The 49,286-nt window shown below is 66.6% G+C and carries 19 protein-coding genes; 14 read left to right on the top strand and 5 right to left on the bottom strand.

From position 1 onward, the window contains the following. From ACP7BV_RS23800 to ACP7BV_RS23735, 14 genes are all read left to right on the top strand, one after another. Positions 1–1,920, top strand: a 1,920-nt coding sequence (locus ACP7BV_RS23800) for a phosphopantetheine-binding protein (protein WP_426107312.1), incomplete at its 5' end; no start/stop codon positions are given. Between the two features lie 41 nt (positions 1,921–1,961). Then, a complete protein-coding gene (locus ACP7BV_RS23795) occupies positions 1,962–13,013 on the top strand; it encodes an amino acid adenylation domain-containing protein (protein WP_426107311.1) in 11,052 nt (3,683 codons plus the stop codon). Positions 13,014–13,074: 61 nt separating this feature from the next. Next, positions 13,075–21,885 (top strand): amino acid adenylation domain-containing protein, encoded by an 8,811-nt coding sequence (locus ACP7BV_RS23790; protein WP_426107310.1) that lies wholly within the window; start codon positions 13,075–13,077, stop codon positions 21,883–21,885. 153 nt (positions 21,886–22,038) lie between these two features. Beyond that, positions 22,039–23,274, top strand: a complete 1,236-nt coding sequence (locus ACP7BV_RS23785) for a hypothetical protein (RefSeq protein WP_426107309.1) — start codon at positions 22,039–22,041, stop codon at positions 23,272–23,274. 56 nt (positions 23,275–23,330) lie between these two features. Then, positions 23,331–23,918, top strand: a complete 588-nt coding sequence (locus ACP7BV_RS23780) for an ATP-binding cassette domain-containing protein (protein WP_426107308.1) — start codon at positions 23,331–23,333, stop codon at positions 23,916–23,918. Beyond that, positions 23,915–24,823 (top strand): glycosyltransferase, encoded by a 909-nt coding sequence (locus tag ACP7BV_RS23775; protein WP_426107307.1) that lies wholly within the window; start codon positions 23,915–23,917, stop codon positions 24,821–24,823. The genes ACP7BV_RS23780 and ACP7BV_RS23775 overlap by 4 nt, the downstream gene beginning before the upstream one ends. Further along, the gene (locus tag ACP7BV_RS23770; protein ID WP_426107305.1) at positions 24,820–26,142 is read left to right on the top strand and encodes a glycosyltransferase; all 1,323 of its coding nucleotides are present in this window, start codon (positions 24,820–24,822) and stop codon (positions 26,140–26,142) included. The genes ACP7BV_RS23775 and ACP7BV_RS23770 overlap by 4 nt, the downstream gene beginning before the upstream one ends. After that, positions 26,139–27,821: an ATP-binding cassette domain-containing protein gene (locus tag ACP7BV_RS23765; RefSeq protein WP_426107303.1), complete on the top strand. Its 1,683-nt coding sequence runs from the start codon at positions 26,139–26,141 to the stop codon at positions 27,819–27,821. The genes ACP7BV_RS23770 and ACP7BV_RS23765 overlap by 4 nt, the downstream gene beginning before the upstream one ends. A 231-nt stretch (positions 27,822–28,052) precedes the next feature. Further along, positions 28,053–28,907, top strand: a complete 855-nt coding sequence (locus ACP7BV_RS23760) for a 3-hydroxyacyl-CoA dehydrogenase family protein (RefSeq protein WP_426107302.1) — start codon at positions 28,053–28,055, stop codon at positions 28,905–28,907. A gap of 7 nt (positions 28,908–28,914) precedes the next feature. After that, the gene (locus ACP7BV_RS23755; protein ID WP_426107301.1) at positions 28,915–29,214 is read left to right on the top strand and encodes a hypothetical protein; all 300 of its coding nucleotides are present in this window, start codon (positions 28,915–28,917) and stop codon (positions 29,212–29,214) included. A gap of 10 nt (positions 29,215–29,224) precedes the next feature. Beyond that, entirely contained in the window at positions 29,225–30,343 is a 1,119-nt protein-coding gene (locus tag ACP7BV_RS23750; protein ID WP_426107300.1) for an acyl-CoA dehydrogenase family protein, read from the top strand. A 33-nt stretch (positions 30,344–30,376) separates the two neighbouring features. After that, the gene (locus tag ACP7BV_RS23745) at positions 30,377–31,423 is read left to right on the top strand and encodes an HAD-IIIC family phosphatase (protein WP_426107299.1); all 1,047 of its coding nucleotides are present in this window, start codon (positions 30,377–30,379) and stop codon (positions 31,421–31,423) included. A 63-nt stretch (positions 31,424–31,486) separates the two neighbouring features. Next, positions 31,487–36,973, top strand: a complete 5,487-nt coding sequence (locus ACP7BV_RS23740) for an FkbM family methyltransferase (protein ID WP_426107297.1) — start codon at positions 31,487–31,489, stop codon at positions 36,971–36,973. A gap of 132 nt (positions 36,974–37,105) precedes the next feature. Then, the gene (locus ACP7BV_RS23735) at positions 37,106–37,699 is read left to right on the top strand and encodes a hypothetical protein (RefSeq protein ID WP_426107296.1); all 594 of its coding nucleotides are present in this window, start codon (positions 37,106–37,108) and stop codon (positions 37,697–37,699) included. Positions 37,700–37,877: 178 nt separating this feature from the next. Here ACP7BV_RS23735 and ACP7BV_RS23730 read toward each other — a convergent pair whose 3' ends face one another. From ACP7BV_RS23730 to ACP7BV_RS23710, 5 genes are all read right to left on the bottom strand, one after another. Then, the gene (locus ACP7BV_RS23730) at positions 37,878–38,762 is read right to left on the bottom strand and encodes an efflux RND transporter periplasmic adaptor subunit (RefSeq protein ID WP_426107294.1); all 885 of its coding nucleotides are present in this window, start codon (positions 38,760–38,762) and stop codon (positions 37,878–37,880) included. Next, complete coding sequence (locus ACP7BV_RS23725; protein ID WP_426107292.1) at positions 38,759–40,714, bottom strand: hypothetical protein; 1,956 nt, start codon at positions 40,712–40,714, stop codon at positions 38,759–38,761. Before ACP7BV_RS23725 ends, ACP7BV_RS23730 begins: the two co-directional genes overlap by 4 nt. Beyond that, positions 40,707–42,917, bottom strand: coding sequence for a hypothetical protein (locus ACP7BV_RS23720; protein ID WP_426107290.1), 2,211 nt, complete (start codon positions 42,915–42,917; stop codon positions 40,707–40,709). The genes ACP7BV_RS23725 and ACP7BV_RS23720 overlap by 8 nt, the downstream gene beginning before the upstream one ends. Then, positions 42,854–44,674 carry an efflux RND transporter periplasmic adaptor subunit gene (locus tag ACP7BV_RS23715; protein ID WP_426107289.1) on the bottom strand — a complete coding sequence of 607 codons (1,821 nt, stop codon included), beginning with the start codon at positions 44,672–44,674 and terminating at the stop codon, positions 42,854–42,856. The genes ACP7BV_RS23720 and ACP7BV_RS23715 overlap by 64 nt, the downstream gene beginning before the upstream one ends. Before the next feature lie 22 nt (positions 44,675–44,696). Further along, positions 44,697–49,286: beta strand repeat-containing protein (locus ACP7BV_RS23710; protein ID WP_426107288.1), on the bottom strand; the 4,590-nt coding region annotated here is incomplete at its 5' end.

The raw sequence follows: 49,286 nt of genomic DNA, 5'->3' as shown, positions 1-49,286 counted from the left end.
CGGCTGGACCAGCAGGTCAAGGTGCGCGGGCACCGGGTGGAGCTGGGCGAAATTGAAAGCGCGCTGCGCGAGCATCCGGCCGTCAAAGATGCGGTGGCGACAGTGCGCGAAGACAGCCCTGGCGAAAAACGCCTGGTGGCGTACGTGGTGCCGCAGCTGGAAAAAGCGCTCCAACAAGTGGAGCAGGGCGAGAATGAACCGGAGCTGGGGAACCGCCAGGTGGCCGAATGGCAGGAACTGTATGAGCAGTCGGTGTACGCGGGCGGCGCGCAGGCGGGTGAAGCGCAGGCGGAAGAATTTGCGCTGAGCGGCTGGAACAGCAGCTACACGGGCGAACCGATCGACGTGTGGCAAATGCGCGAATGGGTGCAGGCGACGGTTGACCGGATCGGCGCATTGGGCGCGCGCAGCGCATGGGAAATTGGCTGCGGCACCGGCTTGCTGCTGCTGCGCCTGGCCGGCGCCACCGAGCACTATCTGGGCACCGATTTCGCACAGGGCGCGCTGGACTATGTGGAACGGCGCGCGGGCGCACTGGGCTTAGGCCAGGTGACGCTGGAACGCAGACTGGCGGACTGCTTCGACGGCATGCCGGCGCGGCGCTTCGACACGGTTGTGCTGAATTCGATTGTGCAGTACTTCCCCGACCGCGCCTATCTAGACCGGGTGCTGGAAGGGGCGCTCGATGCCGTGGCCGATGGCGGCACGGTGTTCATTGGCGACGTGCGCAGCCTGCCGCTGCTCGAGACGTTCCACGCGTCGGTGCAATCGTGGCAGGCCGCAGGCGGCACGCCAGCCGGACAGCTGCGCGAGCGCGTGGCGCGCCAGATGGCGATGGAAAAGGAGCTGGTACTCTCGCCCGCCTATTTCCTGGATCTGGCACAGCGCCTGGGACGCGTGGCGCATGTGGAAGTGCTGCACAAGCACGGCCACGCCAGCAACGAACTGACCGGTTACCGCTACGACGTGGTACTGCACATTGGTCCCAAGCAGGAAGGCGCCGCGCTGGTGCTCGATTGGCTGGACTGGCGCCAGCAGGGACTGGACGAAGCTGGCTTGCGCACGCTGCTGGCGGGCCAGGCGCCGACGGTCGCCCGGCTGGGACTGGCGCGCATTCCGAATGCGCGCACGGTCGCCGACGCGGCGCTGGCGCGCGCATTGCAGGAAGCCGGTTCCGAGCTGCCGCTGGCACGCCTGCAGGAACAGGCGGCAGATGCGGCGCAGGGTGCGTCCCAGCCGCAGGCGCTGGTGGAGCTGGCCCGTGAACTGGGTTGGACGGCGCGGCTGCGCTGGAGTGGCGCGCAGCAGGACGAGACCTGCTTCGACCTGGTGCTGGAGCGCGTCGGAGCGGCGCCCGCATGGATCGCGCCGCAGGCGCTGCCCGCTGCCGGCTGGGTGGCGAGCAACCAGCCACTGGCAGGACAGATGATGGAAGAGCTGCTGCCGGCACTGCGCGCGCACCTGCAAGCACGGTTGCCGGAATACGCGCAGCCGGGCGCGCTGGTGCTGCTCGAGTGGCTGCCCACCACGGCCAATGGCAAGGTGGACTACCGGCGCCTGCCGGCGCCAAAAGGCGCTGGCAGCACCCAGGAACGGGTGGAGCCGCGCAACGCGCTGGAGCAGGAGCTGGCGCAGATCTGGTCGCAGCTGCTCCGGGTGGAACGCATTGGCGTGCACGACAATTTCTTTGAACTGGGCGGCCATTCGCTGCTCGCCATCCAGGGCATTGCCCGCATCCGGGAACGGCTGCAGGTCGATGTGCCGCTCCAGGTTTGCTTTGCCAACCCCACGCTGGAAGGGCTGGCACGGGCGGTGGAGGAAGTCCGGGCCACAGTGGCTGCGGCCCCCGCCGCGCCGCGCATCACGCGCTTGGACCGCAAGGCGACGACACGTCCGGCGCCCGCTGCCCCGAAGCGCTGAACCGCATGCACCACGACACGACATTGACAGGCTCAAAGACTATGATGACATCCACTTCGGCTAGCGCCACGCCACCTGGCGAAGACGATGCGTTCTATGAATTCGAGGCGTCGTTTGCCCAGCAGCGGCTCTGGTTTCTGGATCAGCTCACGCCGGGCTCGCCGTTCTACAACCTGCCGGTGGCGTTGCGCATGCGCGGGGCGCTCGATACCAACTTGCTGCGCGCCTGCCTGGATGCGCTCGTGCAGCGCCATGAGTCGCTGCGCACCACGTTCGCCGAAAGTGAAGGCCAGCTGTTGCAGTTGATACGGCCCGAGGGCCAGGTATGCTGGACCGAGCGCCACCTGGAAGAAGGCGACAGCAGCGCAGGGGCGCAGCGCGCCTTTGAGGAAGCGCTGGCGGAAGGGCAGCGGCCATTCGACCTGCAACGTGGGCCGCTGTTTCGCGCTTGCCTGCTGCACATCGCCGAGCAGGACTGGGTGCTGTGCCTGAGCATGCACCATATTGTTTCCGATGGCTGGTCGCTGGGCGTGCTGGTGCGCGAACTGGGCGCGCTGTATCGGGCCGGGCTGGCCGGGGAGCAGCTGGCATTGCCGGAACTCGAATTCCAATACCCGGACTACAGTCACTGGCAGCGCGAATGGATGAGCGGCGAGGCGCAGGATCGTCAACTCGCGTACTGGCATGCCAAGCTGCAGGATGCGCCTGCGAGAACGGCGCTGCCCACCGATTTTCCGCGCCCGCACAAGCAATCCTATCGCGGCGACCTGCTGCCGGTGGAGATCGACCCGGCGCTGACCGCTGCGCTGCGCGCGCTCGCCACGCGCGCCGGCACCTCCTTGTTCATGGTGGTGCTGGCCGCCTACCAGACGCTGCTCTGGCGGCACGCGGGGCAGACCGACATCAGCGTCGGCGTACCGGTAGCCAACCGGCCAAGAATGGAACTGGAAGGCTTGATCGGATGCCTGATCAACACGCTCGTCATGCGCGCGCAGATTGATCCTGAGGCCTCGTTCCTGGTCTTGCTGGGCCAGGTCAAGCAGGCCGCGCTTGAAGCGTTCGCGCACCAGGACTTGCCGTTCGAAAGGCTGGTCGAGCACCTCAAGCCGGCCCGGGACCTGAGCCATGCGCCGCTGTTTCAAACCATGTTCATGCTGCAGAACATGCCGATGGATGCATTCTCCCTGCCCGGAGTCGACTGTGTTCCACTTGACCTGAATATCGGGACGGCGAAATTTGACCTTACGCTCTCGCTGACCGAACGGGGCGACAGTCTGGTCGGCTATCTTGAATATGCCTGCGACCTGTTTGAGCGCGCCACGGTCGCCCGCATGGCCGGCCATCTGGCCACGCTTTTGCGCTCGCTCGTGCGCACGCCCGAACTGCCGCTGGCGGCTTTGCCCTGGATGCCGAGCGACGAGCAGGACGTGCTGGCGCGTGCCTGGAGTGTGGGCGCAGCCGGGCCCGAATCGTCAACCCTGCTGCATCGGTTCGACGCACAGTGCGCGGCTCACCCCGACGCGATCGCTCTGGAAGAAGACGCCGGCCGGCGCCGTCTCACCTACGGGGAACTGGACGAGCGCTCGGCAGCCTTTGCGGCGCGCCTGCAGGCAGCCGGCGTCGGCCCCGACACGCGCGTGGCGCTGTGCATGGAGCGCTCCATCGAGCTGGTGGTCGCGTTGATCGGTATCGTGCGCGCCGGCGGCGCCTATGTGCCGCTGGACCCTGCATATCCGGCCGAACGGCTGGCCTACATCCTGCGCGACTGCGCGCCGGTGGCCCTGGTCGCCACCGCGCAGACGCTCGCGAATCTGCCGCCGTCGGCACTGCCGGTGATCGACCCGACGGCGCTTGACGCGGCCGCGCCCATGGCCAACGTCAAGCACGCACTGCACCGGCATAGCCTGGCCTATGTGCTGTACACCTCCGGTTCCACCGGGCGCCCGAAGGGCGTTGCGGTCACCCACGGCGCGCTGGACAACTTTTTGCATGCCATGGGCAGTGAACCCGGCTGCACAGCCGGCGAGGGCGTGCTGGCGCTCACTTCCATCTCCTTCGATATCGCGGGCCTGGAGCTGCTGCTGCCGCTGGTCAGCGGCGCACGGGTCGTCATGGTCTCGCGCGAGGACGCCCGCGATCCGCTGCAGATCGCCGCCCACGTGGCGGCGGGACGGGTGACCTTGATGCAGGCAACGCCGTCGACCTGGCGCATGCTGCTCGACGCCGGCTGGACGGCGCCGCAAGGCATGCGCTGCCTGTGCGGCGGCGAAGCCATGCCGCGCTCGCTCGCCGCGCGCCTGCTCAGTGGCGGCGCGCGCCTGTGGAATGTGTATGGCCCGACCGAGACGACCGTCTGGTCCACCGCGACTGAAATCACGGCCTGCGACGTTGACCCACTGATCGGCCGTCCGCTGCGCAACACGCGCGTGCATGTGCTGGACAAATGGCTGCTGCCGGTGCCTGCCGGAGTGTGGGGTGAGCTCTACATCGCGGGCGAAGGCCTGGCGCGCGGCTATCTGGCGCGTCCCGATCTGACGGCGGAGCGCTTCGTCCCCGAACCGTTCGGCGCGCGCGCCGGAGAGCGGATGTATCACACCGGCGACGTGGTGCGCTGGCGGGCCGACGGGCAGTTGGAGTACCTCGGCCGGGGCGACGGCCAGGTCAAGATCCGCGGTTTTCGCATCGAGCTCGGTGAAATCGAGCACCAGCTGTCACTGCATGCGCAGGTCGCCTCGGCGGTGGTGCTGGCCCGCGCCGATGCGCCGGGCGAACAACGCCTGGTCGCGTATGTCACGCTCGTTGACGCCCGTGATGGCATTGCCGCCACGCTCAAGGCGCATCTGCAGTCGGCGCTGCCGGACTACATGGTGCCATCGCTGTACGTGGTCCTGGACCAGCTGCCATTGACCCCGAACGGCAAGATCGACCGTCAGGCACTGCCTGCGCCGGACGTCACGCTGGCGCCGGATCTGGTCGCGCCGCGCACCGCCAACGAGCTGCTGCTCGCGCAGATCTGGGCGGAGGCCCTGGGACGCGACGCTCACCAGACCATTGGCGTGCATGAGAATTTCTTCGATATCGGCGGGCACTCGCTGCTGGCCACGCACGTGCTGGCCAAGATCCGCGCCGCATTCGACCTGGAGCTGCCGCTGCGCGCGTTGTTCGACGCCGGCACCATCGCCACGCTGGCCGAGCGTATCGCGCAGGCGCGCCAGGAACAGGGCGGTGCGGGCGCCGCGCCGGCCATGCCCGCGATCACGCGCTGCGAGCGCAACGTGCCACTGGCGCTGTCGTTCGCCCAGCAGCGGCTCTGGTTTATCGACCAGCTTGAAGGCAGCACTGCGCTGTACAACATGCCGGCCGCCGTGCGCCTGCGCGGCAGTCTGGACGCCGACGCGCTCAAGCGCAGCCTTGACGAGATCGTGCGGCGCCATGAAGCGCTGCGTACGCGTTTTGTCACGCTGGACGGGCAGCCGCATCAGGTGGTCGATGCGGCGGCAGGCAGTGCGCTCGCATTCACTGACCTCACTAGCCTGGACCGCGCCGAGCGCGAACAGCAAGCCGGCCAGCTGGCGCGCCAGGAAGCGCAGACGCCCTTCAAGCTGGACGGCGGCGCATTGCTGCGCGCCCGCCTGATCCGCCTGCAGGAAGACGAGCACATGGTGCTGCTGACGATGCACCACATTGCGTCGGACGGCTGGTCGATCGGCATCCTGGTGCGCGAAATGGCCGCGCTGTACCTGGCTTATTCGCAGGGACAGCCGTCCCCGCTGCCGGAACTGGCGATCCAGTACGCCGATTTCGCCCACTGGCAGCGCAGCTGGCTGCAGGGCGACGCGCTGGCGCAGCAAATGGGCTACTGGAAGGAGCAACTGAGCGGTGCACTGACGCTGCTGACCTTGCCGACCGACCGGCCGCGTCCCGCGATGCCGAGCTATCGCGGCGCCAGGCTGGCGTTCACCATTGACGCGGCCACCACGGCCGCCCTGCAGGCGCTCAGCCGCCAGGCCGGCGCGACCCTGTTCATGACCTTGACCGCCGCTTTCAACGTGCTGCTGTCGCGCCATGCCGGGCAAAGCGATATCTGCATCGGCACCCCGATCGCCAATCGCCGTCACGCTGAACTTGAGCCGCTGATCGGCTTTTTCGTCAACACCCTCGTGCTGCGCACCCAGGTGGACGGCACGGCATCCTTCAGCGCGCTGCTGCAGCAAGTGCGCGCCACCGCGCTGCAAGCCTATGCGCACCAGGATCTGCCGTTTGAGCAGCTGGTCGAAGCGCTCAATCCCGAACGCCACACCAGCCACGCGCCCGTGTTCCAGGCGATGCTGGCCATGCTCAATGCGCCGATGGACGAGGTGGTGCTGCCGGGCCTGACGATGCAGGCCCTGCCCGCGACGGATACGCCGGCCAAGTTCGACCTGACCTGGCATGTGCAGGAAGAAGGCGGGCAGTTGCTCACCAGTTTTGAGTACAGCACCGACCTGTTTGACGCCCGGACCATGCAGCGCATGGCAGCTCACCTGAGCGCGCTGCTCCAGGCGGCGGTCGCGCAGCCGCAGTGCGCGCTCGACCAACTGGACATGCTTGGGGCAAGCGAACGCGCCCAGCTGCTTTACGGCTGGAACGACACCGCCGCGGAGCGCGGACAGTCGGGGTGCGTGGATCGGTTCACCGTTGACTCGGTCCAGCAACTGTTCGAAGCGCAGGTCCGGCTGACGCCAGACGCTGTCGCGGTGGTGTACGAAGGCGCGCAGCTAAGCTATGCGGAACTGAACGCGCGCGCCAACCAGTTGGCCCACTATCTGCGCCGCGCCGGTGTGGGGCCGGACATGACGGTCGGTCTGTGCGTGGAACGCTCGCTGGACATGGCCATTGGCGTGCTCGGTGCGCTCAAGGCCGGCGCCGCCTATGTGCCGCTCGACCCGGCCTATCCGCCTGAGCGCCTGGCGTACATGCTCGCTGATGCGCGCCCGGCGGTGCTGCTTACCCAGCAGCGCTTCATTGACGGCGGCGAGCTGCAGCCCGGCGGCGACATTGCCGTGTTCTGTCTCGACACCCAGGCGGCGCAACTCGATGCGCTGCCCACGTCTGATCCGCACAACAGCACCGGCCCCGACAACCTGGCTTACGTGATCTACACGTCAGGCTCCACCGGCAAGCCGAAAGGCACCTCGCTGCCGCACCGCGCATTGGCTAATCTGCTGATCTGGAGCGAGCAAGCCTTGCCCAAGCCGCGCCGCGCGCTGCAGTTCGCGTCCGTCAGCTTCGATGTCAGCTTCTGCGAAATGTTCACCAGCTGGCAGTCCGGCGGCACCTTGTTCATCGTGCCGGAAGACGTGCGCGTCGATCCTTATGCGCTGGCCGAGTTCATGACGCGCCACGCGATCGAAACGGCCACGCTGCCGGTGCTGGTCCTGCAGACCATTGCAGCGATCGCGCCGTCGGCACGGGTCGAGCTGTCGCACCTGAAAGAGATCATCGCCACCGGCGAAGCCTTGTCCGTCACCAGCGCCCTGCGCGACTTCCTGCGCCTGGACGGGCGCCGCCTGCACAACCATTACGGGCCGTCCGAAACCCACGTCGTCACAGCCTATACGCTGCCCGCAGATGGAACGTCTGGATCCGGATTGCCGCCCATCGGTCGCCCGATCGACCATACCCAGATCTACCTGCTCGACGCCAACCTCGCGCCGGTCGCCATCGGCGTGACCGGCGACCTGTACATCGCGGGCGAGAACCTGGCGCGCGGGTACCTGAACCGCCCCGACCTGACGGCGGAAAAGTTCATCCCCAATCCGTTTTGCCCCACACCGGGTGCGCGCATGTACCGCTCGGGCGACCTGGCGCGCTATCTGGCCGACGGCAACATCGAATACCTCGGCCGCAAGGACGGGCAAATCAAGCTGCGCGGCTTTCGCATCGAACTGGGCGAAATCGAAACGCGTATCCTGGCCATGGAGGAAGTGCGCGACGCCATTGTGATGCTGCGCGAAGACCAACCCGGCGACAAGGTCCTGGTAGCCTATCTGACGCTGGCGCAGGGCGTGCAAAGCGAACGGGTGAATGACCTTGGCGCTGCGCTCAGGCAGGTGCTGCCCGACTACATGGTGCCGGCGCATTTCGTGGTGCTGGAGAGCTGGCCGTTAACCGTCAACGGCAAGATCAACCGCAAGGCGCTGCCGGCGCCGCAGATGCTGCGCGGCGAGCATGGCTTTTGCGCGCCACGCACGGCGACTGAACAGACGCTGGCGCAGATCTGGGCCGGCTTGCTCAAGCTCGACCAGGTGGGCGTTCACGATAATTTTTTCCATATCGGCGGCCATTCGCTGCTGGCCACGCAAGTGCTGGCCAAGGTGCGCGCCACGTTCGCGCTCGAGCTGCCGCTGCGCGCGCTGTTTGACGCGCCGACGCTCAGCGCGCTGGCCCAGCGCATCGATCAGGCGCGCAAGGAGCAGGGCGCTGCAAACGGGCTGCCGGCATTGCCGGCTATCGCGCGGGCCGACCGCAACGCGCCGCTGGCGCTCTCGTTCGGCCAGCAGCGATTGTGGTTCATCGACCAGCTGGAAGGCAGCACGGCGCTGTATAACGTACCGGCTGCTGTGCGCCTGCGCGGCAGTCTGGACGCCGATGCGCTGGCGCGCAGCCTGAGCGAAATCATGCGCCGCCATGAATCGCTGCGCACCCGTTTTGCCAATGTGGGCGGGGAGCCGCGCCAGCTTGTGATCCCTGCGACTGGCTGTGCGCTCGCGTTCACGGACCTAACCGAGCTAACCGGCCTGGACGGCGCCGGGCGCGAAGCGCAAGCCGCCCAGTTGGCCTGTGAAGAAGCGCAAACCCCGTTCAGGCTGGACGGCGGCGCACTGCTGCGCGCCCGGCTGATTCGCATGGCGCCGGACGAGCACATCGTGCTGCTAACGATGCACCACATCGCCTCGGACGGCTGGTCGATCGGCATCCTGGTGCGCGAACTGGCCGCGCTGTACACGGCCTATGCGCAAGGGCAGGCGTCGCCGCTGCCGGAACCGGCGATCCAGTATGCCGATTTCGCCCAGTGGCAGCGCGCCTGGCTGCAGGGAGACACGCTGGCGCAGCAACTGCTCTACTGGAAGGAGCAATTGAGCGGTGCGCCAACCTTGCTGACCTTGCCGACCGACCGTCCGCGGCCGGCTTCGCCAAGCCATCGCGGCGCCAGTCTCACCTTCGTCATCGGCGCGGCCACCACGGCCGCCTTGCAAACGCTCAGCCGCGACGCTGGCGCCACCTTGTTCATGACCTTGACCGCAGCCTTCAACGTGCTGCTGGCGCGCCATGCCGGGCAGAGCGACATTTGCATCGGCACGCCGATCGCGAATCGCCGCCACGCCGAGCTGGAGCCGCTGATCGGCTTTTTTGTCAATACGCTGGTGCTGCGCACCCAGGTCGATGGCACCACCTCCTTCAGCGAACTGCTGCAGCAGGTGCGCGCCACCGCGCTGGCCGCGTATGCGCACCAGGACCTGCCGTTCGAGCAGCTGATCGAAGCGCTCAATCCCGAGCGCCACACCAGCCACGCACCGGTGTGCCAGGTGATGCTGGCGCTGCAAAATACGCCGGACGACGCGCTGGCGTTGCCAGGCCTGCGCATGGACGTGCTGCCGGCGGCGCAACTGCCGGCCAAGCTCGACCTGACCTGGTATGCGCGCCAAGAGGGCGCTCAGTTGCTCTGCACCTTTGAATACAGCACCGATCTGTTCGACGCGGCGAATATGGCGCGCATGGCGGGGCACCTGACACGCCTGCTCGACGCGGTGGCGGCCGACCCGGCGCATCAAGTGGGCACGCTGCCGATGCTGTCGGCGGGCGAGCGCGAACAGTTGCTGGTCACGTGGAACCAGACCGATGTCGCCTATCCCACCGCGCCATGCATCCACCAATTGTTCGAAGCGCAGGTGGCGCGCACGCCGGACCAGGTGGCGCTTAGCTGCCAAGGTGAACGAATCAGCTTCGCGCAATTAAATGCCCGCGCCAACCGCGCCGCACACAGTCTGCGCGCGCGCGGCATCGAACCGGGGGCGGTGGTCGGGGTCTGCCTGGAGCGCAATGCGGACTTGATCGTCGCGCTGCTGGCGGTGCTCAAAGCCGGCGCCGCCTACCTGCCGCTGGACCCGGCCTATCCGGCCGAGCGCTTGCGCTTCATGCTGGACGACGCCGCCACCACGCTGGTGCTGGCGCATGCCCGCTTTGGCGACCTTGTGGCGGGCTCCAAGGCGCCGGTCCAGGTAATCGACAGCGCCTGGGGCGAGGGCGAAAGCGCCGCCAACCCGGCGCCGCTTGTCTCCCCGCAGGACCTGGCCTACCTGATCTACACCTCCGGCTCGACCGGCAAGCCCAAAGGCGTGGCGATTGAACACCGCGCCACCGTCACGCTGCTGCACTGGGCGCGCGACGCCTTTACGCCGGCACAGCGCGCCGGCATGCTGGCCTCGACCTCGGTGTGCTTTGACCTGTCGGTATTCGAGGTCTTTGTGCCCCTCAGCTGGGGCGGGCGCATCCTGCTGGTGGAAAATGCGCTGCATCTGCCGACCATGCAGGACCAGGGCAGTCTCACCTTCATCAATACCGTCCCTTCGGCGATGACGGAACTGGTGCGCTTGAACCAGGTGCCGGCCGGCGTCAAAGTGGTCGGCCTGGCCGGAGAACCCCTACAAAACGCGCTGGCGCAAAGTCTTTATCAGGCGGGCGTCGAAAGCGTCTATAACCTGTATGGACCGTCGGAAGACACCACCTACTCGACGTTCGACCGGATCGCGCCGGGCAGCCTGGATGCAGTCTCGATCGGGCGCCCGGTCGCCAACACGTGCCTGTACATCCTGGACGCGTTCCTGCAGCCGGTGGCGCTGGGCGTGGCCGGTGAACTGTACATTGGCGGCGCCGGCCTGGCGCGCGGCTATCTGCACCGTCCCGAGTTGACGCAGGCGGCCTTCATTGCCGACCCGTTCAGCACCGCGCCGGGCGCGCGCCTGTACCGGACCGGCGACCTGGCGCGTTACCGCGCCGACGGCCGCGTCGATTACCTCGGGCGCATCGATCACCAGGTCAAGCTGCGCGGCTACCGCATCGAACTGGGCGACATCGAAGCGGCGCTCTTGAACCACGGCGCCGTGCGTGAAGCGGTGCTGCAGGTACGTGAAGACAAGCCTGGTGAGCGGCGTTTGGTCGCCTACCTGGTGGCCGCCGGCGATGCGCCGGATGTGGGCGTGCTGCGCAGCTTCTTGCTGGGCAAGCTGCCGGGCTACATGGTGCCGTCGGCCTTTGTCGTGCTCGCGCAGTTGCCGCTCACGCCCAACGGTAAGGTTGACCGCAAGGCACTGCCGGCACCCGTGCTGCCTGCCACGCTCGCGGCAGCGCCCGAGGTCATGACGGCCACGCAGCAGCAAGTGGCCGCCATCTGGCGCGAGCTGCTGGGCGTGCCGCAGGTGGGACTGCATGACAATTTCTTCGACCTGGGCGGGCATTCGCTGCTGGCGCTGCGGATGGTTGCGGAACTCGAGCAAAAGCTGGCCTGGCGCGGTTCGGTGGCCGCAGTCTTTGAGCATCCGACGCTGGCGCAGCTGGCCGACCGGGTGACCCTCGATGGCGCTGAAGTGCATGAAGCTCGCCTCGAAACAGTGGTAGGCGACAGCAACGACGCGCCACTGTCGTTCGCCCAACAGGGCGTCTGGTTCATGCATCAATTCGATGTGGCCCGCGCCGCCTACCTGATGCCGGCCGCAGTGCGCATTGACGGACCGCTCGACGCCGACTGCCTGCATGCGGCGCTGCGCCAGCTGACGCAGCGCCAGCACAGCCTGCGCACGGGCTTTGTCACGCAAGACGGGGTGGCGCTGCAGCGGGTGTTTGCCGAGGTGGCCATTGACCTGCCGGTGCTTGACATCGGCCCCGGCACCGAGGAAGAACTGGCCGCCCGCACCAGCGCGCAAATCGCCGCGTTCAGGAACCAGGATTTCGATCTGGCCCAGGCGCCGCTGTGGCGCTGCATGCTGCTGCGCGCCACGCCAGAGCGCCACGTGCTGCTGCTCGTGCAGCACCATATTGTCTCGGACGGCTGGTCGGCCCATATCCTCATCAGCGAACTGGTGACGCTGTATCTGGCGCAGCGCGATCAGCGCGCGGCGCAGTTGCCGCCTTTGACGCTCCAGTATGCCGATTTTGCGCGCCGCGAGCGCCGTGAACTCGATGAGGACGCGTTCCGGGAGCCACTCGCCTATTGGCGCACCCAGCTTGCACAACTGCCCCCGCCGTTCGAACTGGCCGGCAGCAAGGCGGCGCCGCTGGAAAGAAGCTACCGCGGCGCGGTGCGCTATTTTGTGGTGCCGGCCGACGTGCGCGGCGCGCTGGCCGCGTATGCGCGCACGCAGCGCGTCTCGGTCTACATGGCCACGCTGACGGCGTTCACGCTGGTGCTCGGCCACTACGGGCGCCAGCGCGACATCGTAATCGGTTCACCCGCAGTGAACCGCCCGCGCGCCGAACTGCAAAATCTGATCGGCTATTTTGTCGATTCGCTGGTGCTGCGCCTGCGCTTTAATGAGCGCATGGCGCTGCCTGAACTGATCGGCGAGAGCCGCAAGGTGGTGCTTGAGGCGCAGCAGCACCGCGCCATCCCGTTCGAGCAACTGGTCGACAAGCTGCGCGTCGAACGGTCGCTTGGCAGCACACCGCTGTTCCAGGTGTGGTTCAACTACCAGAACGATTTGGGCGCCATCGTCGATGCCGACAATCTGCGTCTGACGCCTTTGCCGATCGACGACGACGTGGCCAAGTTCGACCTGTCGCTGACGATCAGTGAAACCGACGATGAGCTGCGCGGCTATCTGACCTATGCGGTCGATCGCATCGATGACGCCCAGGCCAAATGCGTCATCGAGCGCCTGTGCGACCTGCTGCGTCTGATGCCTGCGATGGGGGCGCCTTCGTTGGGCGCGATCGACGAGGCGCTCGACGCCTTGGCGGCGCAGCGCGAGCAGGAGGCGCAGGCCGAGCGCAGCAAGCAGGACGGCGCGTTCCTGCGCTCGCTGCGGGCGCGGCGCACTTCCTTGCCGGCCGGGTAAGCAGGCAACTGCGCGCTTGAACACAACGACAATACAACATTGATGAAGCTAGGAAGTAATAATGACCATGACCATGACCACCGACCGCGCTGAGCCATGCGCCGTGTCCCCGCAGCAGCGCATGATCTGGCGCGAGCTGCGAAAGGGCGCGCCGTGTCGGGCTGTTGCGCTTGGCATGAGCGATGCCGCGCCTGACGACGAGCATCTGGCGGCCGCCGCCCACGCGCTGCTGCGCTCGCACCCTTTGCTGCGTTCGCGCTTTACTGGCACCGATGCCGGCCTGCCTGCCGGCGCCACCGATGGCGCAGACATGTCCGCTTTGCTGTCCCGGCTCGCCTTGCCCGCGGAGATGGAATTGGCATGGGAGGCGCTGCACGGTCTCGACCTTGGCACGGTCGCACAGGCGGTGCTTTACCATGGACACAGCCAACTGCCGGACGGGCGCTGGCTGTGCGCGGTGGCCATGCCCGGTATGCATGCGGATGGCGCAAGCGCGGCTGCGGTGCTGGAAACGCTGTACGCGCGCCCGGTTATCGGAGCCGATGCGATCCCTTATGACGACCTGGCCCTGTGGTGGGATGATCAACTGCTTGACGAAGAGCGCGCCGACGGGCGCCGCCATTGGCGCGCACTGCCGGTGCCAATTGTTCCACCGCTGCCGGCCGAACGCGAGGCGGCAGGGGTCATGGAGAGCGGCACGCGGGTGCGCCGCACCTTGGCAGAACCGGCTTGCCGGCGCCTGCAGGCGCTGTGCCAGGCGCTGCAAATCGATAGTGAAACCTGGCTGCTGGCCGTCTGGGGCGAGCTGTTGCGCCGCGTGGTTGGGGGCGAGGCCGATACGGTGCTGCCGCTGTGGCTGCGTGACGGCGGACGCGACATGCAGGAGCTTGCCGATACGCTCGGCCCGGTCGCCAAGCTGCTGCCGGTGGCGATGCCGGTGTCCACAGATGCGCCGTTTTCGCGCCAGCTGCGCGTCTGGCAGGCGGCGCTGCAGCAGTCGCGGCGCTGGGCCAGCGATTTCGAACCCGCACAGGTAGAGCGTCTGGCCCCAAGCGCGGCAGGTCCCGCGTGCCCGTTGCAGTTTGCCTGCTATCCCCAGCGCCCGGCCGGTCTGGATCTGGCGCGCCATGCCGACGTGCTGGCTGCCCATCGCTTGCGCTTGAGCGCCTGGATTGGCGAGGCCGGCTGGGCCACGGTGGAAATCGACGCCGATGCGTCATTCGGCCACGCGTATGGCGCGCGCTTGCTGGACCAGTTCATGGCGGCCCTGAACGCGACCCTGGACGACCCTGAGGTGGCGGCCAACCGGCTTGCCTTGCTCGATGATGCCGCGCGCGAGGAAGTGCTCACGCGCTTTAACCCTGCGTTCACTGTTCGCCGGGACGACGAAGATGTGGCGCTGCGGTTTGCCGCCCAGGCGCGCAGCGCGCCGCACCGCGTGGCGGTGGAAGACGAGGCGGGCGCCTGGACCTATGCTCAGCTGGACCATGCGGTGGAGGCGCTCGTGCGGCGCATGCGCGAGGCCGGTGTCGGACCTGAGGACCGGGTCTGCATCTGCCTTGAGCGCACCCGCGCCTTGCCGCTGGCCGTGCTGGCCGCGCTGCGCGCCGGTGTCGCCTATGTGCCGCTCGACCCGGCGCTGCCGCCGGCGCGCATGGCGGCGGTGCTGGCCCAGGCCAGGCCTGCGCTGGTGCTGGCCGATGCGCACACGGGCGCGCTGTTGCCGGCGCTCGCCTGCACGGTGCTGATGGTCGATGCCGCCGCGCTGGAGCAAGAGGGCGCCGCAGCCGGCCCCCCCGCTACTTTGCAGGCGCTGGCGCCGCAGCAGGCAGCGTATGTCATGTTCACGTCCGGCTCGACCGGCGCGCCCAAGGGCGTGGTGGTGCCGCGCGCGGCGCTGGCCAATTTTCTGGTGGCCGTCGGGCTAACGCATCGGCTTGGCGAGGACGACGCGGTGCTCGGTCTCACCTCGCTTTCTTTCGATATCGCCGGACTCGAATTGCTGTTGCCGCTGGTCGAGGGCGCTCGCCTGGTGCTCGCTTCGGCCGCCAGCGCGCGCGACCCGGAAGCGATTGCCAGGCTGGTAGAGCGCACTGGCGTGACGCTGATGCAGGCAACGCCCGCCACCTGGCAGCTGCTGTGCGAAAGCACCTGGCCAAAGACCGACAAGCCGCTGCGCGTACTGTGCGGTGGCGAAGCGATGAGCGCGTCGCTGGCCAGGGCACTGCTTGAGCGCGTGAGCGAGGTGTGGAATATGTACGGCCCCACCGAAACCACCATCTGGTCCACTTCGCACCGGCTCACGGCGGCGCTGTCGCAGCCTTTGATCGGGCGCCCGTTGCGCAACACCTTTTGCCATGTGCTCGACGCGTATCTGGAACCGGCGCCGGTGGGCGTGACTGGTGAACTGTATATCGGCGGCGACGGCGTGGCGCGCGGCTACTTCGACCGGCCCGACCTGACGGCTGAGCGCTTCGTGCCGGATTTGTTCGGAACGCCCGGCGCGCGCCTGTATCGCACCGGCGACCTGGCCCGCTACCGTGCCGACGGCACCCTCGAATGCCTGGGTCGCATCGACCAGCAGGTCAAGATCCGCGGCTTCCGGGTCGAGCCGGGGGAAATCGAGGCGGCGCTGGTGCGCGCGCCGGGCGTTGGCCAGGCGCTCGTCATGCTGCGCGAAGACGACCCTGGTGCGCCAAAGCTGGTGGCGTATGTGACGGCGCGCGAGGCCCCCAAAGGGGACCAGGCCGGCGGGCCATCGTTCAGCGTGTACTTCTTTGGCGCGGACGGCTTGAACGCCGAGGAAGGCTACAGCCTGTATTTTTCGGCTGCCGAGTTCGCCGACGAGCATGGTTTTGAAGCGGTTTGGACGCCCGAGCGGCACTTCCACCCGGTTGGCGGCCTGTATCCGAATCCGGCGGTGCTCAACGCCGCGCTGGCCGGGCGCACGCGCCGCGTTCACCTGCGCGCTGGCAGCGTGGTGCTGCCCTTGCACTCGACCTTGCGCGTGGCCGAAGAATGGGCCGTGGTCGATCAGATTTCGGGCGGGCGGGCCGGATTGGCCATTGCGTCCGGCTGGCACCCGCGCGACTTTGTGCTGGCGCCGCAGCGCTATGCCCCGGCCGAACGCATCCCTGCCATGCTGGCCGGGATGCGCGATCTGCGCGCGCTGTGGCGTGGCGAAGCCATCCAGCTGCGCGACGGCGCCGGCAACCTGGTCGACGTGCGCAGCTACCCGAAACCGCGGCAGGCGGACATTCCGCTGTGGATCACCTCGGCAGGCAACGCGCAGACCATTGAAACGGCGGCCGCGCACGGCGCCAACCTGTTGACGCACCTGCTCGGCCAGACCATGGAAACGCTGGCCGACAATGTCAGGCTGTACCGCGATGCGCTGGCGCGCCACGGTTTCGATCCGGCGTCGCGGCGCGTGACGCTGATGGTGCACACGTACCTGGGCGAGACGCGCGAGGAAGCGGTGGAGGCGGCGCGCGAACCCTTCCTTGAATACATGCGTTCGCACATTGGCCTGCTCGAGTCGCTGGTGCGCAGCCTGGGCGTCGAGCATCGGGGACTGGGAGCGCAAGACCTGGAAAACGCCGTTGCCTTCGCCTTTGAACGCTACTCGCGCACCGCCTCGCTGATCGGTTCCCCCGAAGACGCGGTGCACGTGGTGCACCAGTTGCACGCCCTGGGCGTGGACGAAATCGCCTGCCTGATTGACTGGATGCCGGCAGCGCAGGCGCTGGCGGGACTGCAGCGCGTACCGGCGCTGCGTGAGATGGCGGCCACGCGCCCCATGCGGCTCGACGCGGACAGCCTGCGCAGCCATTGCCAACGCGTGCTGCCCGACTACATGACGCCCTCGGCATTTTTGGTGCTGGAGCGCTTTCCGCTCACGGTCAACGGCAAGGTGGACCGGCGCGCATTGCCCGCGCCGCAGTCGGCGGCCGATGCAGCCGATGCAGCCGACGGCGCGCCTTTCGAGGTGCCGCGCGAGGGGGTTGAGCAGATTCTGGCCGAGATCTGGGCGCGCGTATTGCGCCGCCCGCGCGTGGGCCGGCGCGATCATTTTTTCCATCTTGGGGGCGACTCCATCCTGGCGATCCAGGTCATTGCCCGCGCCCGCGAGGCCGGACTGCGCATCACCCCGCGCGAGCTGTTCCTGCATCCCACGCTGGAACGGCTGGCGGCAGTCGCCATGGTTGCCCGTCCCGACACGGCCGAGCAAGGCCTGGTGACCGGAGGCTTGACGCTGATGCCGATCCAGCGCTGGTTTTTTGACCTGGAACTGCCCGCGCCCCATCACTTCAATCAGTCGCTGGTGTTGGCCGCTGACGATGGCATCGATGTCACGCTGTTGGCCGAGGCGATGGACGCGGTGCTGGCCCACCATGACGCGCTGCGCCTTAAGTTTGTACGCACTGACGGCGCCTGGCAGGCGGAACACGCCGCCCCTGTTGGTGACACCGTGGTGCCGGCGCATGATCTCTCGACGCTGGCCGAACCTGCACGCGACGCGCGCTTTGCCGCGCTGGCCGATGCGCTGCAGGCCGACGCGCGCCTGGAAGACGGCAAACTGCTGCGCTGCGCAGCCGTGCGCTGGGATCAGCGCGCATGGCGCTTGCTGCTGGTGGGGCACCACTTGATCGTCGACGGCCTGTCCTGGCGCGTGATCGTCGAAGACTTGTCGAGCGCATATCGCCAGCGGGTGCGCGGGCAAGCCGTGGCCTTGCCGCTCAAGACCGCGTCGTTGCGCGAATGGAGCGAACGCCTCGGCGCGCTGGCGCAAGACCCCGGCGTGCTGGCCGAATTGCCGCACTGGGAAGCTGCCTGCGCGGCGGCCACGCGCGTACCCGCAGCTGCGCTCGATGCCGGCACCGTTCCCGAGCCGATCGTCCATAGCGTGCACCTGGATGTGGGGACCACCGCCGCGCTGGTGCAGCAAGTGCCAGCCCTGTTCCGCACCCGCATCGACGACCTGCTGCTGACCGCTCTGTCGAGCGTACTGGCGGCGTGGACCGGCAGCACCACCGTCGGCTTTGACCTGGAGTCGCACGGGCGCGAGGCGCTGTTCGACGACATCGACGTGTCGCGTACCGTGGGCTGGTTCACGTCGCTATACCCGGTGCGCATCGCGCTCGGTGGCGAGACCGACCCGCTGTGCCTGTTAAAGTCGGTAAAAGAACAGTTGCGCACCATTCCCCGCCACGGCATCGGCTACGGTGTGCTGCGTTACAGCGCCGGCGCGCCTTCGCTGGCGGCTGGGGCCGCCAATGCGGTGTGCTTCAATTATCTGGGCCAGATTGGCGCCGTCTTCGACGAGCAGGCGCTGTTCGCGCCGGCTACGCAGCCGCGCGGCCTGGAGCGCGACGCCGCCAATCGGTCGCCCAATCCGCTTGAAGTAAATGCGGTCATTATCGACGGCGAGCTGCACGTTTCATGGAGCAGCCAGGATAGCGCGCTCGATGCTGCCACGGTGGCGTGGCTGGCCGCGTCGTTCATGGAGCGGTTGCGCGGCCTGGTAGATGCCTGCCTGGCCTCGGCCGGCGGCTACACCCCGTCCGACTTTCCGCTGGCCGCCGTTGGCCAGGACTGGCTCGACGCACTGCACGCACGCGACGATGCGGCCGGCAATGCGGTGGAAGATTTGCTGGCGCTGACACCAATCCAGCAGGGCGTGTTGCTGCACTCGCTGATGCATGCCGGCAGTGGCATGTATGTGCAGCAGATGCGCAGCGAGTACGACGGCTCGCTCGACGTCAAGGTGCTGCAGGGGGCGCTGCAGGCGATGCTCGATCGGCATGCGGTGTTGCGCGGCACTGTTGTATGGGAGGGCGTGCAGACGCCGCTGATGATCGTCTACCGCCACGTGGCCGTGGAACTGGTGGTGCACGACTGGCGCATGCACGACGCGGCAATGGTGGCCATGAAGCGCGCCGATTTCCTGGCCGAGGACCGGGCCCTTGGCTTTAACGAACCGGGCCAGCTGCTGCAGCGCTTTACGCTGCTGCGCCTGTCCGACGCTACATACGAGCTGGTCTGGACTTGCCACTACCTGTTGTTCGACGGCTGGTCATTCGCCGAGCTGCAGCGGCAATTCCTTGCCGATTTTGCGGCTCTGGCCCAGGGGCAGGCGCTGCAGGCGCCGCCGCCGCGCCCGTTCAGCGACTACGTCGCATGGCTGGCGCTCCAGGATCATGGCGAGGCGCAGCGGTTCTGGCGCGAGCAGTTGTCAGACATCGAGCAAGCAACGCCGCTGATGCTGGACCATCGCGGGCAGGAACGCCACGGCCACGGCGTGATCGAACTGGTGATCGAGCCGCCCGAGACGGCGCAACTGGCGGCCTTTGCCACCAGCGGCGGCCTGACCATGAACACGGTGGTGCAGGGCGTGTGGGCGCTGCTGCTCGCGCGCCTGTCGCAAGAGCGCACGGTGGTGTTCGGCTGCACGGTATCGGGCCGGCCGGCGGAACTGCCCGGCGTTGAAACCATGATCGGCATGTTCGTCAACAGCTTGCCGGTGCGGGTCGATATCGACGACGCCTTGCCGCTGCGCGAGTGGCTCTCGGCGCTGCAGCAGCGCCTGGCGGAAATGCGGCGCTTTGAAGCCATGCCGCTGACGCAAATCCAGGCGTGCAGCGGCCTGCCGTCCGGTGCGCCCTTGTTCGAGTCGCTGGTGGTGTTCGAGAATTTCCCGATCGACGACGTCTTGAAGCGGGGTGGACATCGCTTGCCGATCCGCTCGCTGTCGGTCCAGGAGCAAACCAATTACCCGCTCACCCTCACCGTGACCGCGGGTGACAAGCTGGCGCTGGCGTTGAGCTACGACTATGCGCGTTTCGACGAGCAGGCTGGCGAAGCCATCATGGCCATGCTGCGCATCCTGTTAGCTTCGCTGCTGACGGCGGCGCAACTGCCGCAAGGCCGGCTGGGCGACCTGGTGCTGCTGGACCCGGCGCAGGAATCCATGCTGGTGCGCGAGTGGAACCGGACGGGCAGGGTGGACGCAGATGGCCAGACCGTGCATGGCCTGGTGCAGGCGCAGGCCCTGCGCACGCCGCAGGCGGTGGCGCTGCGCTGCGGCGAGCAGACCTGGAGCTACCAGCAGCTCGAACACAGATCGAACCGGCTCGCGCACGAGCTCAGATCGCGCGGTTGCGGCCCCGGCGTGCGGGTTGGCGTGTGCCTGCCGCGTACGCCCGACATGGTGGCGGCGCTGCTGGCGGTGATGAAGAGCGGCGCCGCGTATGTGCCGCTCGATCCGGCCTACCCGGCCGAACGGCTGGCCTTGATGGCCGGGGACGCGCAATTGAAGCTGGTGCTGTGCGACGCGCAGTGGGCGCAATTGGCGCCGCCGGATTGCCTTGAACTGGGCTGCCTGGTGGACGCAACGCTGGCAGCCGAGCGTCCGGCCACGGCGTTGCCTGAGTGCGCACGGCCGTACGACCTGGCCTATGTGATCTACACTTCGGGTTCGACCGGCCGGCCCAAGGGCGTGGCGATTGAACACCGCAGCTCGGTGGCGATGATTCACTGGGTGCGGGAGAGCTTCACGGCGCAGGAGCTGGGCGGCATGTTGGCCAGCACTTCGGTATGCTTCGACCTGTCGGTGTTCGAGCTGTTCGCGCCGCTGTCCATGGGCGGCACGGCGGTACTGGTGGAGAACGCGCTGGAGTTGCCGCAGCTGGCGCAGGCGGTCAGCTTCGTCAATACGGTGCCTTCGGCCATGATCGAACTGCTGCGCCATGGCACGCTGCCCGCGAGCGTCACAGCGGTGGGACTGGCTGGCGAACCGCTGACGGACTCGCTGGTGCAGCGCATTTTTGAGCGCTCGCAAGTGCAGGCAGTGTACAACCTGTACGGGCCTTCCGAGGACACCACCTATTCGACCTGGGATGTGGTGCGCCGGGGCGAGCGGCGCGAGATGACGATTGGCCGGCCTTTGACGGGCACCCAGGCGTACGTGCTGGACTTGTGCGGGCGGCCGCTGCCGGTGGGAGTGGCGGGCGAGCTGTATCTGGGCGGGCAAGGTCTGGCGCGCGGCTACCTGGGTCGGCCGGACCTGACGGCCGAGCGCTTTGTGCCCGATCCGTTCAGCGAACAGGCTGGCGCCAGGTTGTACCGCACGGGCGACCGGGTCAAGTGGCGCGCGGACGGCCGGCTGGCGTTCCTGGGCCGGATCGACCACCAGGTCAAGCTGCGCGGCTACCGGATCGAACTGGGCGAAGTGGAGGCGGCGCTGCGCGTGCAAGAGGGCGTGCAGGAAGCGCTGGCGATGGTGCGCGACGAAGGCGAGGCCGGTCCGCGCTTGCTGGCCTGGGTGGTACCCAAGGCCGGCGCGGTATTGGCGGCGGCGGACTTGAAGGCGCTCTTGCAGCGCAGCTTGCCAGGGTATATGGTGCCGTCTGCGATGGCCGTGCTGGCGGCGTTTCCGCTCACGCCAACGGGCAAGATCAACCGGCGCGCATTGGCCTCGCCGGTGCTGGGCGCAACTGCCCCGGCAGCGCCCGAGTCGATGACCGCCACGCAGCAGCAGATCGCCGCCATCTGGCGCGAACTGCTCGGCGTGCCGCAGGTGGGCCTGCACGACAATTTCTTCGACCTTGGCGGGCATTCGCTGCTGATGCTGCGCACGCTCGGCCAATTGCGCGAGCTGGGCGGCAATGCTGCCGGGCTGGACATCGTCGACCTGTTCACCTACCCGACGGTGGCCGCGCTCGCGCAGCGGCTGGCGGCCGATGAGCAGCAAGCGGCCCACAGCGCGGCCACGGCGGCGTCGCGCATCCAGGACAGCGCCGCGCGGCAGCGGGCGGCGCAGCAACAGCAACGTAACAAGCACCTGAAAAGCAAACATGCCAGCACAACCTAGCACGATGGAACTGACAGACGTCGACCATGCACTTGGCGCCTCCCGGGGCGGCAAACTGCTGCATGCCCCACTGTATAATCCGCCGCTTTGCGCCACTTGCCAGGGAGAAACGTCATTGAAAACGCTGCGCTGCCCACGCTCAAGGAGCGGGCAATGATGCTCCGGATGCTGGGTCTGCGTTTGCTCTGGTACAAGAACGCAACCGCGCAATTGCTGATGCGCCGCTGGCAAACCATTTTGCTGGCCGTGGGAACCATGGCGCCGGTGGGCGGATCCTTGCTCGGCGTGGCGGCCTATCCCGTGCTGGCACTGCTCGCGCCTGAACACGGCGTTGCCTGGCGCGTGGGGGCGATCGGGCTGTGGCAGGGTTGTTGGGCCTTGTGGGCAATGATGCAGCGCGATCAATTGCACGGCGGCGTATTCACTGACTACGCCCGCGCGCTGCCCATTGGGCGCCGCACCAGGCGCGCCGTGGATCTGGTGGTGCTGTTTTTGGCCGACACGCCGCTGCTCATTCCGTTCGTGGCCGCCTTGATCGCCGTCCTCTTCAAGCACGCCATGCCCTGGGAAGTCATCAAGGGTACGATGCTGATCGCTTTCCTGCTGGTCACGCAGCTGTGCGCCCAGATAGCGATCCTGCAGAACCGCCCGCAAGTGGTGCCTAGCTTTTTGGCGATCAATCTGTGGGTTGCCATCGCGCTCGCGCTGCCCCCGCTGTGGGCCGCGCTTGGCGTGACGATTGCCCTGGGTGCCAGCCTGGTGGCCCTGGTGGCGGACGTGCCGGCCATGCCGCGCCGTGCCAACGATGCCTTGCGCGGCCTGTTGCTGCCGCTGGGGCGACGTTTGTCCTGGCTGTTCCAGCAACTGCCGCCGCATGTGCGGCTCTCGCTTGCCATCCTGTATAGACAGCATTATTCGATCATGCTGGGCAAGTTTTTCACTTGCATGCTGGTGCTGTTCACCTGCCTGGGCTTGATGTCGGTGTGGCAGTACGATTACCGCTGCCTGCCCACGGCGGTGATCGCCTCGACGCTGATCGCGCTCGCCTCCAGTGGGCTGTACCGCCCGCTGGAAATGGCCCACGAGGCGGCGCGCTCGCTGAGCGGCGCCTTGCCTTTGCGCGCCCGCTGGTCGGTGGCGCCGGACACGGTGGCGATCCTGAGCTTCGGTCTGCCGTTTGTGCTGGCGCTGGTCTGGACCTTGCACTCGCGTGTGGGCCTGCCGGCCTTGTCCGCCCTGGTGTACGTCGCCAGTTTCATGCTGCTGTCAACCGTGCTGCGCTGGCCGCAGCTGTTCTCGAGCCGGCATGCTGTTGTGTCCAGTTCCCTGCTGGCCGTGCTGTGGACGGTCGGGACGGCTAATATTTTCCCAATTTTAAAGATTTCATGATGCTACGTTTCGATAACGTTTCAAAGTCCTTCAATAAGCGGAAAGTGCTTGACGGCATGAGCCGCAACTTTCCCACGGGACTGTACGCCCTGCACGGCAGCAATGGCATCGGCAAGTCCACGCTGCTGGCCATCCTGGCGGGCATTCTGGCCCCCGATTCAGGCGCCATCGAGATTGACGGCTGCTCCTTGCTCGGTTCACCGGAAGCGGCCAAGGCCAAGCTTTCCTTCGTGCCTGACGATTGTCCGGTCTATCCTTTCATGCGGGGGCGCGAACTGCTGCAGTTCGTCGCGCAGGCAAAGCGGGTAACCGTTACCCAAAAGGTCGAAGACTTGATCGACCAGTTCGGCATGCGCCACTATCTGGACACGCGTTTCGGCCAGATGTCGCTGGGCACGCAAAAGAAAATGATGCTGGCCGCGGCCTGGATCGGCGAGCCGTCCGTGCTGCTGCTCGATGAACCGAGTAATGGCCTGGACGGCGCCACGCGCGACGTGCTGATCGCGCGCCTGCGTGACATGGGGCGCAATGCGGTCGTGCTCATGTCCACCCACGATGCCGACTTCGCCACTGCCGTCGGAGCCGAGGTGATTGCCTTTGCCAGCCTGCAAGGCGCCGGGACGCCGGTTGGGGCGGCAAAGTGAGCGCGCCCGATTCGACTGTTTTGCCCGCTGCACTGCCATACGTCTCGGTCATCGTTCCCACCTTCAACGGCGCAGACACCTTGCCTGCGCTGCTGGCAGCACTGGCGGCCCAAACCTACCCGCGCGAGCGGATGCAGGTGCTGGTGGCCGACGATGCTTCCACCGATGGCACGGCAGCCCTGCTGGCGCAGCATGCCCCGCAGGTGCAGCATGTGCGCCTGGACCGCAACCGCGGCTCGTACGCGGCGCGCAACGCGGCGCTGGCGCAGGCGCGCGGCGACATCATCGCCTTCACCGACGCCGATTGCCAGCCGCATCCGGACTGGCTGCTGCAGGGCGTGCGCGCACTCCAGCAGCAGGGTGGGGGACTGGTGGCCGGCGCGGTGGCGATCGAGCCGGTTGCGCGGGCGTCGGTGGTGCAGCGCTACGACCAAGCGTTCGGGATCCAGCAAGCGTTTTTTGCCCTGCGCAAGCGCTTTGGCGCCACCGCCAATCTGCTGGTCGACCGGCGCGTGCTGGCCACCGTTCCGGCGTTTGACGAAAACTTGCGCTCGGGCGGCGACAAAGCGTTTTGCGACGTGTGCACGGCCCAGGGACAGGCTTTCTCGTACGCGCCACAAAGCCGGGTCGCGCATCCGCCGCGGCTTGCGCTGGGCGAACTGGTGATCAAGCAGGCGCGCATCGCGCGCGGGCATGCGCAGATTTTTGCGCGCTGGTCGCGCTATCGCATCCTGCCGCTGTCCTGCCATCCCGTCGAGTCGTTTGACAACGCGGCTTTCCAGCGCGAGGGCAGTGCCTGGTTCCGGTGGCGTTTTCGCGCCCTCTACTACGGTCTCGAACTGGTGTACCTGCTGCATTACGCGCGCGCTTGTCTGAAACTGACGCTTAAGGAACGATTGTCATGAATGCAATAACGCGGCGCGCTCGCTACGTGCTGTTCGTCCTGCTGGGTACCGGGGGCGATGTCTGGCCCGCCCTCCAGCTGGCCTGCGCACTGCGGGACAGGGGCGACGAGGTTGAAGTGGCGTCCTACGCCAATGTCGAAGCCGACGTGCGCTCCCTCGGCCTGGCGTTCCATGCGGTCGGCTCGCGCGAGGAGTATCTGGCGCAGGTGGAGCAGCCCGCATTCTGGGGCCGCATGGGACCGCACATGGCCATGGCCGAAGGCGGCTACGTACGCCTGGCCATTCCCCGGGTCCATGCACTGGTGGCCTCGCTGCGCGAGCGGCGCCCGTTGCTGGTGTGCACGCGCAACGCCTATGGCGCCCGCTTTGCGGCCGAGCAATTCGGCCTGCAGTGCATCAACCTGGTCTACAGTCCGCAGCAATTGATTACCCCGGACCGGCTTCCGTACCCAGCCAACACCCGCCTGGCGCGCGCATTGCCCGTGTTTTACAAGCGCGCGATGCTGCGCCTGGCGGACCGGTTCAACCTGGACCTGCTGTTGCCCACCGTGAACGCACTGCGCCTGCCGCTTGGCCTGCCGCCGATTCGCCGTCTGCGCGAATGGCTGTTTTTTGGCAGCCCGGCCCTAGCCTTGTATCCGCGCTGGTTCGACGATTTGTCGGCGCTGGCAAGCTCCAGCGTGGCCCAGGGCGACTTTCTGCTGCGCCACACTGACGAAGACGCGCCGCTTGACGACGCGCTGCTGCGTTTTCTCGATGCCGGCCCGCCGCCCGTAGTCTGCAGCCTGGGCACCGGCATCGCCCATGCCCGCGAGCGTTACGCCCTGGTGGCAGCGGCGCTCGCCCAGCAAGGGCGGCGCGGCGTGTTTGTCACCACGTTTGACGGCAACCTGCCCGAGCAGCTGGGCGCGCACGTGTTCAGGGTCGCCTATGCGAACCTGGCGCCAGTGCTGCGGCGCTGTGCGCTGCTGATTCACCACGGCGGCATTGGTACCATGGCGCAAGCCATGCTGGCGGGCACGCCGCAGTTGGTGATGTCGTTCTTCTACGACCAGGCCGACAATGGCGAGCGCGTGCGTCGCCTCGGTCTGGGCGGCATGCTCGAAGGCGACGGCTGGGACGTGGGCACCGTGGCCGCAGCAATTGAGCACGCCCTGTCGCAGCCGGCAGCCCAGCGCCTGGCGCTGCGCGAACGCATGCGCACCTCGGCGGGGGAGGCGGCCTGCGTCGATGCGTTCGAGTCGCTTCTCGCAACGGTTGCGTCGGCACCGGCGGTCGCCAGCGCAAGCTGCACTGCCCTGGCGGAGGTCAGCCCATGAAGCGCTATATGGCAAGCTTTCTGGCGTTGACGGGGCTGCGCTCCCGGCAGATGCTGTACATGGTGGGCGATGCGCTGGCCGGCGGCGTGCTGGGGGCGGCGCTGTTGACGGTGCTGTCCGAAGCGTTGAAGCGGGTAGGCAAGCAACAGGACGATCTATGGCTGATCGCGGCCTTTGCCGTAGGCCTGGTGCTGTATGTCGTGCTGCAGCACTTTGCCGTCGCGCGCATGACGCACGCCACCGAACTGGCGTGCGAAAACGTGCGCCTGCGCCTGTTGAAGGCGGCGCTGAACGCTCCGCTGATGGACAGCGAAAACACGCCGGCGCACCTGAAGCGCGCCTTGCTCACGCGCGATGCGGTGCAACTGGCCGGCGCCATCCCGAACTGGATCGGCCTGTTGACGTCGTTTGCTACCGTCACCAGCGCGCTGGCCTACCTGGCGTGGCTGTCGCTGACGTCGACGCTGGTCGTATGCGCCGTCATTTTGCTGGCAGTCTACGCCTACCAGATGCTGATCGGGCGGACGATTGCCCGCATGCGCGAAGCCTACCGGGTGGCTGATACGGGACTGGGATTCGCCGACGATTTATTCCTCGGCACCAAGGAACTCAAGCTCGACCCTGAGTTTGCGCGCACCTTTGTGCGCGACGACCTGGCCGCCACCTTGCGCCGCGCGCGTGAGCTGTCGGTCAGCTTTCGCATCCAGCAACACGATGTCGGCCTGGTCGGCGTGGTCGCCTTTTATGGCTTGACGGCATTGGCGGCCTTTGCCTTCGAGCGATGGCTGCATGTGGCGGCCGATATCGTCAGCAGCGTGGTGGTGGTGCTGCTCTTTCTGCAGGGGCATATACAAAGCATGGTCCAGCGCCTGCCCGCGTTGACCGAATCCGCAGGGGCCCAGGAACGCGTCAACGTGCAACTGGCGACCTGGGAGCGCCGCGCCGAAATCGCGGTGGCGCAGCAAGCCATTGCGGCCTTGCCGCCGGACTGGCGGATGCTCAGGCTCGAGTCCGTCTCGTTTTCTTACGGAAAGGGCAGTGCCGGTGGCGCCTTCCAGCTGCGCGACGTGAGTCTGGCGGTGCCGCGCGGCGCGACGGTGTTTATTGTCGGCGGTAACGGCAGCGGCAAGACAACGCTGGCCAAGCTGCTGCTGGGGCTGTATTCGCCGGAACAAGGCCGCTTGATGATTGACGACGTCGTGATCGACGCCTCGCAGGTACTGGCCTACCGTTCCGCGTTCAGTTCGGTGTTCAGCGACGTCCATCTGTTCCGGCGCTCGCTGGACATGCTGCCCGAGGCGTCGCGCCCTGGGTTCGAAAAGGCGATGGACGAACTCGACTTGCGCCTGCAGTTCGGGGACGATGGCCGGCTTGACGTGCGCGCGCTGTCCCAGGGGCAGAAAAAGCGCGTGGCTTCTGCCTTTGCGCTGGCGGAACACCGCCCGCTATGCCTGTTTGACGAGTGGACAGCCGATCAAGATCCCGAGTTTCGGCAATATTTTTACGAGACCTTCCTGCCGCGCCTGCGGGCAGAAGGGCGCACGGTCTTCGTCATTACCCATGACGACCGCCATTTTCACCGTGCCGACATGCTCGTGCGACTGGATGGGGGGCGGGTGGTCGACGTCGAGCGGCGCGATGCTTGTGCCGCCATGGTAACCATGGCGGCACAAGCGTAGGGACAAGTTTGCACCCGGCTTGCAGCAACAAAATAGCCTTTTTGTCATTGTGTATTTTCTGGAAATTGGTGTATTATCAATGTTGCGTCACGTCTACTTTTTGGCCGTGTGGGTTGGCCTTGCATGTTGGCCGTTTGGGCCGGCCAGACGCGACGGTTTTACCGTCATGTTGCTTGTTCGGACGGTAGGCCTGGCCAACGTCGCGTAACACTAATCTAGTTTGGAGAAGCAATGAAAGTGGTGGGTGTAATTGGCGCCGGCGTCATCGGCAAGGGCGTGGCGCAAGACCTCGCCAGCGCGGGATTCGAGGTCATCCTGATCGATATTTGCCAGCGCAAGCTCGAACAGGCACGTACCGACATCCGCAACGAACTGCGTTTTCATGGCCTGATGAACAGGTCGGGAGAAAAGGTGGACGTGGATGCCGTCCTGCAGCGCATTGTTTTTTCCAGCTCTTACGCCTTGCTCGCGCGCGCCGATGCCGTGATCGAGAACGTGGTCGAGAAATGGGAAGTAAAAAAGAGCGTGTATGCACTGCTTGAACAATACTGCCCGCCCCACTGCATTTACGCGGCCAACACGTCGGCCATTCCCATTACCCGGATCGCCGGCCTGACGCAGCGCCCGGGCCAGGTGCTGGGCATCCATTTCATGAACCCGGTGCCCATGAAGCGCGCCGTCGAAATGATCCGGGGCTTTCATACGACCCAAGACACGCTTGCCACCGCCGGCGACATGCTGAAAAAAATGGGCAAGGAAGCGATCCTGGTCAACGATTCGCCGGGCTTTGTATCGAACCGGGTATTGATGTTGACGATTAACGAAGCCATTTTGCTGGTGCAGGAAAACGTCAGCAGCGCCGCCGACGTGGACCGGATTTTCACCTCATGCTTCGGGCACAAGATGGGGCCGCTGGAAACGGCGGACCTGATCGGCCTCGACACCATTCTGTATTCCATCGAAGTGTTGCAGGACGCCTTTGCCGATTCCAAATACCGGCCCAGCGTGCTGCTCAAGCAGATGGTCGACGCCGGACTGCTGGGCAAGAAAAGCGGGCAGGGTTTTTATCAATATGCACAACAATAGGTCGAACATGAGCACGAACATTAGCACGATTGGCGCAGGCGCCGGCAATGACGGCGAGATCCGCACGTCACTGCGCAATTTTATCGCCGGTTTCATTCGGAACAAGGAATTCCACGATAACGACGATATTTTCAAGGGTGGCTTTGTCAACTCCATGTTCGTGATGCAGCTGATCCTTTTCATCGAGAAAAACTTCGCCCTGGCAGTGGAGAACGAAGACCTCGAATTGAAAAATTTTTCCAGTGTCGATGTCATGGTGTCGTTCATTACCCGCAAACTCGCGCCCGCTGCAGTGCCATGCGCGTAAAGGGGAAACGATGATTGCGAGCGGTCCACACCGGCGCGATGAACTGCGCGCGTTCCTGGCAGCCACGGTTGGCAAGCATGCAAACCAGTTCGATCTGGACCAGCGCATACCGCGCAGCGTGATTGCCCAATTGGCCGAGGCGGGTATTCTCGGCGCCCAGGTGCCGCGCCAGTTTGGCGGCACCGAGTATGACGCCTTCGATTTCGGCCATGTATGCGAACTGGTGGGGTACGCCAGCGGTTCCGTGCTCAGCTTGCTGACGGTGCATTCCATCGTTGCGTCCACCATCGTTCGCTGGGGTAGCGCCTCGCAAAAAGAGCGCTGGCTGCCGCCCCTGGCGAGCGGGGCTTCGCTCAGCGCTTTTGCCCTGAGCGAAGCGGACGTTGGCAGCGATGCGCGCAACGTGGGCACGCGCATTCGCCGCGAAGGCGATACGTTTGTTGTGAACGGCACCAAAAAGTGGATTTCGTGCGGCCAGATCGCCGATCTCTTTTTGATTGTTGGTAATTGCGACGGACGCGTGATCGGCCTGATCGTCGAGGCCGACAACCCGGGGCTGAGCATTGCGCCGATCAGCGACATGCTCGGTTTTAAGGCGGCCATGCTGGCCGAAATCACGCTCGATGAGTGCGTCGTCGCGCAAGACCAGCTGTTGGGCAGCGTCGACTTCGGATATGCGCAGGTGGTCGGGTCCGTGCTGGACCATGGCAGATTCTCGATTGCCTGGGGCTGCGTTGGCCTGGCCCAGGCGTGTATCGATGCGAGCCTGAATTACACCGAAACGCGGCAAACCTTTGGCCAGTATTTGAAGGATCACCAACTGGTGCAAAAAATGATCGCGGACATGGTCACCAATACCCAGGCAGCGCGTTTGCTGTGCGAGGACGCGGCGCGCAAAAGAGCGGCGGGCGACCATGGCGGGATCATGGCGACCACGATGGCGAAATACTTCGCTGCGCGCAATGCTGAAACGGTCGCGGCCGAAGCGGTCCAGCTGCACGGTGCAAATGGCTGCAGCAACGACTATCCGCTGGCCCGCCATTACCGCGACGCGAAAATCATGAGCATTATCGAAGGCAGCGCCCAGATGCAACAAATCCTGATCGCCCAGCACAGCTACGGGCGCTAATTTTGAACCAGAAAGCGCCGCATGCAACAGAATATGAGCACTAGCCCCACACCGCGCCGCGGCAAAATCAAATGCCTGGTCTGGGATCTGGACAATACGCTGTGGAACGGCATTTTGTCCGAAGGCGACCAAGTCGCCGTCGCCCCCGAGGTTGTCGAGGTCATCAAGGCGCTCGATCAGCGCGGCGTATTGCAGTCCATCGCCAGCAAAAATGACGCCCACTTTGCGCTCGAGCGCCTGCGCCAGTGGGGATTGGACGCGTTTTTTCTGTATCCGCAAATTGGCTGGGGCGCCAAGAGCGCAGCGATCGCAACGATCGCCGAGCGCCTCAATATCGGCATCGATGCGATCGCCTTTATCGACGACCAGCCATTCGAACGGGACGAAGTGGCCTCGGCGCACCCGGACGTGCTGTGCCTGGACGTGGGCGAAATCGGCAACTTGCTGGCCATGCCGGAATTGACGCCCCGTTTCCTGACCGACGAGTCCTCTCGCCGTCGCGAAATGTATGTGCTCGATGCCGCCCGCTCCGAGGAAGAGAGCAGTTTCACCGGTCCCAAGGAAGACTTCCTCGCTGCGCTGAACATGATTTTTACGATCGCCCCGGCGGCCGAGACCGACCTGCACCGGCTCGAGGAATTGACGGCGCGGACCAATCAGCTCAACACCACCGGCTATATCTACAGCTATGAAGAGCTTGACGCCCTGCGCCAGTCGGACGACCACTTGCTGCTCACCTGCGCGCTCGACGACAAGTACGGCGCTTACGGAAAAATTGGCCTGGTGTTGATCGAGAAGCGGCCGCGCGCCTGGACCATCAAGCTGATGCTGATGTCGTGCCGCGTCATGTCGCGCGGGGTAGGCACCATTTTGCTCACCCATGTCATGCAGCTGGCCCGCTCGGCCGAGGTCGCGCTGCGCGCCGAGATGGTATTGAACGATCGCAACCGCATGATGTACATGACGTACAAGTTTGCCGGCTTCGTGGCCATGGAAAAGACCGACGGCGTCGAGATGCTCGAACACAATTTGCACCTCGTTCCCGCCATTCCCGGGTACGTCGAGCTGCGTACCTTGTGATTTACGCGCCTTAAGGCACAAGCAGGCACAAGCAATTCCTGAATAAAGGTAGTCAAAAAAATAATGGATCAGCAACAGTTCGAGCAGCAGGATGACGTGCAATTGGCCAGCGATGCGGTGGCAATCATTGGCATGTCCGGGCGTTTTCCCGGCGCCGCCGACGTACGGCAATTCTGGGAAAATCTGCGGGAAGGCAAGGAGTCGGTGCGCTTTTTCAGCGACCAGGAACTGCTCGACGCCGGTGTCACGCCAGCCATGCTGCAGCATCCCGCCTATGTCAAAGCGGCCGCCATGCTCGACGGCGCTGAAGATTTCGCTGCCGCGTTTTTTGGTTTCTCGCCCAAGGAAGCCGAACTGACTGATCCACAGCATCGCATTTTTCTCGAGTGCGCGTGGGAAGCAATGGAGGACGCCGGCTACGTCGGCGAGCGCGTGCAAGCGCGGGTCGGCGTATTCGCCGGCGCGGGGCTCAACAGTTACATGATCGCCAACCTGATGCCCAACCACCGCTTGCTGGAATCGATGGGGACGCTGCAGCTTGTCATCGGCAACAAGACCGATTTCCTGCCGACCAAGGTGTCCTACAAGTTGAACCTGAACGGCCCGAGCGTGAACGTCAATACCGCCTGTTCGACTTCGCTGGTGGCGGTGCACATGGCGTGCCGCAGCTTGCTCAGCTATGAGTGCGACATGGTGCTGGCAGGCGGCGCCACCGTCGAATCGCCGCAAAAAAAGGGTTATCTGTACGAGCAAGGGGGCGTGATGTCGCCCGACGGTCACTGCCGCGCTTTCGATGCCCAGGCCCAGGGAACGGTGTGCGGCAGCGGCGCCGGCGTGGTGCTGCTCAAGCGCCTGGACGAAGCGCTGGCCGATGGCGACCATATCTATGCGGTGATCCGCGGCTCCGCGATCAATAACGACGGATCGAAAAAAATCGGGTACACCGCGCCAAGCGTCGACGGCCAGAAGGAAGTGATCGCGCTGGCGCTGGCGATGGCTGATGTGGCGCCCGACACGATCAGTTATGTGGAGGCGCACGGCACCGGCACCGCGCTTGGCGACCCGATCGAAGTGAGCGCCCTGACGCAGGCATTTCGCATGGGTACCGACCAGAGCGGCTATTGCGCGCTCGGCTCGGTCAAGTCGAATATCGGCCACCTGGATACGGCCGCCGGCATTGCCGGTTTGATCAAGACGGTCTTGTGCCTGCAGCACCGGGAGCTGGTACCCTCCTTGCATTATCAGCAGGCCAATAGCGCCATCGATTTCGGCAGCACGCCGTTTTACGTCAATACCGCCGCGCGCCCCTGGACCGCGCAACAGGCTGGCGCGCCACTGCGCGCCGGTGTCAGTTCGTTCGGCATTGGCGGCACCAACGCGCACGTGATCCTGGAGCAGGCTCCGGCCGCCCAAAAGAGCGCCAGCACCCGTGAGTGGCAATTGCTGCTGCTGTCGGCGCAGACCGACACGGCGCTGGACGCGGCAAACGAACGGCTGCAACAGCACTTGGAGCGCCACCCCGGCAGCGCGCTGGCCGATGTCGCCTATACGCTGCAAACCGGGCGCAAGGCCTTTGCCCACCGCAGCATGGTCTTGTGCACGGATACGGGCGACGCGCTGGCAGCGCTGCGCCAGCGCGATCAACGCGACCCAGGCCGCAGCCTGCGCATGCAGGCCGGCGACGGCGTGGCCGGGCCGGTGTTCATGTTCCCCGGAATCGGCGACCAGAGCGTCAACATGGCGGCCGGTCTGTACCGCGACGAGCCGGTGTTTCGCGCCACGGTCGACACCTGCGCCACGCTCCTGGAGCCGCTGCTGGGCGTGGACCTGCGCACGCTGCTGTTTGCCAGCGATGGCGCAGCGAGCGCCGCAGCGCCGGCCGCGCTCGACTTGCGCCGGCTGTTAAATCGCCATGCGGACGGGGCGGCGCCAGCGGCGAGCACCGGTCCCGCATGGATGCGCAAGACCAGCCTGGTCCACCCGGCACTGTTCATGATCGAATACGCGCTGGCCAGGACCTTCATCGAGCGCGGCGTGACGCCGGCAGCCATGATTGGCCATAGCCTGGGCGAATACGTGGCCGCCTGCGTGGCCGGCGTGATGTCGCTGGGCGACGCCTTGAACGTTGTCGCCAAGCGCGCCAGCCTGATTCAAGACTTGCCGGAAGGGCGCATGCTGGCGGTGGCCATGCCGGCGGCGGCCTTGGCGGCGCTGGTGGCCGACGGGGTCTCGATCGCCGCCATCAATGGGCCGGCGGCAACGGTGATTGCCGGGCCAGCCGCCTTGATCGGCTCCATCGAACAGCATCTGTTGAACCAGGGGATTGCCCACCTGCCGGTTCAATCGGCGCACGCCTTTCATTCCTCCATGATGACGCCGTTGCAGGCGCCGCTGCGCGCCTTGTTCGACTCGGTCACGCTCAAGGCGCCGCAGGTGCCGTACGTGTCAAACCTGAGCGGCACCTGGATTACCGCCGCCCAGGCCACCGACCCCGCCTATTGGGTCAGCCACACCTGCCAGACGGTGCGCTTTGCCGACGGCATTGCAACGCTGTGCCAGCAGGCGTCGGCCACCTTCATTGAGATGGGGCCGGGCCAGACCTTGTCCAGCTTCCTGCAGCAATACCCGGCAGTGCAAGCGCGCGACGACATCACGACGCTGCCGACCTTGCCCGGCCCGCATGAGGGCGCCTCGGATGCGCTGGTGCTCACCCGTACCCTGGGCACCCTGTGGTGTCTCGGCCACCAGGTCGACTGGGCCGCTTATCACCAGCATGAACCACGCTTGCGCGTGTCGTTGCCAAGCTATCCGTTCGAGCGCGAACGCTACTGGATCGATGCACTGACGCCATCGGCGCAGACCAGCGATGCCGCGCTGAGCGCTGCCGGTGTGCTGTACCAGCCGGTCTGGTCCAGTGCGCGCATTGGCGCCAGCACGGCGCGCGCCGGCCAGGCGCCATGGCTGGTTTTCCAGGATGGCGGACCGGTCGCCGAGGCATTGCGGCAGCGCCTGGCGCAGCGCGGCGCGGCGGCAATTCTGGTCGGGCGTGGCGAGCGTTTCGAGCGGCGCGCGGAGAACGCGTATCTGGTGCGACCAGGCAAGCTGGATGATTACGCCCTGCTGGCCGCCGCATTGAGCGACGGCGAAGCGCTGCCAAGCAATATCGTGCACCTGTGGGCGCTGGCGGACCAGGATCATGGCAGCGACACCTACGCCAGTCTGCTGTGCCTGGGCAAGACCTTCGGCAGTACGGAACAGCGCGCCGCTGCCGCCTTGCAGCTGGCAGTCGTGACGCGTGAGGTGCACACCGTGACCGGCGAAGAGCAAGGCGCGCCCGAGGCGGCCGCGCTGATGGGGCCGTGCCGCGTGCTGCCGCTGGAGTTTCCGAACATCCGCTGCTGCAATATTGACCTGGCAGGGACCGCTACGGCGCACGCCGAGACGATGATCGATGGCATCTTGCACGAATTTGACAGCGGCATGCAACAGGACGTCGCCGCGTATCGCGGCGTTTTGCGCTGGACGCGCGCGTTCCAGCCATTCACGCCAAACCCGGGCACGCCATGGACAGCGCCGTCGGCCCCGGTCTACCTGGTCGCTTGCTATCAAGCTGGTGACCTGTCGCACGCGCTGGCGGCCTGTCTGGCGCGTCAACGCGGCGTCACGCTGGTCTTGATGATCGACGCGGCGCTGCCGCCCCGTGCCCAATGGGAACACTGCCTGGCCACGCCGCTTGAACAGGGCGCACTATGCGACACCCTGCGTGGCGTGCTGGCGCTGGAAAGTCTGGGCGCACGTGTCGCGCTGATCGATAACGTGGGCCAGAGCGGCGACGAGATGGCGTACCGGCGCGTTGCCGCCGCGCACCCGCGCCTGAACGCCGTGCTGTACGCGAGCCCATCGTTTGGCTATGACTTGATCCAGTTGAAGGATCCGGTCATGGCAGGCGCCGTGACGGCGCAGATGCAGCGCGCGGCCAGCCTCGCGCGCGCGCTCGACCAACTCGCGCCCGATCTGGTCGCGTTCTTCACTTCCAACCTGGCGGCAGCGGGCGCTGTGGGGCAGCTCGATAGCTGCAGCGCCAATGCTTACCTGCACAATTGTGCCGACCGGGCCTTTGGCGCGCGCCGCAAACCGGTGCTGACGGTGGCGCTCGATGTGCTGGGCCTGCGCGCGGCCAATGAAGTCGCCGCCGGCTTGCCGCCAGCCATGGCCCATGCCATCGCGTCGGGACGGCAAAGCTATGCAATCGATGCGCAACAGCTGGACGCGGTTCTGGCGGACGTGTTCGCAGCCGGTGAAGCGCAGCTGGCCGTCAGTGCGAGCGCGCTGGGCGCTGTGTTTGATGCTCTGCGCGGCAATACCTTGCCGGCGTTGATGCATACGTTTAAGTTGAGCAGCGCGCCGCGCGCGGCCGGCACGCGGCCGCCGTATCGCGCGCCGGAGTCCGATATCGAACAGCAAGTTGTCGCCATCTGGGAAAACCTGCTGGGTGCGAGGCAGATCGGCCTGGATGACAATGTCTTCAATCTGGGGGGCAATTCGCTGCTTGCGGTGCAGTTCATCTCGCGCATCCGCGAGGTGTACGGGATCGACATGTCGCTCAAGATGCTGTTCCAGGCAAACCTGATCTGCGAGATCGCCAATGTGGTGGAAGGCATCCTCCTGCGCGAGATCGAGGCCATGTCCGACGAGGAAGTCGAGCGCATGCAGCGGGAGTACGGTGAGGAAGGCGAAAATGGGGGCGGTCGCACCAGCGTCGAGCCGAGCCTGTATGAATTGCCCAACAAGTTGAAGGTTCAGCATTTCAATAAAGTGGAAACCGACCACTTTTACCACGACATTTTCGACGCCAAGGTGTACTACAGCCACGGCATTACGCTGCCGGACGGAGCCGTCATTTTCGATGTGGGCGCCAACATTGGCTTGTTCTCGCTGTTTGCCCATCACCAGTGCAAGCAGCCGCAGATTTTCGCGTTTGAACCGGCGCCGCCGGTGTTCGAGTTGCTGCAGATGAATCTGCAGTCGTATGGGGTCAACGCCACCTTGTTCAACTGCGGCGTTTCCAATCATAGCGGCAAGCAGCAGCTGACCTTCTATCCGCACAGCACGGGCATGTCCTCGTTCCATGCGGACAAAGAGGAAGAAAAGGACGTGCTGCGCGCGATCGTGCAAAACCAGCTCAACGACGGCATGGCGGGGATGGAGCAGGTCATGCCGCACATGGAAGATATTCTGACCGAAAGGTTCCGGGAGACTCCGTATGAGTGCGAGCTGGTGACGCTGTCAAGCATCATCGACAAAGAGCGCGTGGAACACATCGACCTGGTCAAGATCGACGTGCAAAAGTGCGAGCTGGAGGTGCTCGAAGGCATTGAGGCGCGTCACTGGCAAGGTATTCGCCAGCTGGTCATCGAAGTCCACGATTTCGACGGACGGGTGGAGCTGGTGCGCTCTTTGCTGGAGCGGCACGGCTACCGCGTGCATGTCGAGCAGGAACTGCTGTATCGCACGTCCAGCATGTCGAACCTGTACGCGATTCGCCCATGATGTTGTATGCGTGACGTTGGTTCAAGCATAAAACGTGTTGCACGAGACGCTTGCCGGTACACTTGGCATGGGCGGCAAGCAGGTCGCGCGACACGTGGGAGAATCGTGGCAGGCTCCCCAAGCGAGGACAACATGGTTGCTGTACACAAAGCACTATGGCCGATTGTGGGCGTGATGTTGCTAGCGCTAAGCGCGCCAGCACGGGCGTCCAACTTCGTGTACCCAGACGCATCGCTGTGGCATGAGGTGGTGGTCAGCGACGAAGGCGACTACGCGATCGGGATCGTGTTCGCAGCCGGCAGCACCCGCCTCGAGCGGCAGCGTATCACTGCCATGCTTACCAGATTTCGCGATGAAGCGCCCGCCAGCGCGACCGGTGCGGGCGGCGTGCCAGCGTACTTCACCGTCGCGGTCAACCGCCTGCCATCGATGCAGCGCGTGCTCAACCTCATCGTGCCTCATCCCGTATCGACCAGCGTTCCGGGGGGCAGGGCAGTCCAGTTGGCAAAACTACATTTAGTTCCTGGGCGATATGAAGTATGGGTCACGACCGCCCAAAGCAGCCTTGAAATGAAATCGTTCAAACTGCAAAGCCACTTGGTCGTCGCCAAACTTGACAATGCAGCGGCGGGCGCCGCGCTGCAACTGCACAGCCCGTCGAAGCCTTGTTCGGCAGAAACCGATGAATTCAGGAAGAACGTGTGTCACCAGTTTCCCCGTCGCTAGCAGCTTGTCGGACTTAACGAGGCGAGCCGGAAATTCAGCTGGCCGAGGACAGATTTCGACAATTTTGAAGGTCAATAGTGGTTCTATTGACCAAAAAAGCGGTGAAATATGGACCGGTCAGGTGGATTTTTCGGCCGCCTCCATTAAGTCCGACAGGCTGCTAGCCTAGTATCGGCGATCATTTTTTGGCGACACGCGCCGCCACCGTGGCGGGCGGCGCCGCTACCGGCGGGGCCGGCTTGCGCGCCATCAGTGTCGGAAAATCGGCCTTGCATTTGACTCCTGCGGGAATCGCCCCGCCGGGATTGGCCAGCTCCATGCGCACCCCGAACGTGCCGCTGGCCGCGTCGATCACCCGGTCAACGACCTTGATGGTGGCGTTCAGGCGCTTGCCGGCGGGCTGCTCGGGCGTAACCGCCACCTGTTCGCCGGCCTTGACGGTGCCGTAGGCGGAACTGGGCATCAAGGCTTCGATGTGCAGCACATTGATCTCGGCAAGTTTCAGCAGGGGTTTGCGAATGTCGCGGTTGTCGGCCAGCTCGCCCGGATTGATCAAGCGTTCGACGACGATGCCGTCAATCGGGCTGCGAATCGTGCGCAGGCGCAGCTGTTCGCTGGCGCGCCGGTATTCCAGCGTGGCCAGTTTGCGCGCATCGGTCGCGTCGAGCAGCTCGGCCTGGGCCAGCCGGTGTTCGGCGGCTGACTCGTCGCGGTCCTGGACCGAGATGAAATTTTCCTTGACCAGCTTGTCGCGCCGGGTCGCCTTTTGCGCCAGAAAACCCAGCCGGCTCTCGCGCGACTGCACCGCGCCCTGCATCTGGGAGCGAAACTTGGCAATGTCGGCGCTGGCGCGTTCCAGGCCCGCATCGAGTTCGATCAGCACCTGGCCGGCGCGCACCGTGTCGCCGCGCTGCACCAGCACCCGGGTGACCAGGCCTTCGGTCGAGGGCCGCACTTCAATCGTCTGGCGCGCTTCGATCAGGCAGTCGACCGGGGCGGCGCTGGCCGCAACTGGCAGCGCGCACAGCAAGGCGGCCAGCGGAAAAAAATAGGGTGAATTCATGTCTTGGTTCCTGAAAAAGCCATTGTGCGCTCCATGGCGCTGTCGCGCTGAGCGGTATTGCGCCGTACGCCGGCATTTTGGCGTTCGGCCCTGTATTGTGCAAGCAGTTGCAGCAGTCGGCCCCAGCGCGGGTGCAGTTCGGCGTTGTCCGCAGCGGTGCGCGCCAGATGGCGCACCAGCAGCGGCGCGAAGCGGCAAAACAACTCGTCTTCGAGGCTGACGATCGCCTCGCACGACCCCGGGTCCCCCTGGCGCCCGGCGCGGCCGTACAACTGGCGGTCGATCCGGCGCGACTCGTGAAACTCCGACAAAATCACGTGCAGCCCGCCGGCGCTGCGCACTGGGGGCGCCAGGTCAATGTCGGTGCCGCGCCCGGCCATGTTGGTGGCCACCGTCACCCGTCCCGGCTGGCCGGCGTCGGCCACGATGGCCGCTTCGTGCTGGTCTTGCAGCGCGTTGAGCACCTGGTGCGCCTGTCCCAGGCTGGTCAACATCGCGCTCAATTCTTCGGACGCCTGCACCGAGCGGGTGCCGATCAACACCGCGCGACCGGCGCCCGCCAGTTCGGCGGCGCGCAGCGCAATCGCGCGCCAGCGCTGCTCCGATTGCGCCAGCAGGCGCACGCCCAAAAAGCGCCGGACGGCGGGGCGGTTGCGCGGGATGGCGACCATGCTGATGCCAAAGTCGGTCTTGATCTCGCGCGCCACTTCGCGCGCCGTGCCGCTCATGCCGGCGACCCGCAGGTAGCGCGAAAAAAATTGCGGATAGGTCTGGCGCGCGATGGTTTCGCGCGGCGCCGTCACCTCCAGGCCTTCCTTCAGTTCGATCATCTGGTGCAGGCCGCGCTCCCAGGTGCGGTCGGGCAAAATGCGGCCGGTGAATTCGTCGACGATCTGCACCTTGTCATCCAATACCACGTAGTTGGCGCCGCGCTTGAACGCGTGCAGCGCCGACAGGGCTTGCTCGACCCGTTCGTCGCGGATGCGGGCGATGTCCCAGTGCAGGTCGTCGGCGCTGAAGGACGCCGCCTGGGTGCTCAGGAAAAAACGCCCCTCGGCACTGAGCCGGAACTGGCGGCCCTGCTGCTGCGTGGTGAAGTGGCCGGGGCCGAGCGCACGCGCCAGCTTGAGCGCCAGGGCGGCGTCCTGCCGTTCGCGCAGCGCCTCGCGCTCGCGCGCGATGACCAGCGGCGTGCGCGCTTCGTCAACCAGGATGCCGTCGGCTTCGTCGACCAGCGCAAAATACAGGCCGCGCTGCTTGCGCTCGCCCGACTGCGGCGCGCACAGGCTGTCGCGCAGGTAGTCGAACACCAGGTCCTTGTTGACGCAGTAAGTGACGTCGGCCCGGTACGCCAGGCGCCGCGCCTGGTCGTCTTCGGCGTGGGTGACGACACCGACCGTAAAGCCAAACAGCGCAAACACGGGGCGCAGGTAGTCGGCGTCGCGGCGCGCCAGATAATCGTTGACGGTGACGACATGCACCGGCACCCCCGCCAACGCCAGCGTGAGCGCGGGCAGCAGGGCGGTCAGGGTCTTGCCTTCGCCGGTGGCCATTTCGATCATGCGCCCGCGCAGCAGGCCGTAGCCGCCCTGGTGCTGGACCGGGTAGGGCCGTTTGCCCAGCAGGCGCGCGCTCGCTTCGCCCGCCAGCGCAAAGGCGCGCGCGGCCAGCGCCTCGGTCACGCCGTCCCGGTGCAGCGCCACCTTGAGCGCGGCGGCGCGGCTGCCCAGTGCCGGCAAGTCCAATTCGCGCAGTTCTTCGGCGCCGGCCTGCACCTGCCTCGCAAAGCGCGCCAGGCAGCGCCGCTCGCGCCACTCGAGCGGCGCGGACCAGAGCGTGCCGGCGCCGGACAGCCAGCGGTCCAGCGCACCGATGCTTTGTGCGGCGCGTTCCGGGTACAGCCAGTCGGCGCCGGGTGTGGCGCCCCAGCGCGCCAGCGTGGCCCTAGACATGCAGCCTCGCGAGGAACAGCTGGCGCAAGCGCCGTCCCACCTGCGCGAACAGGGGCTCGGGCTTGAAGCGGAAGCGCACGTAGACGCGGGTGCCGATGCGCAGGTCAGGCGGCAGCTCGTCAAGTTGCAGGTCGACCTGGAACACCTTGGTCAGCGTGCGCAGCGCGTCCGGGTCGCGCGGGTCTTGCACCAGCGTGCCGCCGCCTTCCAGCGTGAGCGCCTTGCCGGGCAGGCGTTCATCGGCTTGCGGCACGGCGCGCACGATACGCGCGCCGTAGGCCTGCCCAATCCGGTCGGCCGGCATGACGTCGATCCGCACCAGCGCGCTGCGCACCAGGCCAATGTCGTCCTGGCCCACCACCGCGCGCACCGTGCGCTGCGTGGGCGCGACAATGTAGCCGAGCATGTCGCCGCGTTTGACGAAACTGCCGGGCAGGTCGTCGCTGCTGGCGCGCACGAACACGCCGGCCGAGGGCGCCAGCACCGCCAGCTGGGCCAGGCGCGCGTCCAGGTCGGCCAGCTTGGCTTGCTCGTGCTGCAGCGCTTCGTGGCTCTGGAAGGCGCGCGCGCGGTCGGTGCTCAGGTCGAGCACTGCCTGCACCTCCGCTTCGGCCACCTTGGCCAGCTGCTCGCTGTGGCGCGCCGCCAGTTCACGGTCGTGCAGCGTGGCGAGGACCTGGCCGGCATGCACCTGGCGCATCGATGCCACCGGCTGCGGCTGCACGAAGCCGCTGCCGGCGGCGCGCACTTCGGCGTCGGGACTGACCCACACCAGCGCTTCGCCCACCGCCGTATGCGGCAGCGGCACCAGGCTGCCGAACACGAGCAGCACCAACAGCGCCAGCGCGCTGACCGTCAGCGCGCGCGTGCGGCGGCGCGCCAGCGCGGGGCTGGCGAACAGGAAGCGCAGCATCTTGAAAGCGGGCAGCAGCACCATGCCGGCGATCGACCACAGCGCCAGCGCGGCGCCCACAAAGAAGTAGGCGTTGGCGATGATCAGGGCGATCGACAGCGCGAGCGCGGTGCGGTAGACGAATGCGGCCGGCGCGTAGAACAGGAACCAGCGCCGTTCGGCGCGGGTGGCGTCGGGCGCCTCGGCATCCTGGTCGCCAAAGGCGTGGCGCCGCGCGAGGTATGCCCAGTACGTATTGGCGCGCTGCGCCAGGTTCGGTATTTCAATCAGGTCGCACAGGATGTAATAGCCATCGTAGCGCAACAGCGGATTGGCATTGAACGCCAGCGTCGAGATCCCGGCCACCATGATCACGTTAAAGGCGATGGTGCGCACCAGGCCAGGTTCGGCGGCCAGCCAGACATACAGCGCGAGGGACGCGATCAGCAGTTCAGTGAGCATGCCGGCGGCGGCGACGAAGGCGCGGTACCATTTGGAGCGAAACGCGGTCGATGCCGAGGCGTCGACATACGGCGCCGGCGCGAACACCAGCAGCATTACGCCCGCTTCATGCACTTCGCCGCCGCGCGCCTTGACGGCGTAGCCATGGGCCAGTTCGTGCAGCAGTTTGACGGCCGGGAACACCAGCAGCAGGGCCAGCAGGTTGCTTGACGAGAGCAGCTGGTCCGACAGGTTGCCGGTCAGCGCTTCCCAGTGCTGCAGCGCCAGGAGCAGCGCCGGCACCACCGCCAGCAGCCACAGCGCCGCGCCCCAGCGCGAAAACAAGGGCCGCAGCGCTCCGATGGTGGCGCTCAGGAAGCGGTCCGGATCCCACAGCGCGATCCGGATTGCCATCGGGTTGAGCAGCCCGGCAATCCAGGCCGGCCGGCGCTGGGCTTTGCCGCGTTCGAGCAATTCGCCGCTTTCCGGGCGCGCTTCGCTGAGCAAGAGGTCGGCGCCATGCAGCTGCGAGAGCAGGCCGATCACCTCGTCCTGGGACGGGGCGGCGTCGCCCAGTTCGGCCAGCGCGCGCTGCCAGGCGGCGTCCACCCGGCAGCTGCCGTCAAGCTGCGAGGCGACCCACCATGCGCTGGGCGAAAAGCGGTGCGCCCGGTTGGTCAGCGGATCGTGCACGATGTACCAGGACTTGCCGCGAAAGCGCTGGCGGCTCACGCGCGCATGGTCGCGCAGGCGCGGGCGCAGCGCCGCCACCCGGTACCAGCCGTCGGACAGGAACGGGGCCGCCATCAGGGTCCCCACTTCCATGCCTGCAGCACCAGATAGTGCCAGGCCGCGTGGGTCCAGATCCACAGCATGCTGCGTTGGCCGGCGTCGATCTTGCCCACGCCCTGCATGCCGGGCCGCAGCGCCAGGCCGGCCTGGTCAAGTTTGGCTTCGACCCGGAACACATTGCGCCGGTCGGCCGCTTCGGGCGCAGCGATGTTGGTCACCACGAAGCTGAGCTTTTCGCCCGGCATGCCCGACAGCAGCAGCTGGCCGCGCTGGCCCACGCCAACGGCGCGCACGTCGCGCTCGTCGACCTTGATCACCACCCGGTAGGCCGCCAGCGGCGCCAGTTCGAACAGCACCTTGCCCTGGGCGATCGCCGCGCCGATATGCTGCGACAGGTCGCCCGAGACCACGTAGGCGTCGAACGGGGCCTTGAGCGCGGCTTGCTCGAGCCGGTCTTCGGCCAGCAGGCGCTGGGCCTGGGCCTGCTGCATCTGGGCCAGCGCCATGGCGCCGGCCGGCCGGTCGTGACGCGCCAGGGCGTCGCGGTAGCGGCTGCCGTGCTGGGCTTCCTCGGCCTGCCAGCGCTGCAGGTCGAGCCGGATCTGGCGCGTGTCCAGTTCGGCCAGTACGTCACCCTTGCGCACCGTCAGCCCGGCCTTCACCGCCGCACTGCCGATAAAGCCGTCGAAGGGCGCGGCCACCATGCGCTGCTGTTCGCCCTCGATGGCGGCGTCGGCGCTGATGCGCCAGGTGGTGTCGACCAAAGTCAGCGCCAGCACGGCGGCGAGCAGCAGCGCGGCGCCAACGCGCAGGGCCGGGCGGCGCGGGTCGCGCAGGCGCGTTGCCGCCGCATGCCAGGCGGCGCGCGTGCGCTGGCCCACCCAGCGGTGCGCCTGTTCCTTCGCTTCGAGCACCGGGCCGGCAATGCGGCCCATCTGCTCCATGGTGTCCACTTCGGCCGGCGTAAAGCCGCGTCCCGGCGCGCGCTCGAACAGCAGCACGCCGGCGCCCAGGCCAGCGCCGCCGGCCAGCAGCACGCTGCATACCGACATGCCGGCGGCGCTGGCGCGGTGCGCAATGGCCAGCACCGACTGCATGCCCGGCTGCGGCGGCAGCACCACGCTGCGGCGCTGGTCGTAGGCTTCATCCATGGCGTGTTCGAGCGCCCCGGCGGCCTGGCTCTTGCGGTCGAACCAGGCCGAGTGCGACAGCGCCTGCAGTTCGATGCGCCCGTCGCGCGCCATGCCCAGCGCCACCCGGCTGCAATCCATCTGCGCGGCCAGCCAGTTGACGGTGTCGAGCGCGGCGTGGGGGAACTGCTCCGGGCGGCACACCACCTGCAGCAGTTCGGCCTGGCCGCGCCAGCGCGCATCGGCAGGGTGTTGCTGCGGTTCGGCGTTGCCCAGCAAGACCTGGTTCAGGTAGCGCGCGGCCGCATCGACCGCGGCGATGGCGTCGGCTGCGCCCATGGCCGCGCCAGTCACCTCCAGGGCCAGCACGCCGGCCAGCTGGCTGCCGGCCAGCAGCGGCCAGGCCACCGCCACGGCGCCGCCGGCGTCGTGCAGCTCCATCGCGCGCGAGGCCAGGCTGCGCTCGGCCAGCGCGAGCAGGTGCATGGCGCCGCCCTGGCGCGGCCAGGACGCGGCCAGCACATAGGCGCCGGGCGCATTCTCGGCGCGCACCACGATGGCGGCCAGGGTGCCGTCAATCGCGCTGCAGGTCTGCTCCAGCCAGGCCGGCAGCAGCAGCGCCAGCCGGTCCGCCGGCGGCGGCGCGTGCCGGCCCGGGCCGGCGGCGTGCTCAGGGTCGCGCGGCAAGGCAGCGTTCATCGACATCGCTCACTCCTTGGCTGGCCGCTCATGCGACTGACACCCGGTACACGGCGCCTTTGGTGGACGAAACGTACAGCATGCCGTCAGCGCCAAAGGCCAGGCCGCTGATTTCGCCATCGCGCACGCCCTGCGCCGTGGCGTCGATGCGCCGCAACTCATTGCCGTTGCGGTCGATCTTGACCAGGATGGCGCCGCCGTTGACGCTGCCGATCCAGAACGAACCATCGGCGTCGCGCGCAATGCCGGCCCAGCTTTGCACATTGAGCGGCAGCGCCACCCGGGCGATCTCGGCCCCGTTGAGCGGATTGATCTCGACCATCTGGTTGTACTGCTGCGAGAGCAGGAACAGGTGGCCGCTGGTCTGGTCGTACAGGCCGGCGGTATTGTAGTAGCTGCCCGGCAGGATTAGCGACTTGATCAGCGCGCCGGTGGCCGGGTTGATGGCGACCACGTTGTTGGCACCGTTGTACGGATAGCCGGCAAACAGCAGCAGGCTGCCGGCCGCCACGCTGGTGCCGCCCAGGTTCAAGCCCGCCGGCGCGATCTGCAGCCCGACGTAGTTGGCCGTGTACTGGTTGCCAAAGGCGGGGGTGAGGGCAATGCTCTGCAGCACCAGCCCGCTGGCCGGGTCGATCCGCAACAGCTGGCCCGGGTTGCCCGTGTCGATGGTCCACATGGCGCCGCTGGCGGTGTCGATCGCCACGTCGCCCAGCGCGCCGATGGCCGCGCTGGCGCTGCCGGGACGCACCGACGCCAGGTTCAGGCTGGCCGAGGTGCCGCCGGCGGTGGTCACGCTGGCCGCGCCCATGCCGTGGTGGGGCAGCAGGGCGGTGCTGAAGCTGGCCTGGCCATTCCAGACGTAGCGCCCCTGCGCCGCATCATAGTAGTAGCTCACGTCCACGCCCGCATTGATGGCCGTGTCGTTGACCGACAGCGACGGGAAGTCGTAGCGGGTGGCCCCTTCGACAAAGCCGCTGCCCAGCAGGGTGCCGCCTTCGTCAAAGCGCAGCACGGTGGGAACGATCTGCAGCAGCGGCTGGGCGGTCGCGCCGAACATCTGCAGCGTGAACGCGCCGTTCGCTTCCACCGGCACTTGCAGCGTGGCCGAGCTGCCGTCGGCCGCGGCCGAGACGGGACTGATGCGCAGCATCGACAGCACGCCGTCGTAACTGATGTAGCGCAGCAAAACGTCGCTGTCGGTGCTCAGCTTGGCGCCGGTCAGCGTGATCAGCTGGCCCGCATTGGCCGAAGCCTCGCCTGAGTTGGCCGGCGTGCCGCTGGCGGCGGTGGCCGTCACGCCCGTCATGCCGGCGCTGAACGCGGTGCTCACGCCGCCGGCGGTGCGCACGCTGATCGGCCCGAAGGCGCCGTTCGTCAGCGGCACCGTGAGCGTCACGCTGCCGTTGACATACTGGGCCAGCTGCGCGTTATATTCGGCGTTGACGTCTGGCCCGATGGCGGGGCCCGCATCGACGATCACGGTGCTGCCGAAGCGATATTCGCTCAACGCCCCTTCCACCAGGCCGCTGCCGTACAGGATCACCACGGCCGAGCTGCCATCGGCGGACACCGATTGCACCTGCACGCCCGTCATGACGGGCACGATCTGCAGGTCCACCCCGGCACCGTTGACGTCGCCTGCCAGGCGCACGGCGCCGCTGATGGCGTTGGCGGGCACCTGGACTTGCGCCTGGGTGCCGGCGCCATTCACCGAACTCGGACGCACCACCAGTTCGGCGCGCGCGCCGCTGCTGTCGACCGTCAGGAAGATGACGTCGGTGCTCATGTCGAGACCGGCGCCGTCGATCCGGATCACCTGGCCGACAACGGCCGAGGCATGCGCCGGATCGGCCGGCGCGCCGCTGGCGGCGGTGGCCGTGATGCCGGTCAAGCTCAGGCCAAAGGCGGCGCTGGTGCCGCCCACGGTGGCCACCCGGATCGGGCCGTTCGCCACGCCATCGGGCACGGTCAGGTTGATGACGCGCCCGCTGTTGCCAACGTCCAGCCCGTAGCTGCGGCCGGCGTCGTCCAGGCGCTGGGCGCCGAACAGGACGGCCGCATTGCCTTCCGCAAAGCCGGTTCCGGTCAGTTGCAGCGGTCCGCCATGATACGAGTAGCCGTTGTAGGCCGTCACGTCTTGCAGCGTGGGCACGATCTGCAACAGCATGCCGGTGCTGTCGCTGGCCAGGCGCACCGCGCCTGTGGTCGCGCCCAGCGGCACGATCACGGTCAGGCTGGTGCGGTCCGCTGCCACGCTGGTCGGGGTGACGGCGCTGTCGTACAACTGCCCGTTATCGTCGAGCATGGTAAACACCACTTGCTCGCCCGGCAAGATGGCGCTGGCCTGGAGCGTGATCAGCTGCCCCGTATTGGCCGACGGCAGCGCTGCCTGCGCCGCCGTTCCGCTGGCGGCGGTCGCGCTGATGGCGCTGATGCGGCTGTCGCCGGCAGCGCTGCGCTGCAGGTTCAAGCTGTAATTGCCCGCATACGTGCCGTTGTTGCCGGAACCGGCCACGGCCGGGTTGTAGGCATTGTTGTAGTACGCACTCACGCCAATGTAATAGGCACCTGCGCCGGTGGCGCTGGCAGTGAACGGTGTAGTCTCGCCCGGACTGCGGTAACCGCCCGCGACCTGCTTGCCACTGGCGTCGAACAGGCGCAGGTGGGAGTAGTAATTGTCGGAGAGGAAGGCCGTGATCTGTTCGCCGGCCGCCAGGTCGACCCGGTACAGGTCGATATCGAAGCCGTCGCCGATGGCGGCCTTGATCTTGATGCCCTGGTTCAGGCCCAAGTTCACTTGCAGCGCCGCCGTCATGATGGCGCCGGCGTCGGCCACGCTCAGGTCGGCCTGCTGGGTGATCGCGACCGCGCCCGTGTGCAGCGTGGCGCGCCCGCCGGCGGTGCGCACGGTGATCACACCGGCGCCGGTGCCGGCTGGCACCGTTACGCGGATCAATTGCTGGTCGCGGTAAGTGCCGTTCTGGCCTTCATTAATCGTGCGCACGTCGATGATGGTGGCCGCCTGGCCGTCGATTTCGACAGTCAGGTTGTTGCGCGTCAGGCCACTGCCTTCGATGGTCAAGACATTGCCCTGCGCTACCACGCCGGCCATGGCGCGCAGCGTCGGCACGATCTGCAGAGGCAGCGATACACCGCTGCCCAGCACGGACACCGCGCCGCTGGTGGCCAGCGCGGGCACGCGGATCGTGAGCGACTTGCCGTCGGCGGACGCGCTGCCGGTGCGGGTGACGGTGCCGACCACGCCGGCGTCGTCCACTGCCGTAAAGCGCACCAGCGTGGCGTTGGTGAAGCCCTGACCCGACAGGGTAATGGATTGGCCGGTGCTGGCCGCCGGCGCCGCCGGGTCGGCCGGCATGCCGCTCACCGCAAGCGTGGCGATGGCGTCGAACTGGCTGGCCAGGATGTTCGCGTTCGGCAAGGCGGCAAGTTCGGCGTAGCCGCCTTCGGTGGTAATCCGGATCGGGCCGTCCAGCGTGCGCGGCGCCACCAGGCTGACGCTGTCGTTGCGCGCGCCGGTCACGTCAAATGGCGAACCGGTGGTGTAGGCGTCGGCCAGCACCACGCCGCCCACGGTGACGCTGGACGCGCCTTCCATGAAGCCCGAGCCCTGCAGGTAGAACATGTCGTCCTGGCCGGGGCGCCCGGTTATGCCGGTCAAGGTCGGCACGATCTGCAGGCGGATTCCGGGCGTGGCGTTGATGGTTTGCGGGGCGTCCAGGCGGTTGCTGATGGTCTTGCTCAGCACAGTGACGCCGTCCACGGACACGCTCAGCTGGTCGGGATTGCCCAGGCTGCCGTCCCATGAATCGAGCGCATACAGGTCAAAACTCATGGTGTAAGTCTGGCCGGCGGTCAAGCCGCTCAGGTTCAGCGTCTGGCTGGTATTGTTGAAGCGCCCCGAGAAGGCCGACAGCGCCTGCGCGCTGCTGCGGTTGACCGCTGGATTACTCCAGTTGGCCTTGGCGGCGCCCTCGAAGTTGTCGGCGAAGACCACGCTCGCGCCTTGCTTGACGAGCACATTGTCCAGGCCCCAGCTTTCGTCGTCCAGCCCTTCCAGGCCGCCGTCGGCAAAGCGGATGGCCGCCGTTGCGCCACTGGCGACAAAGGTCATGCTCTGGCCGCGGTGCACGCCGTCGGCGTAGCCGGCAAAGCCGATGTCGCGCGTGCCGGTGTTGGACACGCGTACGTCACCCGTGGTGGCCAGGTCGGGCACGATCACTTGCAAGCGCGTGCCGGTGCTGTTGACCAGTTGCGGACGCACTGCGACCACCGAGGTGACGCCGGCGTTGTTGCGCACGTTGAACAGCACTTGGGTGCCGGCGCCGAAGTTGGTGCCGGTCAGTTCGATCACCTGGCCGACGTTGGCGTTCGCTTGCGCCCCGTTGGCGGCGGTGCCCAGCAGGGCGGCGCCATTAAGTGCGCTCAAGGTTGGCGCCTTGACCGAGAAGTCGTCATTGAGCGCGACCTTGTGCAGCAAGCCATAGGTGCTCGACAACCACAGCGCGCCATCGGCATCAAAGGCCAGGCCGCTGATGTCGTTGACGTCCATGCCCTGGCTGCCCAGGTCGACGCGGCGCAGTTCGGCGCCGGTACG

Origin of the sequence: Massilia sp. TSP1-1-2 (assembly GCF_049896185.1) — a bacterium.
Classification (GTDB): Bacteria; Pseudomonadota; Gammaproteobacteria; order Burkholderiales; family Burkholderiaceae_D; genus Telluria_A.
This window is presented reverse-complemented; position numbering and strand designations above follow the sequence as displayed.

Coding starts and splice junctions, on each gene's coding strand:
- ACP7BV_RS23790 (WP_426107310.1), top strand. CDS start 13,075: ATGACCATGACCATGACCACCGACCGCGCTGAGCCATGCGCCGTGTCC.
- ACP7BV_RS23740 (WP_426107297.1), top strand. CDS start 31,487: ATGGATCAGCAACAGTTCGAGCAGCAGGATGACGTGCAATTGGCCAGC.
- ACP7BV_RS23745 (WP_426107299.1), top strand. CDS start 30,377: ATGAGCACTAGCCCCACACCGCGCCGCGGCAAAATCAAATGCCTGGTC.
- ACP7BV_RS23730 (WP_426107294.1), bottom strand. CDS start 38,762: ATGAATTCACCCTATTTTTTTCCGCTGGCCGCCTTGCTGTGCGCGCTG.
- ACP7BV_RS23785 (WP_426107309.1), top strand. CDS start 22,039: ATGATGCTCCGGATGCTGGGTCTGCGTTTGCTCTGGTACAAGAACGCA.
- ACP7BV_RS23725 (WP_426107292.1), bottom strand. CDS start 40,714: ATGTCTAGGGCCACGCTGGCGCGCTGGGGCGCCACACCCGGCGCCGAC.
- ACP7BV_RS23750 (WP_426107300.1), top strand. CDS start 29,225: ATGATTGCGAGCGGTCCACACCGGCGCGATGAACTGCGCGCGTTCCTG.
- ACP7BV_RS23715 (WP_426107289.1), bottom strand. CDS start 44,674: ATGTCGATGAACGCTGCCTTGCCGCGCGACCCTGAGCACGCCGCCGGC.
- ACP7BV_RS23770 (WP_426107305.1), top strand. CDS start 24,820: ATGAATGCAATAACGCGGCGCGCTCGCTACGTGCTGTTCGTCCTGCTG.
- ACP7BV_RS23780 (WP_426107308.1), top strand. CDS start 23,331: ATGAGCCGCAACTTTCCCACGGGACTGTACGCCCTGCACGGCAGCAAT.
- ACP7BV_RS23760 (WP_426107302.1), top strand. CDS start 28,053: ATGAAAGTGGTGGGTGTAATTGGCGCCGGCGTCATCGGCAAGGGCGTG.
- ACP7BV_RS23755 (WP_426107301.1), top strand. CDS start 28,915: ATGAGCACGAACATTAGCACGATTGGCGCAGGCGCCGGCAATGACGGC.
- ACP7BV_RS23795 (WP_426107311.1), top strand. CDS start 1,962: ATGATGACATCCACTTCGGCTAGCGCCACGCCACCTGGCGAAGACGAT.
- ACP7BV_RS23765 (WP_426107303.1), top strand. CDS start 26,139: ATGAAGCGCTATATGGCAAGCTTTCTGGCGTTGACGGGGCTGCGCTCC.
- ACP7BV_RS23735 (WP_426107296.1), top strand. CDS start 37,106: ATGGTTGCTGTACACAAAGCACTATGGCCGATTGTGGGCGTGATGTTG.